The organism is uncultured Gemmiger sp. (genome assembly GCF_934561205.1).
Taxonomy (GTDB): Bacteria; Bacillota; Clostridia; order Oscillospirales; family Ruminococcaceae; genus Gemmiger.
On the sequence record NZ_CAKTFU010000016.1, the window covers coordinates 1 to 54,726 of the forward strand.

Annotated in this window: 64 protein-coding genes (1 of these 64 only partly in view); 55 read left to right on the forward strand and 9 right to left on the reverse strand. The window is 59.7% G+C overall.

The features are described from left to right. Together Q0I19_RS09495 and Q0I19_RS09500 are read left to right on the forward strand one after the other, a co-directional pair. A partial coding sequence (locus Q0I19_RS09495) for a TOBE domain-containing protein (protein WP_296023664.1) occupies positions 1-540 on the forward strand: 540 nt, incomplete at its 5' end. 99 nt (positions 541-639) lie between these two features. Next, a complete protein-coding gene (locus tag Q0I19_RS09500) occupies positions 640-2,514 on the forward strand; it encodes a fructose-specific PTS transporter subunit EIIC (RefSeq protein WP_294761285.1) in 1,875 nt (624 codons plus the stop codon). On the opposite strand, the gene Q0I19_RS09505 is transcribed toward Q0I19_RS09500, so the two are convergent. After that, positions 2,502-3,479 carry a SpoIID/LytB domain-containing protein gene (locus Q0I19_RS09505; RefSeq protein ID WP_294761287.1) on the reverse strand — a complete coding sequence of 326 codons (978 nt, stop codon included), beginning with the start codon at positions 3,477-3,479 and terminating at the stop codon, positions 2,502-2,504. The two genes, Q0I19_RS09500 and Q0I19_RS09505, sit on opposite strands and share 13 nt — an antisense overlap. Before the next feature lie 122 nt (positions 3,480-3,601). On the opposite strand from Q0I19_RS09505, the gene Q0I19_RS09510 reads away from it, so the two are divergent. Further along, positions 3,602-4,408 carry a hypothetical protein gene (locus Q0I19_RS09510; protein WP_294761289.1) on the forward strand — a complete coding sequence of 269 codons (807 nt, stop codon included), beginning with the start codon at positions 3,602-3,604 and terminating at the stop codon, positions 4,406-4,408. A gap of 37 nt (positions 4,409-4,445) precedes the next feature. On the opposite strand, the gene Q0I19_RS09515 is transcribed toward Q0I19_RS09510, so the two are convergent. Then, positions 4,446-4,952, reverse strand: a complete 507-nt coding sequence (locus Q0I19_RS09515) for an HD domain-containing protein (protein ID WP_294761291.1) — start codon at positions 4,950-4,952, stop codon at positions 4,446-4,448. A gap of 273 nt (positions 4,953-5,225) precedes the next feature. After that, the gene (locus Q0I19_RS09520; protein WP_294761292.1) at positions 5,226-5,852 is read right to left on the reverse strand and encodes a hypothetical protein; all 627 of its coding nucleotides are present in this window, start codon (positions 5,850-5,852) and stop codon (positions 5,226-5,228) included. Positions 5,853-6,082: 230 nt separating this feature from the next. Between Q0I19_RS09520 and gap the strand changes: the two genes are divergently transcribed. The 6 genes from gap to Q0I19_RS09550 all read left to right on the forward strand — a co-directional run bounded on the left by gap (position 6,083) and on the right by Q0I19_RS09550 (position 13,123). Continuing rightward, a complete protein-coding gene (gap, locus tag Q0I19_RS09525) occupies positions 6,083-7,111 on the forward strand; it encodes a type I glyceraldehyde-3-phosphate dehydrogenase (protein WP_294761296.1) in 1,029 nt (342 codons plus the stop codon). Positions 7,112-7,341: 230 nt separating this feature from the next. After that, positions 7,342-7,971, forward strand: coding sequence for a type II secretion system protein (locus Q0I19_RS09530; RefSeq protein WP_294761299.1), 630 nt, complete (start codon positions 7,342-7,344; stop codon positions 7,969-7,971). A gap of 182 nt (positions 7,972-8,153) precedes the next feature. Continuing rightward, positions 8,154-9,938, forward strand: coding sequence for an ABC transporter ATP-binding protein (locus Q0I19_RS09535; protein WP_294761301.1), 1,785 nt, complete (start codon positions 8,154-8,156; stop codon positions 9,936-9,938). After that, positions 9,931-11,814 (forward strand): ABC transporter ATP-binding protein, encoded by a 1,884-nt coding sequence (locus Q0I19_RS09540; RefSeq protein WP_294761303.1) that lies wholly within the window; start codon positions 9,931-9,933, stop codon positions 11,812-11,814. Before Q0I19_RS09535 ends, Q0I19_RS09540 begins: the two co-directional genes overlap by 8 nt. Positions 11,815-11,825: 11 nt before the next feature. Next, entirely contained in the window at positions 11,826-12,407 is a 582-nt protein-coding gene (locus Q0I19_RS09545) for a hypothetical protein (RefSeq protein WP_294761304.1), read from the forward strand. Between the two features lie 77 nt (positions 12,408-12,484). Beyond that, entirely contained in the window at positions 12,485-13,123 is a 639-nt protein-coding gene (locus tag Q0I19_RS09550; RefSeq protein WP_294761306.1) for an RpiB/LacA/LacB family sugar-phosphate isomerase, read from the forward strand. A 516-nt stretch (positions 13,124-13,639) separates the two neighbouring features. Here the strand turns inward: Q0I19_RS09550 and Q0I19_RS09555 are convergent. Then, positions 13,640-15,748 carry an ATP-dependent helicase gene (locus Q0I19_RS09555; RefSeq protein ID WP_294761309.1) on the reverse strand — a complete coding sequence of 703 codons (2,109 nt, stop codon included), beginning with the start codon at positions 15,746-15,748 and terminating at the stop codon, positions 13,640-13,642. 143 nt (positions 15,749-15,891) lie between these two features. Here Q0I19_RS09555 and Q0I19_RS09560 point away from each other — a divergent pair, with 143 nt between their 5' ends. The 3 genes from Q0I19_RS09560 to Q0I19_RS09570 are packed head-to-tail and all read left to right on the forward strand — an operon-like array spanning position 15,892 to position 18,685. Further along, positions 15,892-17,391: a glycosyl hydrolase family 28 protein gene (locus Q0I19_RS09560; RefSeq protein ID WP_294761311.1), complete on the forward strand. Its 1,500-nt coding sequence runs from the start codon at positions 15,892-15,894 to the stop codon at positions 17,389-17,391. Positions 17,392-17,405: 14 nt separating this feature from the next. Then, complete coding sequence (locus Q0I19_RS09565) at positions 17,406-17,963, forward strand: TIGR01440 family protein (protein ID WP_294761313.1); 558 nt, start codon at positions 17,406-17,408, stop codon at positions 17,961-17,963. Next, a complete protein-coding gene (locus tag Q0I19_RS09570) occupies positions 17,960-18,685 on the forward strand; it encodes a YggS family pyridoxal phosphate-dependent enzyme (RefSeq protein WP_294761316.1) in 726 nt (241 codons plus the stop codon). The genes Q0I19_RS09565 and Q0I19_RS09570 overlap by 4 nt, the downstream gene beginning before the upstream one ends. Positions 18,686-18,815: 130 nt before the next feature. Here the strand turns inward: Q0I19_RS09570 and ilvD are convergent, their stop codons facing one another. The 4 genes from ilvD to ilvB form a co-directional block, all read right to left on the reverse strand. Next, the gene (gene ilvD, locus Q0I19_RS09575; protein WP_294761319.1) at positions 18,816-20,474 is read right to left on the reverse strand and encodes a dihydroxy-acid dehydratase; all 1,659 of its coding nucleotides are present in this window, start codon (positions 20,472-20,474) and stop codon (positions 18,816-18,818) included. Between the two features lie 16 nt (positions 20,475-20,490). Then, complete coding sequence (gene ilvC / locus Q0I19_RS09580; protein WP_294761322.1) at positions 20,491-21,510, reverse strand: ketol-acid reductoisomerase; 1,020 nt, start codon at positions 21,508-21,510, stop codon at positions 20,491-20,493. A 173-nt stretch (positions 21,511-21,683) separates the two neighbouring features. After that, positions 21,684-22,253 (reverse strand): acetolactate synthase small subunit, encoded by a 570-nt coding sequence (ilvN, locus tag Q0I19_RS09585; protein ID WP_294761325.1) that lies wholly within the window; start codon positions 22,251-22,253, stop codon positions 21,684-21,686. A gap of 11 nt (positions 22,254-22,264) precedes the next feature. Then, positions 22,265-23,929 (reverse strand): biosynthetic-type acetolactate synthase large subunit, encoded by a 1,665-nt coding sequence (ilvB, locus tag Q0I19_RS09590; protein ID WP_294761328.1) that lies wholly within the window; start codon positions 23,927-23,929, stop codon positions 22,265-22,267. Between the two features lie 435 nt (positions 23,930-24,364). Between ilvB and Q0I19_RS09595 the strand changes: the two genes are divergently transcribed. Further along, positions 24,365-25,537 (forward strand): ATP-binding protein, encoded by a 1,173-nt coding sequence (locus tag Q0I19_RS09595; protein ID WP_294761329.1) that lies wholly within the window; start codon positions 24,365-24,367, stop codon positions 25,535-25,537. 78 nt (positions 25,538-25,615) lie between these two features. Here Q0I19_RS09595 and ilvA read toward each other — a convergent pair whose 3' ends face one another. Then, entirely contained in the window at positions 25,616-26,821 is a 1,206-nt protein-coding gene (gene ilvA, locus Q0I19_RS09600) for a threonine ammonia-lyase (protein ID WP_294761331.1), read from the reverse strand. Positions 26,822-27,106: 285 nt separating this feature from the next. Between ilvA and kduI the strand changes: the two genes are divergently transcribed. The 42 genes from kduI to Q0I19_RS09810 all read left to right on the forward strand — a co-directional run. Further along, positions 27,107-27,952, forward strand: a complete 846-nt coding sequence (kduI, locus tag Q0I19_RS09605; RefSeq protein WP_294761334.1) for a 5-dehydro-4-deoxy-D-glucuronate isomerase — start codon at positions 27,107-27,109, stop codon at positions 27,950-27,952. Between the two features lie 60 nt (positions 27,953-28,012). Continuing rightward, the gene (locus Q0I19_RS09610; RefSeq protein ID WP_294759816.1) at positions 28,013-28,822 is read left to right on the forward strand and encodes a gluconate 5-dehydrogenase; all 810 of its coding nucleotides are present in this window, start codon (positions 28,013-28,015) and stop codon (positions 28,820-28,822) included. A 144-nt stretch (positions 28,823-28,966) separates the two neighbouring features. Then, positions 28,967-30,670 carry a M3 family oligoendopeptidase gene (locus Q0I19_RS09615; RefSeq protein ID WP_294761336.1) on the forward strand — a complete coding sequence of 568 codons (1,704 nt, stop codon included), beginning with the start codon at positions 28,967-28,969 and terminating at the stop codon, positions 30,668-30,670. Then, a complete protein-coding gene (locus Q0I19_RS09620; RefSeq protein WP_294761338.1) occupies positions 30,670-31,191 on the forward strand; it encodes a hypothetical protein in 522 nt (173 codons plus the stop codon). The genes Q0I19_RS09615 and Q0I19_RS09620 overlap by 1 nt, the downstream gene beginning before the upstream one ends. Before the next feature lie 697 nt (positions 31,192-31,888). Then, positions 31,889-32,200, forward strand: coding sequence for a 30S ribosomal protein S10 (rpsJ, locus tag Q0I19_RS09625; protein ID WP_007047297.1), 312 nt, complete (start codon positions 31,889-31,891; stop codon positions 32,198-32,200). Positions 32,201-32,377: 177 nt separating this feature from the next. Next, entirely contained in the window at positions 32,378-33,010 is a 633-nt protein-coding gene (gene rplC / locus Q0I19_RS09630) for a 50S ribosomal protein L3 (protein WP_294760406.1), read from the forward strand. 14 nt (positions 33,011-33,024) lie between these two features. Next, on the forward strand, positions 33,025-33,645 hold the full coding sequence (gene rplD / locus Q0I19_RS09635; RefSeq protein WP_294760407.1) for a 50S ribosomal protein L4: 621 nt from the start codon (positions 33,025-33,027) through the stop codon (positions 33,643-33,645). Beyond that, positions 33,645-33,938 (forward strand): 50S ribosomal protein L23, encoded by a 294-nt coding sequence (gene rplW, locus Q0I19_RS09640; RefSeq protein ID WP_204650998.1) that lies wholly within the window; start codon positions 33,645-33,647, stop codon positions 33,936-33,938. Before rplD ends, rplW begins: the two co-directional genes overlap by 1 nt. 112 nt (positions 33,939-34,050) lie before the next feature. Further along, positions 34,051-34,881, forward strand: a complete 831-nt coding sequence (rplB, locus tag Q0I19_RS09645; RefSeq protein ID WP_294760409.1) for a 50S ribosomal protein L2 — start codon at positions 34,051-34,053, stop codon at positions 34,879-34,881. Positions 34,882-34,897: 16 nt separating this feature from the next. Then, on the forward strand, positions 34,898-35,173 hold the full coding sequence (gene rpsS, locus Q0I19_RS09650; protein WP_294760410.1) for a 30S ribosomal protein S19: 276 nt from the start codon (positions 34,898-34,900) through the stop codon (positions 35,171-35,173). Positions 35,174-35,190: 17 nt separating this feature from the next. Continuing rightward, positions 35,191-35,526, forward strand: coding sequence for a 50S ribosomal protein L22 (gene rplV / locus Q0I19_RS09655; RefSeq protein ID WP_294760411.1), 336 nt, complete (start codon positions 35,191-35,193; stop codon positions 35,524-35,526). A gap of 12 nt (positions 35,527-35,538) precedes the next feature. After that, the gene (gene rpsC, locus Q0I19_RS09660) at positions 35,539-36,243 is read left to right on the forward strand and encodes a 30S ribosomal protein S3 (protein WP_294760412.1); all 705 of its coding nucleotides are present in this window, start codon (positions 35,539-35,541) and stop codon (positions 36,241-36,243) included. Then, positions 36,243-36,683: a 50S ribosomal protein L16 gene (rplP, locus tag Q0I19_RS09665; RefSeq protein ID WP_294760413.1), complete on the forward strand. Its 441-nt coding sequence runs from the start codon at positions 36,243-36,245 to the stop codon at positions 36,681-36,683. The genes rpsC and rplP overlap by 1 nt, the downstream gene beginning before the upstream one ends. Then, on the forward strand, positions 36,680-36,877 hold the full coding sequence (gene rpmC, locus Q0I19_RS09670; RefSeq protein ID WP_294760414.1) for a 50S ribosomal protein L29: 198 nt from the start codon (positions 36,680-36,682) through the stop codon (positions 36,875-36,877). Before rplP ends, rpmC begins: the two co-directional genes overlap by 4 nt. 15 nt (positions 36,878-36,892) lie before the next feature. Beyond that, positions 36,893-37,147 carry a 30S ribosomal protein S17 gene (gene rpsQ, locus Q0I19_RS09675; protein ID WP_078783565.1) on the forward strand — a complete coding sequence of 85 codons (255 nt, stop codon included), beginning with the start codon at positions 36,893-36,895 and terminating at the stop codon, positions 37,145-37,147. A gap of 33 nt (positions 37,148-37,180) precedes the next feature. Next, positions 37,181-37,549 (forward strand): 50S ribosomal protein L14, encoded by a 369-nt coding sequence (rplN, locus tag Q0I19_RS09680; protein ID WP_007047286.1) that lies wholly within the window; start codon positions 37,181-37,183, stop codon positions 37,547-37,549. A gap of 16 nt (positions 37,550-37,565) precedes the next feature. Next, entirely contained in the window at positions 37,566-37,880 is a 315-nt protein-coding gene (gene rplX, locus Q0I19_RS09685; protein ID WP_294760415.1) for a 50S ribosomal protein L24, read from the forward strand. Between the two features lie 15 nt (positions 37,881-37,895). Further along, positions 37,896-38,435: a 50S ribosomal protein L5 gene (gene rplE / locus Q0I19_RS09690; protein WP_294760417.1), complete on the forward strand. Its 540-nt coding sequence runs from the start codon at positions 37,896-37,898 to the stop codon at positions 38,433-38,435. A gap of 14 nt (positions 38,436-38,449) precedes the next feature. Next, complete coding sequence (locus Q0I19_RS09695; RefSeq protein WP_294760418.1) at positions 38,450-38,635, forward strand: type Z 30S ribosomal protein S14; 186 nt, start codon at positions 38,450-38,452, stop codon at positions 38,633-38,635. 66 nt (positions 38,636-38,701) lie between these two features. After that, positions 38,702-39,100, forward strand: a complete 399-nt coding sequence (rpsH, locus tag Q0I19_RS09700) for a 30S ribosomal protein S8 (protein WP_294760419.1) — start codon at positions 38,702-38,704, stop codon at positions 39,098-39,100. Between the two features lie 16 nt (positions 39,101-39,116). Beyond that, positions 39,117-39,665, forward strand: a complete 549-nt coding sequence (gene rplF, locus Q0I19_RS09705; RefSeq protein WP_294760422.1) for a 50S ribosomal protein L6 — start codon at positions 39,117-39,119, stop codon at positions 39,663-39,665. Between the two features lie 18 nt (positions 39,666-39,683). Beyond that, positions 39,684-40,043 carry a 50S ribosomal protein L18 gene (gene rplR, locus Q0I19_RS09710; protein ID WP_294760424.1) on the forward strand — a complete coding sequence of 120 codons (360 nt, stop codon included), beginning with the start codon at positions 39,684-39,686 and terminating at the stop codon, positions 40,041-40,043. 16 nt (positions 40,044-40,059) lie between these two features. Beyond that, positions 40,060-40,563, forward strand: coding sequence for a 30S ribosomal protein S5 (gene rpsE, locus Q0I19_RS09715; protein ID WP_294760426.1), 504 nt, complete (start codon positions 40,060-40,062; stop codon positions 40,561-40,563). Positions 40,564-40,576: 13 nt separating this feature from the next. Beyond that, positions 40,577-40,756, forward strand: coding sequence for a 50S ribosomal protein L30 (gene rpmD / locus Q0I19_RS09720; RefSeq protein ID WP_113999393.1), 180 nt, complete (start codon positions 40,577-40,579; stop codon positions 40,754-40,756). A gap of 18 nt (positions 40,757-40,774) precedes the next feature. Continuing rightward, a complete protein-coding gene (rplO, locus tag Q0I19_RS09725) occupies positions 40,775-41,212 on the forward strand; it encodes a 50S ribosomal protein L15 (protein WP_294760428.1) in 438 nt (145 codons plus the stop codon). A 1-nt stretch (position 41,213) separates the two neighbouring features. Next, positions 41,214-42,518: a preprotein translocase subunit SecY gene (gene secY / locus Q0I19_RS09730; protein ID WP_294760429.1), complete on the forward strand. Its 1,305-nt coding sequence runs from the start codon at positions 41,214-41,216 to the stop codon at positions 42,516-42,518. A gap of 15 nt (positions 42,519-42,533) precedes the next feature. Then, complete coding sequence (locus tag Q0I19_RS09735; protein ID WP_294760431.1) at positions 42,534-43,166, forward strand: adenylate kinase; 633 nt, start codon at positions 42,534-42,536, stop codon at positions 43,164-43,166. Positions 43,167-43,171: 5 nt separating this feature from the next. Beyond that, positions 43,172-43,945: a type I methionyl aminopeptidase gene (gene map / locus Q0I19_RS09740; protein WP_294760432.1), complete on the forward strand. Its 774-nt coding sequence runs from the start codon at positions 43,172-43,174 to the stop codon at positions 43,943-43,945. Next, positions 43,933-44,181, forward strand: a complete 249-nt coding sequence (locus Q0I19_RS09745) for a KOW domain-containing RNA-binding protein (RefSeq protein WP_294760434.1) — start codon at positions 43,933-43,935, stop codon at positions 44,179-44,181. The genes map and Q0I19_RS09745 overlap by 13 nt, the downstream gene beginning before the upstream one ends. A 26-nt stretch (positions 44,182-44,207) precedes the next feature. After that, on the forward strand, positions 44,208-44,444 hold the full coding sequence (gene infA, locus Q0I19_RS09750; RefSeq protein ID WP_294760435.1) for a translation initiation factor IF-1: 237 nt from the start codon (positions 44,208-44,210) through the stop codon (positions 44,442-44,444). Positions 44,445-44,474: 30 nt separating this feature from the next. After that, entirely contained in the window at positions 44,475-44,588 is a 114-nt protein-coding gene (gene rpmJ, locus Q0I19_RS09755; protein ID WP_078783578.1) for a 50S ribosomal protein L36, read from the forward strand. A gap of 112 nt (positions 44,589-44,700) precedes the next feature. Further along, a complete protein-coding gene (gene rpsM / locus Q0I19_RS09760) occupies positions 44,701-45,072 on the forward strand; it encodes a 30S ribosomal protein S13 (protein WP_294760436.1) in 372 nt (123 codons plus the stop codon). A 14-nt stretch (positions 45,073-45,086) separates the two neighbouring features. Further along, positions 45,087-45,491 carry a 30S ribosomal protein S11 gene (rpsK, locus tag Q0I19_RS09765; RefSeq protein WP_294760437.1) on the forward strand — a complete coding sequence of 135 codons (405 nt, stop codon included), beginning with the start codon at positions 45,087-45,089 and terminating at the stop codon, positions 45,489-45,491. A 20-nt stretch (positions 45,492-45,511) separates the two neighbouring features. After that, positions 45,512-46,114 (forward strand): 30S ribosomal protein S4, encoded by a 603-nt coding sequence (rpsD, locus tag Q0I19_RS09770; protein ID WP_294760439.1) that lies wholly within the window; start codon positions 45,512-45,514, stop codon positions 46,112-46,114. Positions 46,115-46,190: 76 nt separating this feature from the next. Continuing rightward, complete coding sequence (locus Q0I19_RS09775) at positions 46,191-47,150, forward strand: DNA-directed RNA polymerase subunit alpha (RefSeq protein WP_294760441.1); 960 nt, start codon at positions 46,191-46,193, stop codon at positions 47,148-47,150. Between the two features lie 43 nt (positions 47,151-47,193). Then, a complete protein-coding gene (rplQ, locus tag Q0I19_RS09780) occupies positions 47,194-47,535 on the forward strand; it encodes a 50S ribosomal protein L17 (protein ID WP_294760443.1) in 342 nt (113 codons plus the stop codon). Positions 47,536-47,827: 292 nt separating this feature from the next. Then, positions 47,828-48,934 carry a hypothetical protein gene (locus Q0I19_RS09785; protein WP_294760444.1) on the forward strand — a complete coding sequence of 369 codons (1,107 nt, stop codon included), beginning with the start codon at positions 47,828-47,830 and terminating at the stop codon, positions 48,932-48,934. 23 nt (positions 48,935-48,957) lie between these two features. After that, positions 48,958-49,839: a mechanosensitive ion channel family protein gene (locus tag Q0I19_RS09790; RefSeq protein ID WP_294760445.1), complete on the forward strand. Its 882-nt coding sequence runs from the start codon at positions 48,958-48,960 to the stop codon at positions 49,837-49,839. Positions 49,840-50,057: 218 nt separating this feature from the next. Beyond that, positions 50,058-51,227: a ribose-phosphate pyrophosphokinase gene (locus tag Q0I19_RS09795; protein ID WP_294760447.1), complete on the forward strand. Its 1,170-nt coding sequence runs from the start codon at positions 50,058-50,060 to the stop codon at positions 51,225-51,227. 110 nt (positions 51,228-51,337) lie between these two features. Further along, positions 51,338-52,735: a UDP-N-acetylmuramoyl-L-alanine--D-glutamate ligase gene (gene murD, locus Q0I19_RS09800; RefSeq protein ID WP_294760449.1), complete on the forward strand. Its 1,398-nt coding sequence runs from the start codon at positions 51,338-51,340 to the stop codon at positions 52,733-52,735. Between the two features lie 20 nt (positions 52,736-52,755). Beyond that, the gene (locus Q0I19_RS09805; protein ID WP_294760450.1) at positions 52,756-53,517 is read left to right on the forward strand and encodes a hypothetical protein; all 762 of its coding nucleotides are present in this window, start codon (positions 52,756-52,758) and stop codon (positions 53,515-53,517) included. Beyond that, on the forward strand, positions 53,514-54,726 hold the 5' portion of the coding sequence (locus Q0I19_RS09810; RefSeq protein WP_294760451.1) for a methionine gamma-lyase family protein. 47 nt of this gene lie beyond the right edge of the window; only the first 1,213 of its 1,260 coding nucleotides appear in the window; the start codon lies at positions 53,514-53,516; the stop codon falls past the right edge of the window. The genes Q0I19_RS09805 and Q0I19_RS09810 overlap by 4 nt, the downstream gene beginning before the upstream one ends.

A 54,726-nucleotide genomic window follows, 5' to 3' on the forward strand; every position in this document is an offset into this window, starting at 1 on the left:
ACCCATGACCAGACCGAGGCCATGACCATGGGCGACCGCATCGTCGTCATGAAGGACGGCCTGATCCAGCAGGTCGACACCCCGCAGAACCTGTACGACTACCCCTGCAACATCTTCGTTGCCGGCTTTATCGGCAGCCCCCAGATGAACTTCCTGGACGGCACCCTGAAGAAGAACGGCGACCAGTTTGTTGTTGACCTGGCCGGCACTGACATCCCCCTGCCCACCGAAAAGACCGCCGACGGCAAGCTGGACGCCTACGTTGGCAAGAGCCTGAAGGTCGGTATCCGTCCCGAGGACATCAAGGACGACGAGGAATTCCTGGCCAAGCATCCCAACAGCCATATCAGCACCGAGGTCGAGGTTTCCGAGCTGATGGGCGCCGAGATCTACCTGTACCTGACCTATCAGGGCCAGAACCTGATGGCTCGTGTTGCCCCCACCTCCAAGAGCCGCCGCGGCGACAAGATCACCGTTGCTCTGGACACCAACAAGATCCACCTGTTCGATCCCGAGTCCGAGCTGACCCTGCTCAACTGATTGCTGTAAACTAAGCAATATCGGCGGTTCCGTGTAAAGCGGAACCGCCTTTTTTTGCAGTACAGCGTCTATTCCATTCGACAAAGGAGGCCGACCCCCATGCAGATCACCGACCTTTTGCAGCCGGAGCATATCCGGCTGCACAGCGCCGCAGCGGACCTGCCCGCCGCCGTGCACACCCTGTGCGGCTTGCTGGCGCAGGACGATGCCGTGCAGGACGCTGCCCTGCTGGAACAGGACGTTCTGGCGCGGTTGGCGCAAGGCTGCATATGTATGGGCAACGGTCTGGCTGTGCCGCACGCCAAAACGGCGGCGGTGCGCAAGGCGGTGCTGGCCGCCATCACGTTGGAGCAGCCGATCCACTGCCCCACGCCGGACGGTGAGCCGGTTGACCTGCTGTTTTTGATCGCCGCACCTGAGGGCGAAAACGACCTGCACATTCGTGTGCTGGCCGCGCTGGCGGGGCTGCTGGTGGACAAGGACTTCTGCCGCACACTGGCAGCGGCGCAGACGCCGGAGCAATTCCGCACCTGCATTGCCGAAAAAGAAAACGCAGAGCTGCCGCAGCCGCAGCCCCAAAAGGGGCGGCATATCCGGCTGCTGGCTGTCACCGCCTGCCCCAACGGGCTGGCGCACACCTATATGGCCGCCGAGGCGCTGAAAAAAAGCGCCGACAAATACGGCATTGCCATAAAAATCGAGACCAACGGCGCGGGCGGCGTGGAAAACGAGCTGACCCCCGCTGAGATCGCCGAGGCCGACGGCATCATCATCGCGGTCAACCGCGCGGTGCCAACGGCGCGGTTTGTGGGCAAAAAGGTGGTCAACACCTCGGCGGACGAAGCCATTCGTGAGCCGGAAAAGCTGCTGGAAAAGGTGCTTTCGGGCAAGGCGGAGGTCTACCGCGGGGGCGAGGCTATGCGCAACCGCAACCGTGCGGAGCTGGCCAACGAGTTTTACCGCCATCTGATGTACGGTGTATCGCACTTTATACCCTTTGTCGTGGCGGGCGGCATCAGCATGGCGCTGGCTATGCTGGTTGTGCACCTGCACGGTCCGGAGGAACTGGCTGTTATGCTGAACACCGTCGGGCAAACGGCCATAACGATGATCTACCCTGTGCTGGCGGCGTTTATCGCCCGCAGCATCGGGGATACCGCCGCCTTTATGCCGGGGCTTATGGGCGGGTATCTTGCGCAGCTGGGCACCACCGTTTACAGCGAAAGCGGCTGGATCTCCAGCGGCTTTGGCGGGGCGTTGGTAGCGGGCTTTGCCGCGGGTATGCTTGTCCGATTCCTGACCGCAAGGCTGCCCAGGCTGGGCAAGGATCTGGATCATATCCGCAGCAGTATGCTGATCCCGCTGCTCAGTCTGCTGGGGATCGGCGCGCTGATGGTATATGCCGTCAACCCTGTATTGGGGCAGGTCAACGATTGGCTGGACACAACGCTGAACGGTATGCGCGGCGGCAGCCGGCTGCTGCTGGGCTGCGTGCTGGGCGGGCTGATGGCCACCGATTACGGCGGGCCGATCAACAAGGCCGCTTACGTCACAGGCACATTGGCGCTGGTAAGCGGCCAGCAGGACGTCATGGCGGCGGTCATGGCGGGGGGCATGGTGCCGCCGTTGGGCGTTGCGCTTTCCTGCCTGCTGTTCCCCGAAAAGTTCACCCGAACCGAGCGCCGCACCGTGCCGCAAAACCTTGTGATGGGCGCTTCCTTCGTTACCGAGGGTGCGCTGCCCTTCGCCTTAAAAGACCCGCTGCGGGTCGTGCCTGCCTGCATGGCGGGCAGCGCGCTGGCGGGGTGTCTGGCGGTCATGACCCACTGTGCCTGCCCCGCGCCCCACGGCGGCGTGTTTTTGCTGGCGGTCATGGGCAACCCCCTGGGGTTCATTTTGGCCAACGCGGCGGGCGCACTGCTGACGGCGGTGATTCTGGGTATCACCAAAAAGGACGCCCCTCAGGAAGGATGAATTTCGCAGCCGGGGAAGTAGTACAGCAAAATTTCCTGCCAGGTGCGCCCCTGCTCGGCAAGCGCCTTGGCGCCGTACTGGCTCAGCCCCACGCCGTGGCCGTAGCCGTGCGTTGTAAAACAAAACGATGTGCCGTTATATTCTACGGCAAAACTTGCGCTGCGCAGATGAAATGCGCGGCGCATTTTTGTGCCCGAAACCGCCGTATCGCACACCGTCTGCGCCGTGATATAGCCTGCGTCATCCCGCACGGCGTCACCAAACCATGCGGCGGGGTCGCTGCCCGGCTCCAATTCCAGCGAGGTCAGCACCGCGCTGACCTGCTCAGGGCTGTATTCCACGGTGGTCTCGTAACCGTCGGCGGCAAGGTCGGCGGGGGAGGGCACCCCCTGCAGATAGGGCAGCGCGGTCTCCCAGACGTTCTGGCTGGCCTCGGTGTGCCCGGCGCTGATGCTGTGGTAACAGGCCGCCGCAGGGCTGCCATCGTAGGTCAAAACGCTGCTGCCGACCGTTTGCGCCGCCTGCACTAGCAGGGCGTGGAATCGCTCATAATCGTCGCCCCAGCGCGCTTTTAACACGTCGGCGTCCGTCCAGCCCAGACACTGCGCGCTGTTGACCTGCAAGGGAGCGTCCCCCAGCGCCATCGCGTAGCTGTACCCGGCGACCATCTGGGCACACAGGGCGGCGGCGGGCCATTCCGGCGGCATCTCGCAGGCGGCCAGCCCCACCAGAAATTCCTGCAGCGGCAGTGTGCGCTCCTGCTGCACGGCGGCATCCCAAACGGTCACGGTGCCGTCGGCAGGTGTCGCTGACGGGGTGGCTGTGGGCAGCGGCGGCAGGGTCGGTTCGGGCAAAGGCTCGGGCGCGGGGACGACGGCAGCGGGGCGGGGCAGCAGCAGAACCGAAAAGGGCAGAAAAAACGCCAACAGCAGGGTGAGGGGCACGACGCCGAAACTCTTTTTCACGGCAAACGCTCCTTGTACTTGAAAAAACTCGGCTGCGGCGGTACAATACTTTATATATGTGCAAGCGGCAGCCTGTCCCAGCCTATGCGGCGGGGCGGCTGCGTATGAATCGGGGGTAGGGTATGAGCGTTCAACATCGGCCGCATGGCGCGGTCATTGTGGCAGCGGGGGTGCTGCTGGCGGTCACGGGGTGGCCGGCAGGCCGTGCGGCGGGCTTTGTGTCTGCGCCGCTTATGTGGGGCTTGTGCGCCGCGTGGCTGGCGGCGCTGGGGGTGCCGTATCTTGCGGGGCGGCGCTGTGCCGCGCAGCCCGCTGCCTTGGCAGACCAATGCAAGCCGCTGGGCGCGGCGATGGCTGCCTGCGCTGTGCTGCTGTTGGCAAGTGGATTTATGAATTTACAGCCCGCGCTGGCCGTGGTGCGCTACGGCTATGCGTTTGGTGCGGACAAACCGGCATTTGCGCTCGTGCTGGACGCTGCAACGCCGATTTTCTCGGCGCTGTGGCTGACGGTCTACGCTGTGCGCGCCTGCACGGGCTACGGCATTGCGCGCGGCAAGCCCGGCAGCGCGACGGTGGGGCTGGTGATGCCGCTGTACTTTTTGTGGCGGCTGTTCTGGCAGTTCCAGATCGACCCGGCCGCCCTGCCGCGCGTGCAGTATACGCTGACCGTGCTGGGCAGTGTGGCGGCGCTGCTGTTTGCGGCGGCGCTGCTCAAGGTGTTTTTGACGCCGGGGCAATCCTGCGGGCACACGCTGTTCGGCGCAGGGACGGGCTGCTTTTTGCTGTGCAGCTGCGCGGGGACTGTGCAGACGCTGCTTCGGCTCGGCAGCCTGACCGCCGCCGAGGTTTTTGGCAATCTGGCGCTCTCGGCGCTGGGGGTCTGCGGGCTGGTCTGCGCCGTCGCGGCCTGCGGCGAAGAAACAGAATAAAAATAACGCTGCATCGCAAAAACGGTGCAGCGTATTTTTATTGCTTTTTTAGGTTTTCTAAGCGCTGTTTGCGCACGGCGCGGCGTTCCATCACGGTTTCCCAGCCGGAGGATATCTTGTCCGCCGTGCCCACCAGCACCGCCTCGCGGGTGTGGGGGACGGCGGTCACGGTCAGTGGCCACATGTGGCAGCGGATGCAGTCCTTTTCGGTGTCGTTCAAATCAAACACAGTCTCGGCGTTGTACAGCGCCGCCTGCGGGTGCTTAAAGCCGTGCCAGTGGGTAATGTCCTTGCAGTGGTGCCAGTCATATAAGTAAAAGTCGTGCAGAAACGCGCCGCGCACCAGGCTGACTTCGTCGGCGGCAAGCCCCAGCCGACGGTTGAGCCAAAACGCAATGCGCACCACGCGCATACAGTGCTCGTAGGTGGTAACGGTGCCGTGCTGGATAAAATCCTTCATATGCTGGGCGTGGGGGTTATCCGCGTAGCCGCGCAGAATTTCGTCCACGCAGGCGGACTCGGCAGGGGTCAGGCGAAACAACACAGGGCAGCGCTCCTTTCTTGCGGGGTGGGGTACAGGACTTCCTTTGCCCTTAGTATACTGCACCCCGCCCGCCATTGCAACAACAAAATGGCAAAACTCAAGGCAATACCGCATAATTCTAAGTGCCGATACGGCGAGCGAGGTGCGGCAGCTGCTAAGCCAAAAGCGCAGGCAATACTTTGTGTATTGGCGAGCATTTTGGCAACGCAGATGCCGTGCCGCAGCCGCCGGAGCGGTGCTTAAGCCGTCAGGCGGGAATTGTGCGGTGTTGCCTTAACTGCGCAGCCCCAGCTCCTCGCCGTAGCCTGCGCACTGCCGCCCCAGCAGGGTGTACATCGGGCTGAAACGGTCGTACAGATACTCCTGCGCCTGGCAGGGGGTGCGCAGCGGCAGCGTGCTTTTGGGCAGCCGCACCGCTGCCGCAAACGGCCCTGCGCCGCCGCTTTGCACCACCGCCCCGCCGCTTACCGCCGCCAACCGCAGCAGCAGGGCGCGGGCATTGCGGGGCAGGGTGGCACACTGCCCGCCCTGCACCACCAGCACGGCCGCATCGGGGGCGGTCTGTACCCGAATCACCGCGCGGCCCTGCGCCTGCAGCGCCCCCTGCACAAAGCAAAGCAAGCCGCATTGCAGCAAAAGGCGCGGCACGGCCACCGGCAGCGGCGCGTCCGACGGGACAAAATACAGCCAGCCGCGCCGCCGCACGGCCTGCTGCAGGGCAGTGCACAGGGCATCGGCCTCGGCGGTCAGGTCCAAGGCGCGGGGCGGGGGCGGGGCACAGGCTGCCTCGGCCAAAAGGCGGGCGGCCAGCTTCGGGCCGGGGCGCACGGCGCGGCGGCACAAACGCCGACGGGCGGCGTCCTCCGCCAAAAGGGCGCGGGTGGGGTCATCGGGGTACATGGCAAACCCTCCTGTCAGAACGGTGATTTTGTGGCTAGTCTATGCAAAAGTGCCCCAAAAAAAGGTGCCAAAAGCTGTAAATGCGAAAAACTTTGAAAAAAACTTGAAAATTTCGTGTTAAAAGAATAACAGGTACTTGCAGAGTTCGTCAAAATGGAGTACAATAGTATCATACCGCAAAGCGGGTTGGCCGCTGACCGGGTTACAATAAATCTATGGAGGATTTTATTATGGCTGTTAAAGTTGCAATCAATGGTTTTGGCCGCATTGGCCGTCTGGCTTTCCGTCAGATGTTTGAGGCTGACGGCTACGAAGTTGTCGCCATCAACGACCTGACCAGCCCCGCTATGCTGGCTCACCTGCTGAAGTACGACACCGCTCAGGGCTCTTTCCTGGGCAAGATCGGTGAGAACAAGCACACCGTCGAGGCCGGCGAGGATTACATCGTTGTCGACGGCAAGAAGATCACCATCTACGCCATTAAGGACGCCAAGGATTGCCCCTGGGGCGAGCTGGGCATCGACGTTGTTCTGGAGTGCACCGGTTTCTACACCAGCAAGGCCAAGGCTGAGGCTCACATCCAGGCCGGCGCCCGCAAGGTCGTTATCTCCGCTCCTGCCGGCAACGACCTGAAGACCATCGTCTACTCCGTCAACGAGAAGACCCTGACCGCTGAGGATCAGGTCATCTCCGCTGCTTCCTGCACCACCAACTGCCTGGCCCCCATGGCTGACACCCTGAACAAGGCCTTCCCCATCGTCTCCGGCATCATGACCACCGTTCATGCTTACACCGGCGACCAGATGATCCTGGACGGCCCCCAGCGCAAGGGCGACCTGCGCCGTGCCCGTGCCGGTGCTCAGAACATCGTTCCCAACTCCACCGGTGCTGCTAAGGCCATCGGCCTGGTCATCCCCGAGCTGAACGGCAAGCTGATCGGCTCTGCTCAGCGCGTTCCCGTTCCTACCGGCTCCACCACCATCCTGGTTGCCGTTGTCAAGGGCAAGGACGTCACCAAGGAAGCCATCAACGCTGCCATGAAGGCTGCTGCCTCCGAGAGCTTCGGCTACAACGAGGATCCGATCGTTTCTTCTGACGTTATCGGTATGCGCTACGGCTCTCTGTTCGACGCTACCCAGACCATGGTCGCTAAGATCGACGACGACACCTATCAGGTTCAGGTCGTTTCTTGGTACGACAACGAGAACAGCTACACCTCTCAGATGGTCCGCACCATTAAGTACTTCGCTGAGCTGTAATCTGTTTTCGGCTTAACGCTAAGCTAACGGGCGCCGCCGCACTCCGCAAGGAGCGCGGCGGCGCTTTTTTGGTTGGTTTGCAGGGGTGCGCCGACCCCCCAAAAAGGGGAAAGCCGTCAGGCAGAATTTTTGCCGAAAAGACGGCAAAAACGGTGTGCCGCAGCCGTGGACAAATTGCGGCGGCTGTGTTATAATGTACTGCATAAAACCCCCTTGAAGGAGGAAGTCTTGTGGTAAAAAAGCAAAAACAAAAGGGCTTTACCCTTGTTGAATTGATCGTGGTGCTGGTTATCCTTAGCATACTGGCTGCCCTGCTGGTGCCGTCGCTGACGGGGTATATTGAAAAGACGCATAAGACCAAGGTGCTTGCCGAAACCAGAATGGTGCATACGGCTGTGCAGACAACGGTATCGGAATATTACGGCACGGACAAGTGGGCAAAATACGGCGAATATCTGGGACAAGATTCTGAGGCATTGAAAGACAAGTATTACCTTGCGGACAAAAATGCAAGCACCGCTACCGAGGACGGCAAGGAAAAGAAGGCACGTTACGACCAAATCGTGAAACTTGCCGAGGTATCGGAAAGCAAATGCAGTTTTATGGGATATTTTACACAGGACGGAAAGGTTCAGCTGATTATCTATAAGGACGGAAAGGGCTATGTCGGCATTTACTTTGGCGAAACGAACGAATATATAGCCTATAAAGAACAGGAACTTAAGAATCTGGCAATGTATGATGGTGTAATGAACACTGTACAGTACATAAAAAAGACAGAACCCGACGGCAGCCTGAATATATTCCTTCAGAAGGAATGGACTCTTGCTAACATGGGTTACACCGCCTCCGGCTCCTGACCCGACGTAGCAGCGGCAAAACCGACCCGCAGCACACAGTTTAACCGCGCACCCCCGCCCGACCTCGGTCGGGCGATTTTTTTGTCAGTTGACGAAACGGTATGTATATACTATACTAAGGGTATATTCTGCCAAAGCTTGTCGTTTTGGCGCACTACCAAAGAAAAGAGGGAATCCCCGCCGTGATATTTGGCAAGTATATCAACCGATATTACCTGAAAAATGCCCCCGCCCTGCTGTTGGGTCTGGCGGCATTGCTTATGGTGGACTACATCCAGCTTATGATTCCCGGCCTGTATCGGCTGGTTATCAACGGCGTAAACCTGGGGCAGGTGGTCGTAAACGGCCAAACCGTGCCCTTTGACAAGGCCGTGCTGATGCAGCACATCTGCCTGCCGATGATTTGGATCGTCCTGCTCATGGTGGTGGGGCGCTTTTTGTGGCGTGTCTGCTTTTTCGGCTCGGCGGTCACGGTTACCGCCGACCTGCGCGAGCGCATGTTTGACCACAGCCGCCGCCTGTCGCAGCAGTATTACCAGGTCAACAAGGTCGGCAACCTGATGAGCCTGTACACCAACGACCTGGACACGATTCAGGAATGTTTCGGTGACGGTATCCTGATGTTTTTCGACGCATTGGTGCTGGGTCTGCTGGCGCTGTTTAAGATGTGGTGCATGGACTATCGGCTGACCCTGCTGGCGCTGATTCCGGCGACCATCATGTTTGTCATCGGCACGGTTATGGGCAAAACCATGACCAAACGGTGGGAGGAACGCCAGCAGGCATTCTCGGACATGTCGGACTTTGCGCAGGAAAACTTCTCCGGCATTGCGGTCATCAAGGCGTTCGTCAAAGAGTACAAGGAGCTTGTGGCGTTCCGCAAGCTGAACCGCCAAAACGAGGAGATCAACGTCGTCTACACCAAGATCGCCACCCTGCTGGAAGTGCTGGTCATGCTGTTTGTCGAGTCGGTGATCTGCGTCATTTTGGGCTACGGCGGCTGGCTGGTCTACCGCGGGCAGTTCAACGCGGGCCAGCTGGTGGAGTACATCGGCTATTTTGAGGCCATCGTCTGGCCCATCATGGCCATCTCGATGCTGATCGAAAAGACCTCCCGCGGGCGGGCGTCGCTCAAGCGTATTACCGAGCTGCTGGATGCACCCATCGACGTGGTTGACAAAAACGACGTACATGCGCTGCAAAACCCCAAGGGCGGCATTGAGTTCCGCCACTTGACCTTCCGCTACCCGGACGGTGAGTACGACGTGCTGCGCGATATTTCCTTTACCGTGCACCCCGGCGAGAGTGTGGGCATTGTGGGCAAGACCGGCGCGGGCAAGACCGCACTGGTGGACCTTTTGCTGCGCACCTACAATGTGGCGGACGGCACCCTGTTTGTGGACGGGCTGGACGTCAACACGCTGTCCATTCGCTCGGTGCGCGCGGCCTGCGCCTATGTGCCGCAGGACAACTTCCTGTTCTCGGACACGATCGCCCACAACATCGGCTTCGGCGTGGACGATGCCACGCCCGAACGTATCGAGCGCGCGGCAGAACTGGCCGACGTGCGCGACAACATTGTGGATTTCAAGGACGGCTACGAGACCGTTCTGGGCGAGCGCGGCGTGACCGTCTCCGGCGGGCAGAAGCAGCGCATTTCCATCGCCCGCGCCCTGTTGAAGGACGCCCCGATTTTGATTTTGGACGACTCTGTCTCGGCGGTGGATACCCGCACCGAGCAGATCATTCTGGATAACCTGAAACAAAGCCGCGCGGGCAAGACCACGCTGCTGATCGCCCACCGCATTTCCACGGTGGAGCGCATGGATAAGATCGTCTTTTTGGAGGACGGCAAGGTCGAGGCCGTGGGCGCGCACGACGAGCTGTACGCGACCTGTGCCGAGTACCGCCGCATGGTAGACCTGCAGCGGCTGGAGGACGAAGTGGGAGGTGACGACAATGGCTGATATCAACCCGCTTTTGCTGGTCGGCGCCGTGATCGGCACCGTGACGGCGCTGCTGCTTGCCGCCTATGCCTGTGTGCAGGACAAAAAGGCCGCCATGGGCTTTGAACGCCACATGCCGGACGGCGAAATTCTGCGCCGCCTGTTCGCCTACGCCAAGCCGTACCGCGCAAAATTTGTGGTGGTTCTGTTTTTGATGCTGTTCTCCATCGCGTACGACATCATCGCCCCGCTGATCGTCGGTGCACTGGAGGAACTGGTCGCCGGCGAATTTGTGCTGTCCCGCCTGTTTGCGGGGGTGGCCGTTTATGCGGGGGTGCTGGTGTTCTCGATGGGCAGCACCTATTTGCAGGCCGTTATTTTGCAGCGCGTCGGGCAGCGCATTGTTTCCGACCTGCGCGAGGACTTGTTCACCCACATTGAATCGCTCTCCCACGAGCAGCTCAACGAGATTCCCGTGGGCAAGCTGGTGACCCGCGTCACCAACGACACCAACGCCATCTCGATGATGTTCACCAACCTGTTGGTCAACCTGTGCAAAAATGCCTTTGTCATTTTGGGTATTCTGGCAGCCATGCTCTGTCTGAACTATGCCCTGACGCTGATGGTGCTCTGCTTTGTGCCGTTTATCGTGATTTTCACGGTGATTTTCCGCAAGTTTTCCCGCCGCGCCTACCGCAAGGTCAAGGACGCGACCACCGACATCAACACCTACCTGTCCGAGAATCTGTCCGGCATCAAGGTGACGCAGATTTTCGGCCGTGAGGACGAAAAAATGGCGGAGTTCCGCGAAAAAAGCCGCCGCCTTGCCAAAGCCTCGCAGGAGCAGATTTTTGTGTTCGGCGTGTTCCGCCCGCTGGTGTACATGCTGTACATCTGCTGTATCCTGTGCCTGTTTTATCTGGGCGGCACGGGCTGTTTGGACGGCGTGAGCTTTTTTGGGCAGACCATCACCGGCGGCACCATCGTGACCTTTTATATGTACATCTCCAAGTTTTTTACCCCCATCCAGAACCTGGCAGAGCAGTTCAACTGGCTGCAATCGGCGCTGGCCTCGTCGGAAAAGGTCTTTTCCATCATGGACATTCAGCCCAAGATGGTGGACGCACCCGATGCCATCGAGCTGGACGAGGTGCGCGGTGAGATCGAGTTCCGAGACGTCTGGTTCAGCTATGTGCCCGGCGAATGGGTGCTGCAGGGCGTGTCCTTCCATGTGGACCCGCGCCAGACCGTGGCGTTTGTCGGCTCGACCGGGTCGGGCAAAAGCACGATCTTGTCGCTGATTTGCCGCAATTACGAGTTCCAGAAGGGCGAGATCTTGATTGACGGCATCGACATCCGTAAAATCAAAATTTCCTCGCTGCGGCGTCATTTCGGGCAGATGCTGCAGGACGTGTTCCTGTTTTCGGGCACGATCCGCAGCAACATTGTCCTGCGGGAGGAGGGCATCCCCGACGAGGAAATTCTGCGCGTCTGCCGCTATGTCAACGCGGACAAGTTCATTGAAAAGTTGGACGGCGGTCTTGACGAGGAAGTGCGCGAGCGCGGCAACAACTTCTCTGCCGGGCAGCGGCAGCTATTGAGCTTTGCGCGGGTCATCATCCACAAGCCCAGCGTTATGATTCTGGACGAAGCAACGGCAAATATCGATACCGAGACCGAGTTGCTGATCCAGGACTCGCTGGAAAAAATGCGCACCGTCGGCACGATGCTGATCGTGGCGCACCGCCTGTCGACCGTGCAGCACGCCGACAACATCATCGTGCTGAGCCACGGCAAAATTCTGGAGCAGGGCAACCACCAGCAGCTTTTGGCAAAGCACGGCCGCTATTACCAGCTGTACACCCTGCAATACCACAAGGAACAGCTAACAAAATAAGGAGGCACGTTATGAGTGCAATTTTAGCCGTATGCGGCGATTCCTTCTGCGCGATGGTCAGCGACGGCCGCTTTGTGGAAGAGCCTATCGTTGACAACAAGCCCCATATCCTCAAGGACGATCTGCCCAAGGTGCGCAAGGTCAACCGCAACGTGGCGGTGGGCTTTGCGGGCGACACGCTGGCAGCGGTGCAGGTCATCAACGCGCTGGACGCCTACGACACGCAGTACCTGACGCTGGAAAAAATTGTCAAGATCCTGCGCGAAAAAGCGCTGACCGTGACCGCACAGCCCGTAGGTGTGCGGCTGCTGGTGGGCGGGCGCAACCGCAAGGGGCAGTTCTGCCTGACGATGCTGGGCAGCGCCGAGAACTACGAGCCGCAGACCCAGTTGGCCCGCCCCGGCGCGTATCTGATTGAGGGCGCTTGCTCCCACACCGACATTGCCCCCCTGCTGGAGCAGCACGTCAAGCCGCAGGCCGCCGCATGGCGCAGCCTGGACGACATCGCCCATACGCTGGATGCCTGCATTGCTACGGTGGCCGAGAGCGACCACAGCGTCAATACCGAGTATTTCCGCGCGCTGGTTATGTAAGGAGCTGCCTAAAGACTGGCAATTTGCGCCAAAAGGTGCTATACTGGATTTGACCAAAATAAGGAGTGTGCTTACCTATGAAAATCGCACTGATCAATGAAAACAGCCAGGCCGCCAAAAACGCCCTGATCGAATCCACCCTGCGCAAGGTCGTGGAGCCGATGGGCCACGAGGTCGTCAACTACGGCATGTATGCCGCCGACGATGCCGCCCAGCTGACCTACGTCCAGAACGGCATTTTGGCCGCTGTGCTGCTGAACAGCGGCGCTGCCGACTACGTTATCACCGGCTGCGGCACCGGCGAGGGCGCCATGCTGGCACTGAACAGCTTCCCCGGTGTCATCTGCGGCCATGTGGAGGACCCCGTGGACGCCTACACCTTTGCCCACGTCAACGACGGCAACGCTGTGTCCCTGCCTTTTGCCAAGGGCTTTGGCTGGGGTGGTGAGCTGAACCTGGAGTACATCTTTGAAAAGCTGTTCGGTTTCGGCCACGGTCAGGGCTACCCCAAGGAGCGCGTGGTGCCGGAGCAGCGCAACAAGAAGATCCTGGACGGTGTGCGCGCCGTAGCGTTCCGCGATTTGAGCGATATCCTCAAGGACCTCGACCGTGATCTGGTCAAGGGTGCCTTCGCAGGCGAACATTTTGCCGAGCATTTCTTTGCCGACTGCAAGGACGAAAAGCTGGCTGCCACCGTCAAGGAACTGATGGCGTAAGCTGCTGATTTGAATAAGGAAACAGCGCCGTACCCGCAAGGGTACGGCGCTGTTGCTTTTGCGGGAAAATGAAAATACATCGCGCGGTAGGGGCGGGGCATGCCCCGCCCGCGACCGTATATTATAATGAATATACCGGGTTAGTCCGTAGGGGCGGCATATATGCCGCCCATTGCAGCCACCCCGTCAATGCAACCTAACGGGTAAACCCCACGGGACGCATATATGCGTCCCCTACAAACCTGCCGGAAACTGGCATTTTCCCCTATGACCGCCTGTCTTCCGGTTGTTTGTAGGGAGGGGTCTTGACCCCTCCTTGCCGCCTTGCCGATAGTACGATATATCCGTAAGAACGCGCCATTCGGCGCGATTTTATGCGCTGCGCGCAGCCAGCGGTGCGGATGGGTCAAGACCCATCCCTACATTACTACCCAGAAAAGGGCTTTTTCTACAAGTTGGGCTTTCCCTACGGCGCAATAAAATAAAAATATGCCCGCGCCGCGGGCATACCCTATCTCAACTCTCCACTCGGCGCACCATGCCTTTTTCCGTTACCAACGCGGCGTCCAATTTGCGCTTGCGCCCATCGGCAAATTGCAGGGTCAGGTACTTGCCGTCGTACTCTAAAACCACGCCGCGGCTGAACACCAAATGCTCCACCACCGTGCCGGGCGCGGTCACGTCGGCTAAGGGCACCGCGGGGCGGGTGCTGCGCGCGGCAGTTTGGGCGGCGCGGGCTTGTGCCTGCTGCTCTGCTTCGCGGCGGGCGCGGTTTTCGGGCAGGTTGTAAATGACCTCCTGCACAAAGCTGCACCCCTCGCCCGCGCAGAAAAACAGCGTCAGCTCGTCGCGCGCACGGGTCATGCCGACATAAAACAGGCGGCGGTCCTCCTCATACTGGCGAATTTCGTCGGGGGTCTGGCAGGCAATTTCGGGGCGGGCGGGCAGCACGCCGTCGATGGCGTCCAGCAAAAATACGCGGTCGTATTCCAACCCCTTGGCGGAATGTATCGTGGACAAAATCAACGGCGCACCGTTGTTTGTGTGCTGCTTCAGCATCGCTTGCAGGCTTTGCAGCCGCCCCGGCAGCAGGCTGGGTACGGGCAGGTTTTCGCCCAGCTGCGCCAGAATTTCCAGCTTGCCGGTGTCCATCGACTTCTGCTCCAAAAACTTGCGGTAGCCAAGCTCGTCGGTCAAAAAGCGCACGGCGTCACCGGCGTTCATCCGCGGCAGACGTGCCAGCCCGTGGGCAATTTCCTCCGCCTGCAGGCGCAGCCGATGGCGTATGCCGTCCGCCGCGCACAATGCCTGCCAGACGGTACAGCCCGCACGGCGGCTTTCCTCGCAGGCATACTGCGCCTGTACGCGGGAAATCGGCACGCCGAACTTGTAATACACCCGCATAAAAACCTCGGTGTCGCGGGCATCATAGGCTAAGGTGATCATGTCGGTGATGTCCCGCACGATCTTGCTGCCGAAAAACGTCCCCTCGCCGCCGCGGTAGCCGTAGGGGATGCCCGCGCGCTCGCACAGGTCGATCAGCGGCAGGGCGCTTTCGTGGTTGCGGAACAGCACCGCCGTTTCGCTGTGGCAGGTTTTGGCCATCTCAAACAGATAGCGGGTCTGATCCTCGCGCCGAGATACGCGCACGATCTGCACAGGCGCACCGCCGCCGCGCGTGGGGCGTATCGTTTTGGGGCGGCGGTAGCGGCTGCGCGCCACAAAATGGTTGGCGGCGTCCAAAATGGCATCGGCGGAACGGTAGTTGTGCTCCAGCAGCAGCACCTGCGCGTGGGGGTACTGCTTGTCAAATTCCAGCAAGGCCTGCGGGTAGGCGGCGCGAAAGCCGTAAATGCTCTGATCCTCGTCCCCGACCATGAACAGGCTTTCGCAGTTTCCCGCCAGCAGATGCAAAAGCTCGTGCTGCAGCTTGGAGGTATCCTGCGCCTCGTCCACGCAAAAATGGCGGTACTGCGCCTGAAAATCCGCCAAAATGCCGGGCGCTGCCCGCAAGATCTGCAAGGCAAACACCATCTGGTCGTCGTAATCCATGCGGTGCTGCGCGCGCAGGGCGGCCTGGTAGCGGCGGTACAGTTCGGGCAGGTTGTCAATGTCGCTTTCCAGTGCGTCCAGTTCCTCGTCGGTCAGCGACATATTTTTGATAAAGGTGATGGCGGTGCGCAGCTCCTTGACCGAACTTTCGGCGGGGTATTCGTGGTTGACCTGCTGCCACAGCGAGGTCAAAAGCTGGGTGATCTCCCCCTCGTTGGTGATCAGCTCCGGCTGGGTGCGGCGGTAGCGGCGGCTGTAATGCTGCAAAATCACCGCCGAAATTCCGTTCAGCGTGCGAAACTGCGTGCGCCCCGCCAAATCGGGACCGAAGCGGGCGGCAAAGCGGGTGCGCATCTCGTTGGCGGCGGACACGGTGTAGGTCATGGTCAGGGTCTGCTCGGGCGCGGCACCTGTGCACAAAAACAGATACCCCAGCCGCGTGATCAGCACGGTGGTCTTGCCGCTGCCCGGCACTGCCAACAGCAGCACAGCGCCCCGGTCGGCTGTGACCGCCGCGCGCTGCTGGTCGTTCAGCGGCTGCATGTATTGGTTTTGGAACGCTGCCTTGTCCACGGTATCCCGCCTTTCTTTCCCTTTAGTTTACCATAACGGCGGGGGCGGCGCAATTATTTTTCGGCATTTGCGGCGGGGGACTTTTCCCCACGGCGGGAATGTGCTAAAATAGAAGGAACCAAAAAAGGAGGTACCACAAGCATATGCCCGAATCTTATCTTTACGCGCGCTGTGCGTCGGACATGGCGGTCCTGTATTGGGACAAGCCGTCGCTGGCTGCCGCCGACGCTGTATATACTGTTTTTATCAATGACAAAAAACTCGCAGATACGAAAAAAACGCACTGCACTATCCAAAACCTTGTGCCCGACACCGACTACACCGTGCAGGTGCAGATGGGCGGGCATTGGATCGGCGGGGGCGTGGTGCATACCGACAGGGAAAAGCACCGCATCGACGTGACCACCGCCCCTTACTGGGCCAAGGGCGACGGCAACGTCATGAACACCGCCGCGTTGCAGCGCGCCATTGACGCCTGCGGGCCGGAGGATATCCTGTATATCCCGGCGGGCGATTTTATGACGGGGGCGCTGCGCCTGCACAGCGATATGGAAATTTACCTCGCCAAGGGTGCCAACCTCATCGGCAACGCCAACCCCCGCAACTACGAGCCGCGCATCCCCAGCCGCTTTGAGGGGCTGGAAATGCAGTGCTATTCCAGCCTGCTCAACGCGGGCACGCTGGACCATACCCAAGGCCCCAACTGCCGCAACATCACCATTCGGGGCGAGGGCAGCATTGTCAGCGGCGGGCAGGAGCTGGCCATGAACATCATCGAGCACGAGCGCGAGCGTCTGCGGGCCACCATGCCGGACTACGCCGCGCAGTCTGCCGCGTGCGAAAACGACAACACGCTGGGCGGCCGTGTGCGCCCGCGCCTGATCAATTTAAGCAACTGCGAAAACGTCTGGATCCACGGTATTACGCTGAAAAACGGCGCATCGTGGAACCTGCACATGATCTATTGCAAGAACATTGTGACCGACCACTGCACCTTTATTTCCGAGGGTGTCTGGAACGGCGATGGCTGGGACCCCGATTCCAGCGAGGATTGCACGCTGTTCGCGGGGCAGTTCTTCACCGGCGATGACGCGGTGGCCATCAAAAGCGGCAAAAACCCCGAGGGCAACCAGATCGGCCGCCCCTGCCGCGGCATTAAGGTGTTTGACTGCCGCAGCGCCTTCGGCCACGGCATCTGCATCGGCAGTGAGATGAGCGGCGGCGTGGAGGACGTGCAGATCTGGGACTGCGATTTGGAGAACGCCCTCTCGGGCATTGAGATCAAGGCCACATCCAAGCGCGGCGGCTATGTGCGCGGCGTGACCGTGCGCGACTGCATCAGCCCGCGTGTTATGGTGCACTCGGTGCCCTACAACAACGACGGCGAGCCTGGACCCGACGCCCCCGTGCTGAAGCACCTGACCTTTGAGCGCCTGACCCTGACAGGGCGCGCACTCGACCATGACCACAGCTGGCAGGACGTTGCACCCATCGAGCTGGCGGGCTTTGCCCAGCCCGGCCACGAGGTGCAGGACGTGCTGTTCCGCGATGTTACCATCACAGCGCAGGAGCCGACTCTGCCGCTGAAACTGTGCAGCGATGTGTCCTTTACGAACCTTTGCTGCAAGCCTGCTGCCAAGTAAGGAGATGCAGAACTATGGAACTTACGCAAATTACCGCCCAGGCGCGCACCGCCACCGAGGAACTGCTGGCTGCCGCGCATTTGGAAACAGGGGATATCTTTGTGGTCGGCTGCTCCAGCAGTGAGATCGTGGGCGGGCACATCGGCCGCGATTCCAGCATGGACGCCGCCGCTGCCGTGCTGGCGGGCGTGCTGCCGCCGCTGCAGGAACGGGACGTTTACCTGGCGGCGCAGTGCTGCGAGCACCTGAACCGCGCCATCGTCATCGAGCGCGAGGCTGCCCGGCGGTACAACCTGCCCATTGTGGCAGCCGTGCCGCAGCCCCATGCGGGCGGCAGCTGGGCAACCAACTGCTGGCGCACCTTCCGCGAGCCGGTGCTGGTGGAGAGCGTTCAGGCAGCGGCAGGGATGGATATCGGCGGCACGCTTATCGGTATGCACCTGCGGCGGGTCGCCGTGCCTGTGCGGCTGAGCCTGGACCACATCGGGCAGGCGATCCTGCTCTGCGCCCGCACCCGCCCGCCGTTTATCGGCGGTGCGCGGGCCGTTTACAGTGAGGAGGAAGTGCGATGATTTCCGAAACCCAAAAACGGCAGATGACCGATGCCGTGGCCGAAATCCGCGCCAGGATGGCAGATGCCGCAAGGGCTGCCGGGCGCGACCCCAAGGACGTGCTACTGTGCGCCGCCTGCAAGACCCGCACGGTGGAAGAAGTGCGGTACAGCGCGGATTTGCCCATTGACCTGTTTGGCGAAAACCATGTGCAGGAGCTGGTGGAAAAAACCGAAGCTGCCGCCTACAACGGCAAGCCGGGGCATTTTATCGGGCATTTGCAGACCAACAAGGTCAACAAGGTGGTGGGACGCGCCGCGCTGATACAAAGTGTGGACAGCACCCGTCTGCTGGATAAAATCGACGCGGCAGCGGCAAGATTGAATTTGGTGCAGGATATTCTGGTGGAGATCAACATCGGGGAGGAAGCCAGCAAAAGCGGCGTGGACGCGGACGGGCTGTTCCCGCTGCTGGAAGCTGCCGCCGCCAAGGAGCATATCCGGCTGCGCGGGCTGATGGCGATCCCGCCCGCCGATGCCGACGAAACCGCCGCCCGCCGTTTCTTTGCCCAGATGCGCGAGCTGCTGGCCAAGGCCAACGCGCAGCACTACGACCGCGCACAGATGGACACGCTGTCCATGGGCATGAGCGGGGACTACACCGCCGCCATTGCCGAGGGTGCGACCCTTGTGCGCATTGGCACCGCCATTTACGGCGCACGGGATTACAGCAAAAAGGCGTGAAGCGGCGGTAACGACCTGACGGGAAAACCGCATACATGGCGGCTTCCCCCGCCCATATACACAACCAAAAGGCAGGTGCCGCATTTTGCGGCACCTGCCTTTTTTAAGGAAAAATCAAAAGCAAAAAACGTTATTTCAGCACCGCACCCAGGTTGGCGCTGGTCACAAGGCGGGCATAGCGGGCCAGCCAGCCGGACTTGATGTTGGGCTCGGGGCGGACATAGGCGGCCTTGCGGGCGGCCAGTTCCTCATCGCTGACGGCCAGATGGATGCGCGCATTCGGGATGTCGATCTCGATCGTGTCGCCCTCATGCACAAGGCCGATCGGCCCGTCGGAGGCTGCCTCGGGGCTGACGTGGCCGATGGCCGCGCCGCGCGATGCGCCGGAGAAACGTCCGTCGGTGATCAGGGCTACCGTGGTGTCCAGCTTCATGCCCGCCAGTGCGCTGGTGGGGTTCAGCATCTCGCGCATACCGGGGCCGCCCTTGGGGCCTTCGTAGCGGATGACCACCACGTCGCCGGGGTGAATTTCACCCGCATAGATGGCGGCAATGGCGGTGTCCTCGCTGTCAAAAACACGGGCAGGGCCGCTGTGGCACTGCATTTCGGGTGCAACGGCGCTGCGCTTGACCACGCAGCCGTCGGGGGCAATGTTGCCCCACAGAATCTGCAGGCCGCCCGTGGTGCTGTACGGGCTCTCGATGGGGCGGATGGCGTTGGGGTTGCGGTTTTTCGCCCCGGCGATGTTCTCGCCCAGCGTCTTGCCGGTCACGGTAGGCACGTCCAGATCCAGCAGCCCGGCCTTGGCAAGCTCGGCCTGCACGGCGGGGATGCCGCCCGCCTCGAACAGGTCGGGCATATGGGTGGGGCCTGCGGGGGCCAGGTGGCAAAGGTTCGGCGTCTTGGCGCTGATTTCATTAAACAGGGCCAGGTCAATGGGGCAGCCTGCCTCCTGCGCAATGGCCAGCAGGTGCAGCACCGTGTTGGTGGAGCAGCCCAGCGCCATGTCGCAGGTCAGGGCGTTGCGGATGGAGCGCTCGTTGATGATCTGGCGCGCGGTCACGCCGCGGTTGACCAGATCCATAATGGCCATACCGGCGTGCTTGCCCAGTTGCAGACGCTTGGCATACACGGCGGGAATGGTGCCGTTGCCGGGCAGCGCAATGCCGATGGCCTCACACAGGCAGTTCATGCTGTTGGCGGTGTACATGCCGCTGCAGGAGCCGCAGCCGGGGCAGCAGTTGCAGGTGCAGTCCTCGAGCTGGTCGTCGGTGATAAGCCCCGCCTTGTAGGCACCCACGGCCTCAAACATTTTGGAAAGGCTGACTTCCTCGCCGTCGTAGCGGCCTGCCAGCATGGGGCCGCCGCTGCAAACCACGGCGGGGATATCCATGCGCACGGCGGCCATGACCATGCCGGGCACGATCTTGTCACAGTTGGGCACCAGGACCAGGCCGTCCAGCTGGTGGGCCATGTACATGGTCTCGACACTGTCGCAGATCAGCTCGCGGCTGGCCAGGGAGTATTTCATGCCCACATGACCCATAGCGATGCCGTCGCATACGCCGATGGCGGGAATCAGGATGGGGGTGCCGCCCGCCATGCGCACACCGGCCTTGACGGCCTCGGCCAGCTTGTCCAGCCCCATGTGGCCGGGCACGATCTCGCTGTACGCCGAAACCACGCCGATCAGCGGGCGGTCCAGCTCCTCGGGGGTGTAGCCAAGGGCGTAAAACAGGCTGCGGTTCGGTGCCCGTTCGGGGCCTTTTTTGACGTTATCGCTGTTCATTGTATTCAACTCCGTATTACTTTTTCAGCCAGCTCATCATCTTGCGCAGCTCGGCGCCCACCTTCTCGATGGGATGCTCGGCGGCGATGCGGCGCTGTGCCAGGAAGTGGGTCTTGCGGCCGCCCTTGGGGCTCATCTCGGTCAGGAACTCGCTGGCAAAGGTGCCGTCCTGAATTTCCTTCAGCACCTGCTTCATCTCCTTGCGGGTGTCCTCGGTGATCAGGCGCTTGCCGGTGCGGTAGTCGCCGTACTCGGCAGTGTTGGAGATGGAGTAGCGCATCTTGGAGAAGCCGCCCTCGTTGATCAGGTCAACGATCAGTTTCATCTCGTGGCAGGTCTCAAAGTAGGCCATTTCGGGGGCGTAGCCGGCCTCAACCAGGGTGTCAAAGCCTGCCTGGATCAGCTCGCAGACGCCGCCGCAGAGCACAGCCTGCTCACCGAACAGGTCGGTCTCGGTCTCCTCCTTGAAGGTGGTCTCCAGGATGCCTGCGCGGCCCGCGCCGATGCCGGAGGCGTAAGCCAGCGCAATGTCCTTGGCCTTGCCGGTGTAGTCCTGCTCAACGCAGATCAGGGAGGGGCAGCCCTCGCCCTCGGTGTACAGGCGGCGGACGATGTGGCCGGGGCCCTTGGGGGCGATCATGATGACGTCGACGTTTTTCGGCGGGGTGATGGTCTTGAAGTGGATGTTGAAGCCGTGGGCGAAGGCCAGCGCCTTGCCCTCGGTCATGTAGGGGGCGACCTGCGTGTTGTAGATGTCGGCGCACAACTCGTCGGGCACCAGCATCATCACGACGTCGCCGGCCTTGGCGGCCTCCTCAACTTCCATGACCTTGAAGTTCTCATGGGTGGCGGCGAACTCGCTGGCCTTCTCCCAGTGGGCAGAACCCTTGCGCAGACCGACCACGACGTTGACGCCGCTTTCGGCCAGGTTTTCGGAGTGGGCGTGACCCTGCGAGCCGAAGCCGATGACGGCAACGGTCTTGCCGTCGAGCATACCCAGGTTGCAGTCGGAATCGTAGTATTTGTTGATAGACATAAGAAAAGCTCCTTTACTGTGTATGATGTTGTATCTGTAAAACGGATGGGGAAACGAAAAGAAAAATGAATAGATAAGAGATAATAGATAATAAATAAGGTGGACCGCGCCGCCTTGGCGGCGCTTATAATTTGTGCGCGGAGCGCACATCCATAATTTTTATCTTTTATTTTTTATCTTTTATCTTGCCGTGGCAGCTGCACCTCCCGCACTTCCTGCTTTGGCTTTTGCATGTGCGGGTGCTTGCCGCCGCGCTCCATGGCGGTCACGCCGGTGCGGCAAAGCTCCAAAATGTCGTAGCCGTCAAACATGGTCAGAAAAGCGTCGATCTTCTCCGGCTTGCCGGTCAGCTCAAACACCATGCTGTCGGGGGACAGGTCGATGATTTTTGCCTTGTAAATGCTGGAAATCTCCCGCAGCTCGGCACGGTTGCGGCCGGTGCAGGCAACTTTCAGCAACAGCAGCTCGCGCTGCAGGCATTTGGCAGGCTCCAGCTCAAAGACCTGGCGGGTCACCTCCAGGCGGTCGGTCTGCAAAATCAGCTGGCTCAGGGCTTGTTCGTCGCCGTTCAGCGTCACGGTAATGCGGCTGACGGAGGGGTCGTTGGTGGCCGAAACCGTCAGGCTGTCAATGTTGAAGCCGCGTCGGCAGAACAGGCTGGCCACACGCGCCAGAACGCCGTTTTCGTTGGCCACCAGCAGGCTGATGACCCGGCGGGTGGGTTCGTTGGGGGTCTTGGTCATATCGGGTCACCTCATTTCATGATGATGTCGTTCACGTCGCCGCCGCCGGGGATCATCGGCAGCACCTTTTCGTCCTTGCCGATGCGGCAGTCGATCCAGCTCGGGCCGTGCTGCTGCATGGCGTCAGCAAAGGCGGCCTCAAACTCGGCGGGGGTGGCGGCGCGGTAGCCCTTGGCACCAAAGCCCTCGGCCAGTTTTACGAAATCCGTCTGTCGGTGCGGGTCGGTGTCCGAGTAGCGCTTGCCGTAAAAGGTCGTCTGCCACTGGCGAACCATGCCCAGCACCTGATTGTTGAAAATGACCGTGATGATGGGCAGCCCGTAACTTACGGCGGTGCAGCCCTCGTTCAGGTTCATGTGGAACGACCCGTCGCCCGTCAGCATGACAACGCGGGCATCGGGCCCCAGCGCCATCTGTGCGCCGATGGCCGCGCCGTAGCCGAAGCCCATGGTGCCCAGGCCGCCGCTGGTCAAAAAGCCGCGGCTCTTGGTGTGCTGCAGGTACTGCGCCGCCCACATCTGGTGCTGCCCGACGTCGGTAACGTAGACCGCATCGGGGCCTGCCTGGCGGCAGATCTCGCGGATGATCTGGTGGGGTTTCAGCTCGGTGTCGCTGTCGGTGGGCTTGTAGTCGTTTTTCTGCCACGCGGCGATCTGTGTGCGCCACGCCGTGTGTTCGGTGGGGCGGATGTGCGGCAGCACCGCCTGCAAAATGTAGCTGGCGTCGCCGGTCAGGCTTAAATCGACGGCCACGTTCTTGCCCAGTTCGCTGGGGTCGATGTCGATTTGAATGATCTTTGCCCGGCGGGCAAAGGTTTCGGGCTTCAGCGCCACACGGTCGCTGAACCGTGTGCCCACGGCAATGACCAGGTCGGCCTCGTCGATGGCCTTGTTGGCGGCGTAGCAGCCGTGCATACCCAGCATACCGAGGTTGCGCGGCTCGCCGTAGCTTAACACACCGGCGGCCATCAGGGTGTAGGTGGCGGGGATGTCGGCCTTTTCCAGCAAATCGCGCAGGGGCTGGCAGCCCGCCGCACTGCGCACGCCGCCGCCGAAGTAGACCAGCGGGCGCTCGGCGGCATTGATCAGCTCGGCCGCGCGGAGGACGTCGTCCTCATTGTAGCAGGTGACGGTGCGGATCAGCTCCGGTGCCTTGGGGGTGAACTCGCAGGTCGCGGCGGTGATATCCTTGGGAATATCCACCAGCACGGGACCCTTGCGCCCCGACTGTGCAATGCGGAACGCCGCGCGCATCGTGTCGGCCAGATCCTCAATGCGGCGCACGGTGTAGTTGTGCTTGGTGATGGGCATCGTGATGCCCTCGATATAAGCCTCCTGAAAGGAATCCTTGCCCAAAAGGCCGGTGGCCACGTTGCCGGTAAAGGCAACCATCGGTACGCTGTCCATGTAGGCGGTGGCGATGCCCGTGACCAGGTTGGTGGCGCCGGGACCGCTGGTGGCCAGCACCACGCCGGTGCGCCCTGTGGCGCGGGCGTAGCCGTCCGCCGCGTGGGAGGCACCCTGCTCGTGCGCGGTCAATACATGGCGTATACGGTCGGAATTTTTGTACAGTTCGTCATATAAGTTCAGGATGGCACCGCCGGGATAGCCGAACAGGGTATCCACGCCCTGCTCCACCAGAACCTCAACAAAGATCTGTGAACCGGTAAGTTTCATGGTCGTCGCTCCTACTTTCTTATAAAAAACAGGCTTTGCCTCCTGTTCCCAAGAGACAAAGCCTGTGAAAAATCACCTGCTCTGCGGTACCACTCTTATTGGGGCGATGCCCCCACTCAGCGGACTTCCAACAAAGTCCTGCACGGTAACGGGTGCGGCCGTACCCTCCTACGCGGCGCGGGGCCTTTCAGGGGGTCTGCTACGGGAATGACTTCACGCGGCACCGCCTTGCTGCCTTGCACCGTCCGGCAGTTCTCTGGAAGGGGTGGGGGCGTTACTGGTTTCCCATCTGCGCATTTGGTTGATGGAATAAACTATACCTTATTTTTCGAGTTTTGTCAAGGATGTTTTCTAAATTTGTCAATACATCTTGAAACTTTCGGCAAGGCAGTTTATACTAAAAGCGGATTTTCTTGGGAAAGGATGTTTTTGCTTATGCTTCGTAAAGATTGGTCGGCCCGCCTGGACGGGCTTGTGGTATTTCGGGGGCTGTTGGATACCGAGCTGCTGCGCGCGCTCTCGGCGGCGCTGAAGGCGGATGTCGGGGATACCGCCGCCGTGGCTGCCTTTGAGGCGGCCATGTTTGTGCGCGGTACCGATTGGACTAAGGTCTTGCTGGAACTGGTGCTGGAGCACGAGAACCTCTGCCTGAAAGTGGCGGCAGGGGGCGATGCCGGCCCCGTGCTGGAGGGTGCGCTGGACAGCGAGCTGGCGTTTTTGCAGGCGCTGGGCACCGCGACGCCGCAGGAGCTGTTCGGCACGATGCCGGAGTTTATGCCTTACTGGCAGACGAGTCCCGATGCGGATTTCGCCGCCGCCTACCGCACCCGGCGGGAACAGGCGGGCAAGAAGGGGTACGGCATCTTTGCCCGGTATCACGTCTTTACCTTGGAGGACGGACACCTTGTGCCGGTGCAATGCCCCGATCCGCAGCGCCTGAGCGAGCTGCCGGGCTACGAGCGCGAGCGGGAGAAGATCATCGCCAACACCAAAGCCCTGCTGGACGGCAAGCCCGCCAACAACGTGCTTTTGTACGGTGATGCGGGCACCGGTAAGTCCAGCGCGGTCAAGGCGATCGCCAATGAATTTGCGCCCGAGGGGCTGCGGCTGATCGAGGTCAAAAAGACCCAGCTGTATCAGATCCCGGCGCTGATGGATGAATTGGCGAAAAACCCGCTGAAGTTCATCCTGTTCATCGACGATCTGAGCTTTGCCGCCAACGATCATAATTTTGCCGCCCTCAAGGCGATTTTGGAGGGCAGCGTCGGCGGGCGCAGTCACAATGTGGCGGTGTACGCCACCAGCAACCGCCGCCATCTCGTCAAGGAGAGCATGTCCGACAGGGCAGGGGACGACCTGCACGCCGCCGACACCCGCCAGGAGATGATGAGTCTGGCCGCGCGTTTCGGCCTGACGGTGACCTTCCAGCAGCCGGATAAGGACCGTTACGACCATATCCTGCTGGAATTGGCCAAGCAGTACGGGGTGCAGATGCCCAGCGACCAGCTGTTTATCAAGGGCGCAGCGTTTGCCCTGCGTGCAGGGGGACGCAGTCCGCGTGTGGCCAAGCAGTTTGTCGAGCTGCTGGCGGCGGGCGTGAATGCTTGACAGTAGAGTTAAGAGTTGAGAGTGTAGAGTTCAGATACGGTGCGGTGCCTATGGCACCGCATTTTTTATAGGCGCGCTTTACGCTCTCTCGGTCACCAGCTTGAACCCCGCCTCGGTCAGCTTTTCCTTGATTTGCTCGATCTGTGCGGCGTCGCGGGTCTCCAGCCCCAGCTTCAGGAAGCAGCTGGTGATCGCCATGTTGGCGTCGCTGCGGTCGTGGTGTACGCTGACAACATTTGCGCCGCAGCCCGAAACAATGTCGCTGACCATGCTCAGCTGGCCGGGCTTGTCCTCCAGGGCAATCATCAGGTTTGCCTTGCGGCCGCTCATCACCAGCCCGCGCGTGATGACGCGGGAGAGAATGTTTACGTCAATGTTGCCGCCGGAAATCAGGCAGACGGTCTTTTTGCCCGCCAGCGGCAGCTTGCCGAACAGGGCCGCCGCCACCGGCGTGGCACCTGCGCCCTCGGCAACCAGCTTCTGGTTTTCCATCAGCGAAAGGATCGCGGCGGCGATCTCGTCCTCGCTCACGGTCACGATGTCGTCAACATACTGCTCTACCATCTTAAAGGTAGTTTCGCCGGGCGTCTTGACCGCAATGCCGTCGGCAAAGGTGTCCACGCGATCCAGCGTCTCGTAGGTGTGGTCGTGGAAAGCGCGCTCCATGCTGGGCGCACCGGCGGCCTGTACGCCGTACACCTTTACGTCGGGGCGCAGGCTCTTGATGGCAAACGCCACGCCGGAAATCAGCCCGCCGCCGCCGATGGGTACCACCACGGCGTCCACATCGGGCAGCTGGTCCAGAATCTCCAGCCCGATGGTGCCTTGCCCCGCAATGACCAGCTCGTCATCGTAGGGGTGGATAAAGGTCATACCGGTTTCCTTTTGCAGCTCCACCGCGCGGTCGTGGGCGTCGTCGTAGGTGCCCTTGACCAGCTCGACCCTGGCACCCAGGCGCTTGGTGCTCTCTACCTTCATAATAGGGGCGGAATCCGGCATGCACACCACGCTGGGTATGCCCATGCGGGTGGCGGCCAGCGCCACGCCCTGTGCGTGGTTGCCCGCTGAACAGGCAATTACGCCCTTGGCACGCTCCTCCTCGGTCAGCTGGCTTATTTTATAGTAGGCGCCGCGCAGCTTAAAGCTGCCGGTCACCTGTAAATTTTCGGTTTTCAGGTACAAATCGGTGCCCGGGCACAGCCGCGGCGCGGCGATCAGATCGGTCTTGCGGGCAATGGGCTTTAGCATAAATCTTGCGTGGTAAACTTTATCCAGTGTCAACATGGGCAGGCATCCTCTCTTTGGCGTGCGTACAGCCCGGCGACACATAGCGTGAAACCGGGCTGGTGGCTGCATCCTTGCAGCGGTGGGATGTTTTTGATTATAGTTGAAATTATGTATTTTGTAAAGTGAATATTATTCACCAATACAGAAACAGCAACATGCACAAATTACGATGCAAATCTTTGTGCACTAATACCACTAGGTGGAAATGGAAAGATGCGGTATAATATACCTAAATGGTGAGCAAAATATGTCCGCTTTTCGGCGGAGAAAGGAACAGTAACTATGGATATACGCTACTCCTGCAATCAGCGGGATTTCAAGCGCTACACCACCGAGGAAACCCGCAGCGAAATGCTGATCACCGGCCTGTACAAGGCGGACGAGGTCGTTGCGGTCTACAGCCATGTCGACCGCATGGTCACCCTGGGCTGCATGCCCGTGCATGAGGAGGTCCCCATCGACAAAGGCATCGATGTATGGGCAAACTTTGGCACCCATTATTTCCTGGAACGCCGCGAGATCGGCATCTTCAACATTGGCGACGGCGCCGGCACCGTGACCGCCGATGGCCATGAGTACCACCTGAATTATAAGGACTGCCTGTACATCACCAAGGGCAACGAGAAGGTCACCTTCAAAAGCGACGATGCCGCCCACCCCGCCAAGTTCTACATGGTGTCCGCCCCGGCGCATTGCAGCTACGAAAACAAGCTCATCACCATCGAACAGGCTGCCAAGCGCCCCCTGGGCAGTGTTGAGACTTGCAATAAGCGTACCATCAACCAATTTATCCACCCCAGTGTGCTGAAAACCTGCCAGCTTTCCATGGGCATGACCGCCCTGGAACCCGGCAGCAACTGGAACACCATGCCCAGCCACACCCACGAGCGCCGCATGGAGATCTACACCTACTTTGAAGTTCCCGAGGGTCAGGTGGTTTTCCACATGTGCGGTGAACCCACCGAGACCCGCCATATCGTCATGCATAACTACGACGCCGTCATCAGCCCCTCCTGGAGCATCCACAGTGGCGTCGGCACGTCCAATTACACCTTTATCTGGGCTATGGGCGGCGAGAATATGGAGTTCGACGACATGGACAACATCGCCACCACAGATTTGCGCTAAAAACAGAAATCGAACATATATTGCGCTTTTAAAGTGCAAAAATTATTTGGAGGTATCATTATGTCTGTCTGCACACCCAAATCCTTTGACCTGACCGGCAAGGTCGCGCTGATCACCGGCGCATCCTACGGCATCGGCTTTGCCATTGCCACCGCCATGGCGAACTGCGGCGCCACCATCGTTTTCAACGACATCAAGCAGGAGCTGGTGGACAAGGGTCTGGCTGCCTACAAGGAAGCCGGCATCAACGCCCACGGCTATGTCTGCGACGTCACCAACGAGGATGCCGTCAATGAGATGGTCAAGAAGATCACCGCCGAAGTCGGCCACATCAACGTGCTGGTCAACAACGCCGGCATCATCAAGCGCATCCCGATGATCGAGATGACCGCTGCCCAGTTCCGCCAGGTCATTGATGTGGACCTGAACGCCCCCTTCATCGTCGCCAAGGCGGTCATTCCCGATATGATCGAGCAGGGCGGCGGCAAGATCATCAACATCTGCTCCATGATGAGCGAGCTGGGCCGCGAGACTGTCTCCGCCTACGCCGCTGCCAAGGGCGGTCTGAAGATGCTGACCAAGAACATTGCCTCCGAGTACGGCAAGTACAACATCCAGTGCAACGGCATCGGACCCGGCTACATCGCCACCCCGCAGACCGCACCCCTGCGCGAGATCCAGCCCGATGGTTCCCGTCATCCGTTCGACCAGTTCATCGTCGCCAAGACCCCTGCCGAGCGCTGGGGCGAGGCCGAGGACCTGGGCGGCCCCGCCGTGTTCCTCGCTTCTGAGGCTTCCGACTTTGTCAACGGCCTGATCCTCTACGTTGACGGCGGCATCCTCGCTTACATCGGCAAGCAGCCCGGCTGATTTTAACCGAATACTCAAAGGCACCCGCAAAAAGGCGGGTGCCTTTTTTGCACGGCGCACGGCAGGGGATGCCCTCTTGATTTCCTGCCCCGGTGTGTTATAATTTTAGAAAAGCAGACACCTATTTAATAAGGAGTAAACGCTATGAAATTTTCCGAAATGCCTTATGAGCGCCCCGACCTTGCCGCCGTCAAGCAGCAGTTTGCCGATCTGCTGGCGCAGCTGCAGGCTGCCCCCGATTACGCCGCCGCCCGCGAGGTTTTTCTGCGCGAGCAGACCCTGAGCAAGCACATCGACACCTTGGCCAACCTTGCCAGCGTGCGCAACACCATCGACACCCGCGACAAGTTCTATGACGAGGAGATGAACTTCTGGAACGAGGCACTGCCCCAGCTGCAGGAGTGCGAAAACGCATGGAGCAAGGCGATGCTCGCCAGCCCCTTCCGCAAGGACTTTGCCGCCGAGTACGGCGATCTGATGTTCGTCAATGCCGAGATCGCTGACAAGGCGTTCTCGCCCGAAATCCTGCCCGAAATGGCAGAGGAAAACAAGCTGACCACCGAGTACGGCAAGCTGATCGCCAGCGCCCAGATCCCCTTTGAGGGCGGCGTCTACACGCTGAGCCAGCTGTCCCCCTTCAAGAACGACCCCGACGATGCGCGCCGTCTGGCGGCATGGCAGGCCGAGGGCAAGTGGTATAAGGAGCATCAGGCAGAGTTTGACGGCATCTACGACAAGCTCGTCCACCTGCGCGACACTATGGGCAAAAAGCTCGGCTACGAGGGCTACACCACCCTGGGCTACTACCGTATGGGGCGCAACTGCTACACCAAGGCGGACGTTGAGAAATTCCGCGCCGCCGTGGTCAAGTACCTTGTGCCGCTGGCAGACAGCATCTACCGCGAGCAGGCCAAGCGTCTGGGCAAGCAGTACCCGATGAACTTTGCCGACAACGCGCTGATGTTCCGCAGCGGCAACCCCACCCCCTGCGGCGACGCCGATGCCATTGTGGCGCAGGGCAAGAAATTCTACGATGAACTTTCGCCCGAAACGTCGGAGTTCTTCAACAAGATGCTGGACGACCAGCTGATGGACCTGCTGTCCACCCCCGGCAAGGCGGGCGGCGGCTACTGCACCGGCCTGGGCGATTACGCTGTACCGTTCATTTTTGCCAACTTCAACGGCACCCAGCATGACGTCGAGGTCGTCACCCACGAGGCAGGACACGCCTTTGCCGCCTATATGAACCGCGACCGCATCCCGTATGCCACCGTCTGGCCCAGCATGGAGGGCTGCGAGGTCCACTCGATGTCGATGGAATTCTTCGCATGGCCTTGGGCGGAGGGCTTCTTCGGCAAGGATGCCCGCAAGTTCCGCTACAGCCATCTGGCGGGCGCGCTGACTTTTATCCCTTACGGCACGATGGTGGATCACTTCCAGCACGTTGTCTACGAAAAGCCCGATATGACCCCCAAAGAGCGCCACGGCGTCTGGAAGGAGCTGCTGGGCGTCTATATGCCGTGGATGCAGCTGGGCGACGAGATCCCCTTCTACGGCGAGGGTGAGGGCTGGCAGCGTCAGATGCACATCTACCAAAGCCCGTTCTACTACATCGACTACTGCCTGGCGCAGACCGTCAGCCTGCAATTCTGGGCGATGCTGCAAAAGGATCGCGCCGAGGCGTGGAGCCACTACATGGCCTACACCCTGCAGGGCGGCAGCCGCGTCTTTACCGAGCTGCTGAAAAATGCCGGGCTGACCTCCCCGTTTGAGGAAAGCTGCCTGCGCGGCGTCTGCGAGACCGCCAAGCAGTGGCTGGACAACTACGATCTGACGGGGATCGAATAATGGCGGACCGCAAGAACAAGCGCGCCTATCTGGATGATTTTCAGCGCGACCTCAACGGCAACTACCAGTACTGCGGTGCGCACTGCCACTATGTGGGCAAGACGCCGCGCAAGACGGTGCTGCTGCGGCTGTGGCTGCTCTGCGGCGGTGCTGCCGCGCTTACGGCGGGGGCGGGCTTTGTGCCGGGTGCTACCGCCCATATGCCGGCGTATGTGTCGTTGTCTTATGTGGCGGCGCTGCTGGCGGCGGTCTATGCGCTGTACACGCTGCTGCGTATGACGGCGGGCGGCGAACCGCTGCGCGCCTACCTGCATGAGCAGACGGCCGAAAAGCTGCCGGGGCGCTGTACGCTGGCGGCGGTGCTGTGCGCCGTCGCGGCGGCAGGGCAGGGGATCGCTACGTTTGCTGCCACACAGAGCCGGGCGTCAAATGTGACCTACCGGGTTTTTCTGGTTCTGGCGGCGGCGGGGCTTCTCGTGGCGGTCAAGGTCGCCAAGGCGATGAAGTACGAAAAACGTTAAACACCCGGTGGCGTGTAATGCCGGAATGACAGCTGCCTACCTTATTATATATTATATAAGGCAGGCGGCTCCGGCAGGGTGGAGCAATAAAAAACGACCGCGCAGTAGGGGCGGGGCATGCCCCGCCCACGGTTTTGTGGCAATGGCAATATTGCGGGTACTCTGGTTTGCCCGCAAATCCCCCCCTTGCACACTAAAACCAGTCGTTTTGCACGGAATTCTGCCCTGTTTTCCACAAAAACAGGGCAGTTGGTGCATAACCGGCAGGTTTCGGCAGAACGTAGAAAATCCTCAAAAAAAATTTGCAAAAATGCCAAAAAACACTTGCAATTTGTACGATGCCGTGCTATAATCTTTCTTGGCTGCGAAAGGCTTGTGCAGATAGTTACAAGCGTCCTGCGCAAGCCGCGATATGCGTTGATGCGGGAGGTTGCCTGCGCCGCTTGGCGAAGGGTTTTTCCGCGGAGTATGTCCGATCTTAGAACCGGGCGAAAGAATTACGGAAACAAAGGGATATGTACGCTGCTGCATTCTGCGGCGCGGACCAATGTTCGCTTTTACTTTGTGATGTTTCTTTCCGGGAGAACTGTGCAAACACGGTTCACCGGATTTTGTCATGGGTAAAGGTTGAACACCCGGAAACGTGTGTTATTTATCGGCTCGCCTAAGGCACAAAATTTTATAGGAGGCGAATGTAATGGCAGTCAAAGAAAAAATCAGAATCCGTCTTAAGAGCTACGATGCATCCCTGATCGATGCAGCGGCACAGAAGATCGTGGAGACCGCAAAGCGCACCGGCGCCCGCGTGTCCGGCCCGATCCCTCTGCCCACCGACAAGGAGATCGTCACGATCCTGCGCGCTGTCCACAAGTACAAGGACAGCCGTGAGCAGTTCGAGACCCGCACCCACAAGCGTCTGATCGACATTCTGAAGCCGTCCAACAAGACGGTCGAGGCTCTCATGAGCCTGCAGCTCCCCGCCGGCGTTGACATCGAGATCAAGCTGTAATCGGAAACTTACCACCACCAAACAAGGCCGGTACGCGCGGCCGTGATCCGCGTACGGCCGGCGGTTTGATGACAAGCCACCCCGAAAACAGAACCGATCTCGCTGCAAAGCCAACAGCGGAGAGGTCATGTTGGTGAAACCCCACCAACCAATAACCTTTACAGGAGGAAAAACACAATGCAAAAAGGTATCATCGGCAAGAAGCTGGGCATGACCCAGTTGTTCGACGCCAACGGCAAGGTCGTTCCGGTCACCATCATCGAGGCCGGCCCCTGCACCGTCGTCCAGAAGAAGACCGTTGAGTCTGACGGCTACCAGGCTGTTCAGATGGGCTACGGCGAAGTGAGCGCCAAGAAGGTCAACAAGGCCGCCAAGGGTCACTTCGACAAGGCCGACGTCGCTCCCAAGCGCACCCTGCGTGAGTTCCGTTTTGAGGACATCGCCAGCGTCAACGTCGGCGACATCCTCAAGGCTGATGTCTTCGCCGAGGGCGACAAGGTCGACGTTGTCGGCACCAGCAAGGGCAAGGGCTACCAGGGCGTTATCAAGCGCTTCGGCCAGCATCGCCTGCGCGAGACCCACGGCACCGGCCCCGTTGCACGTCATGCCGGTTCCAACGGTTCCACTTCCACCCCGTCCCGCGTGTTCAAGGGCAAGAAGCTGCCCGGCCACATGGGCGCTGTGCGCGTGACTGTACAGAACCTCAGCGTCGTCAAGGTTGACGCTGAAAACAATCTGATCGCCATCAAGGGTGCTATCCCCGGTCCCAAGGGCTCGGTCGTCACCATCCACGACAGCGTGAAAGCGTAAAGGAGGAAAACACAATGGCAAAGTTTGATGTCGTCGATATGAACGGCAAGAAAGTTTCCACCGTTGAGCTTTCCGACGCCGTGTTCGGTATCACCCCGAACGAAAAGGCTGTCCACGAGGCAGTCGTAAACTTCCTGGCCAACCAGCGCCAGGGCACCCAGAACACCAAGATCCGTAAGGAAGTCCGCGGCGGCGGCAAGAAGCCTTGGCGCCAGAAGGGCACCGGCCACGCTCGTCAGGGCTCCATCCGTGCTCCCCAGTGGACTCACGGCGGTATCGCTCTGGGCCCCAAGCCCCGCAGCTACTACTACACCATCAACAAGAAGGTCAAGCGTCTGGCCCTGCTCAGCGCCCTGTCTGACAAGGCTGCCAACGGCAACATGATCCTGGTTGACAAGATCGCCGCTGACGAGTACAAGACCAAGACCGTGGTTGCTTTCCTGGCCGCTGTCGGCGCAGGCAAGAAGAACCTGATCGTCAACGATGCTCTGGATGCCAAGTTCGTCAAGAGCGCCGCCAACATCCCCGGTGTCAAGACCGCCGCTCTGAGCGTCAACACCTACGATGTTGTCAACGCCGACAAGCTGATCCTCAGCGTCGACGCCGCTAAGAAACTTGAGGAGGTATACGCGTGATGAAATTCGCACAGGATATCGTTCTCGCCCCCGTCATCACCGAGAACTCTATGGCCGGCATTGCCGACAAGAAGTACACCTTCAAGGTTGCTACCGACGCCACCAAGATCGACATCGCCAAGGCTGTTGAAGAGCTGTTCGGCGTCAAGGTCGCCAAGGTCAACACCATCTCCGTGCGCGGCCGTTACCGCCGTCAGGGCATGCACGCCGGCTACACTGCCAAGAGCAAGAAGGCCATCGTCACCCTGACCCCGGATTCCAAGGAGATTGAATTCTTCAACTCCATGGTCTAAGAGCCTACCGGCCGGGACTTGACCCGGCTGTTGGCAGAACCCCGCCGAGGGGTTCGCTTATGGGGATATGACCCCGATAAAAATTCATAAGATAACAACAAGGAGATCTACAATGGCTATCAAGAAGTACAAGCCGACTACCCCCGGCCGCCGCGATATGACCGTCACTGATTACAGTGTTCTGTCCAAAGTGGCGCCCGAGCGCAGCCTGCTGGAATCCAAGAAAAAGCATGCCGGCCGCAACAACACCGGCAAGATCACCGTTCGCCATCAGGGCGGCGGCAACCGCGTCAAGTACCGTGTCATCGACTTCAAGCGCAACAAGTTTGATGTTCCTGCCACCGTCAAGACGCTGGAATATGACCCGAACCGTTCCGCCTTCATCGCTCTGATCGAGTATGAAGACGGCGTCAAGAGCTACATCCTGGCTCCCGACGGCCTGAAGGTCGGCGATACCGTTATGGCCGGCCCCAACGCCGACATCAAGCCCGGCAACGCTCTGCCCTTCGAGAACATCCCCGTCGGTACCATGATCCACAACATCGAGCTGTACCCCGGCAAGGGCGGCCAGCTGGTTCGCTCCGCCGGTGTTATGGCTCAGCTGATGGCTAAGGAGAATGGTTACGCTCTGGTTCGTCTGCCCTCCGGTGAGATGCGCAACGTTCGTCTGAACTGCATCGCCACCATCGGCGTTGTTTCCAACCTCGACCACGAGAACGTCAACCTGGGCAAGGCCGGCCGTAAGCGCCACATGGGCGTCCGTCCCGGCAGCCGCGGTTCTGTCATGAACCCCTGTGATCACCCTCACGGCGGTGGCGAAGGCCGCGCCCCGGTTGGTCACTCCAGCCCTCGTACTCCGTGGGGCAAGCCCGCTCTGGGCCTGAAGACCCGCAAACACAAGGCACGCAGCGACAAGTTCATTGTCAAGCGCGCCAATGGCTAAGGGAGGTTTTTGAACAATGTCTAGAAGCACCAAGAAGGGCCCTTACGTTCTGCCTTCCCTGATGAAAAAGGTCGAGGCTATGAACGAGGCCGGCAAGAAGACCGTCGTTAAGACCTGGAGCCGTTCCTCCACCATCTTCCCCGAGTTCGTTGGTCACACCTTCGCCGTTCATGACGGCCGCAAGCATGTGCCCGTATACGTCACCGAGGATATGGTCGGCCACAAGCTGGGCGAGTTTGCACCTACCCGCAAGTTCACCGGCCACGCTGGCGGCAAGACCGTCGGTAAATAAGAGAGGAGGAACATCGAATGGAAGCACGGGCTATTCTCCGTTACGCCCGCATTAGTCCCCGCAAGGTTTCGATCGTGATGGACCTCATCCGTAACAAACCCCTGGACGAAGCGCTGGCTATCCTGCAGTACACCCCGAAGGCCGCCTGCGAGCCCCTTCTCAAGCTGGTGAACTCTGCTGCCGCTAACGCGGAAAACAACTTCAACATGGATCGCAGCAACCTGTATGTTGCTGAATGCTACGTCTGCCCCGGCCCCACGCTGAAGCGCATCATGCCTCGCGCTCAGGGCCGCGCATACCGCATCCTCAAGCGCACCAGCCACATGACTGTTGTGCTGAAAGAGAAAGCATAAGGAGGTAAACAAATGGGCCAGAAAGTCAATCCCCACGGCATGCGCGTGGGCGTAATCAAAGATTGGGACAGCCGCTGGTTTACCTCTAAGCAGGCATTCGGCGACACCCTGGTAGAGGATCACAAGATCCGCACCACCCTGAAGAAGCAGCTGTATGCTGCCGGCGTTCCTAAGATCGAGATCGAGCGTACTGTGGACAGCCAGACCGGCGCCCCCCGCGTTAAGGTCAACGTCTTCTGCGCTAAGCCCGGTATCGTTATCGGTAAGGGCGGCGCTGAGAGCGCTAAGATCGAGAAGCAGCTCGCCGCAATGACCGGCAAGGCTGTGAACCTGAACATCATCGAGGTCAAGGGCACCTCCACCAATGCTCAGCTGGCTGCTGAGGATGTTGCTTCCCAGCTGGAGCGCCGTATCGCGTTCCGCCGCGCCATGAAGCAGTGCATCCGCAACGCCATGCAGCCCCGTGACCGCAGCGTTACCCCCGCAAAGGGTATCAAGGTCACCTGCTCCGGCCGTCTGGCCGGCGCTGATATCGCCCGTACCGAGAGCTACCACGAGGGCACCATCCCCCTGCAGACTCTGCGTGCCGATATCGACTACGGCTTTGCCGAGGCCAACACCACCTATGGTAAGGTCGGCGTTAAGGTTTGGATCTACAAAGGCGAGATCCTGAAGGGTGCCAAAGCCCCCGCCAAGAAGGAAGGAGGCAAACAGTAATGTTACTGCCTAAGCGTGTTAAGTACCGCCGCGTTCAGCGCGGCCGCATGACCGGCAAGGCCATGCGCGGCAACAAGGTCAACCAGGGCGATTACGGTCTGGTTGCACTGGAGCCGGCCTGGATCACCTCCAACCAGATCGAGGCGGCCCGTATTGCCATGACCCGTTATATCAAGCGTGGCGGCAAGGTCTGGATCAAGATCTTCCCCGACAAGCCCGTTACCGAAAAGCCCGCCGGCACTCGTATGGGTTCCGGTAAAGGCAGCCCCGAGTACTGGGTAGCCGTTGTCAAGCCGGGCCGCGTGCTCTTCGAGCTGGCTGATGTCAGCGAGGATGTTGCCCGCGAGGCTCTGCGTCTGGCCAGCCACAAGCTGCCGGTTCGCTGCAAATTCGTCAAGCGCGAAGAGCTTGACACTGTAAAGGAGGGTGACGCTGAATGAAAGCCACTGAACTGCGCGAAATGACCGCTGTCGAGCTGAACAAGCAGCTCAAGGACCTGAAGGCCGAACTCTTCAACCTGCGCTTTCAGCACGCCATCAACCAGTTGGACAACCCCATTCGTATCGAAGCCGTTAAGAAGGACATCGCCCGCGTGATGACCGTCCTGGCTGAGAAGAATGCCAAAAACGCTTAAGAGGGAGGGTAAGACATGGAACGTAATCTGAGAAAGACCCGCGTGGGCGTCGTCGTCTCCGACAAGATGGACAAGACCATCGTTGTTGCAGTTAAGGACAGCGTCCAGCACCCTCTGTACAAGAAGATCCTGAAGCGCACCAAGAAGTTCAAGGCCCATGACGAAAACAACGAAGCCGGCATCGGCGACCGCGTTGAGATCATGGAGACCCGCAAGATTTCTAAGGACGTCAACTGGCGTCTGGTCAAGATCATCGAGAAAGCAAAATAATCAGCCTGGTACTTTGAAAGGAGGACCTGAAAGATGGTTCAGATGCAAACTTATCTCAAAGTGGCCGACAATACCGGTGCTAAGGAGTTAATGTGCTTCCGTGTACTGGGCGGTACCCGCAAGAGATACGCAAACATCGGCGACATCGTTGTGTGCAGCGTCAAGAAGGCTGCCCCCGGTGGCACCGTTAAGAAGGGCGATGTGGTCAAGGCCGTTATCGTCCGCAGCAAGCACGGCCTGCGCCGTGACGACGGCTCCTACATCCGCTTTGATGAGAACGCCGCCGTTATCGTCATGGCCGACAAGAGCCCCAAGGGCACCCGTATCTTTGGACCTGTCGCTCGTGAATTGCGTGACGCAGGCTTCACCAAGATCCTGAGCTTGGCTCCGGAATCGCTGTAAGGAGGTTTTAATAAGAATGAATACTCTTCATGTTAAAACCGGCGACAACGTTATGATCATCTCCGGTAAGGACAAGGGCAAGACCGGCAAGGTCCTGCAGACCTCCCCCAAAGAGGGCAAGGTCATTGTCGAGGGCCTGAACATGGTCACGAAGCACGTCAAGCCTCGTCGTCAGGGCGAGCAGGGCGGCATCGTTAAGGCCGAGGGCGCTATCTATGCCTGCAAGGTGCAGCCTGTCTGCCCCAAGTGCGGCAAGGCTACCCGCGTGGGCCATTCTGTCAAGGACGGCAAGACCGTCCGCGTCTGCCGCAAGTGCGGCGCTGAACTGTAAGGGAGGAGTTACACAATGGCACGTTTGAAAGAACAGTATGTCAACGAGATCGCTCCGGCCCTGAACAAGAAGTTCGGCTACAAGAGCGTTATGCAGATCCCCAAGCTGGATAAGGTCATCATCAATGTTGCCGCCGGCGAGGCTAAGGAAAACGCCAAGGTCATCGACGCCATCGTCGCTGACCTGGGCTTGATCACCGGCCAGAAGGCCGTCGTTTGCAAGGCTAAGCACAGCGTTGCAAACTTCAAGCTGCGCCAGGGCATGCCCATCGGCGCTAAGGTCACCCTGCGCGGTGAGCGTATGTACGAGTTTGTCGACCGCCTGTTCAACGTGGCTCTGCCCCGTGTTCGCGACTTCCGCGGCATCAACGGCAACAGCTTCGACGGCCGCGGCAACTACGCCTTCGGCCTGAAGGAGCAGATCATCTTCCCCGAAATCGACTTCGATAAGGTCGATGCGATCCGCGGCATGGATATCTGCTTCGTCACCACCGCCAAGACCGACGAGGAGGCCAAAGAGCTGCTGAAGGCTCTGGGCGCTCCGTTCGCTAACTAAGGGAGGGAACCACAATGGCTAAAACTTCTATGAAGCTCAAGCAGCAGGCACCCGCCAAGTTCTCGACCCGCGCCTACAACCGCTGCAAGATCTGCGGCCGTCCCCACGCTTACCTGCGCAAGTACGGTGTCTGCCGTATCTGCTTCCGTGAGCTGGCTTACAAGGGCGAGATCCCCGGCGTCAAGAAGGCTTCCTGGTAAGCCCTTGATTGCTTCTGTCTGAACGAATAACAAAACCTTTTAACACAACCTAAGGAGGTTAGTGGCATGCAAATTACTGATCCTATCGCGGACCTGCTGACTCGCATCCGCAACGCTAGCACTGCCAAACACCCTTCCGTGGATATCCCCGCTTCCAACCTGAAGAAGGCCATCTGCCAGATCCTGGTTGACGAGGGTTACGTCAAGGGTATGAAAGTGACCGAGGACAACAAGCAGGGGACCATCACCCTGACCCTGAAGTACATGGAAAACGGTACTCCGGTCATCGCCGGCCTGAAGCGCGTTTCTAAGCCCGGCCTGCGTATTTACACCAACTGCGAAGATATGCCCAAGGTCATGAAGGGCCTGGGCACCGCAATCATCTCCACCTCTAAAGGCGTTATGACCGACAAGGCCGCCCGCGCAGCTCATGTCGGCGGCGAAGTCCTCGCCTTTGTGTGGTAAGAAAGGGGTATAGACAATGTCGAGAATTGGAAGAAAACCCATCGTCATTCCCGCCGGTGTGGAAGTTAAGGTCGATGCGGCCGAGCACGCCATCACCGTCAAGGGCCCCAAGGGTAGCCTGCATTCCAAATATCATCCTTTGATGACTGTTGCTGTCGAAGGCAATGAGATTTTGGTTACCCGCCCCAATGACGAAAAAGAGGCTCGCAGCCTGCACGGCCTGACCCGCACCCTCATCCACAACATGGTTGTCGGTGTTACCGAGGGCTTCCGCAAGGACCTGGAGATCCAGGGCGTTGGCTACCGTGCTGCCAAGCAGGGCAACAAGCTGACCCTGACCCTTGGCTTCTCTCATCCTGTTGAGTTTGAGGACACCGATACCATCAAGATCGAGCTGAAGGATGCTCTGCATTTCAGCATCGTCGGTATCGACAAGCAGGAAGTCGGCCAGTTCGCTGCCGAAGTCCGCGGCGTCCGTCCCCCCGAGCCTTACAAGGGCAAGGGCATCCGCTATGTTGGCGAGTATGTCATCCGCAAGGAAGGCAAAGCCGGCAAGGGTAAATAATAGGAGAGGAGAAACATTATGGTCAATAAGGCTGATAAGAACGTTGCTCGTCTGCGCCGTCACCGCCGTGTTCGCGGCAAGATCAGCGGCACCGCCGAGCGTCCCCGTCTGGATGTTTTCCGCTCTGCCAAGCACATTTACGCTCAGGTCATCGATGATGATAAGGGCGTTACCCTGGCCAGCGCTTCCAGCATGGACAAAGATTTCAACGCTTACGGCGGCAACATCGAGGCCGCTAAGAAAGTCGGCGAGGCAGTCGCTAAGAAGTGCCTCGAAAAGGGCATTACCGAAGTGGTCTACGACCGCGGCGGTTTCGTCTACCAGGGTCGTGTGCAGGCACTCGCTGAGGGTGCCCGTGAAGCCGGCCTGAAGCTGTAAGGAGGGAGAAGATACAATGGCCATGCAGAGAAGAGAACAAGATGACGGCATGATCACCAAGGTCGTCTCCATCAACCGCGTTTCCAAGACCGTTAAGGGCGGCCGCGTTATGAAGTTCGCTGCCCTGATCGTTGTTGGCGACGGCAAGGGCAGCGTCGGCTACGGCGTCGGCAAGTCCGGCGAAGTTCCCGAGGCTATCCGCAAGGGCGAAGAAGCCGCCAAGAAGAACATGCACAAGGTCTGCCTGAAGGGCAGCACCATTCCCCACGAGATCGTGGGCGAGTTCGGCGCCGGCCGCGTTCTGATGCGTCCCGCCGCTGTCGGTACCGGCGTTCTGGCCGGCGGTCCTGTCCGTGCCGTGCTCGAGTGCGCCGGCATCAAGGACATCCGCGCCAAGAGCCTGCGTTCCAGCAACCCCATCAACGTTACTGCTGCCACCTTCACCGGTCTGTGCAACCTGACCGATGCTGAGAGCGTCGCAGCAAAGCGCGGCAAGACTGTTGCCGAGATCTTGGGTTAAGGAGGGTGCCACAATGGAAAAAGTTACCATTCGTCTTGCCAAGAGCCTGATCGGCCGCGGCAAGGAGCAGATCGCTGTTGCACACTCTCTCGGTCTGAACCGTCCCGGTGAGGTTACCGAGCAGCCCGATAACGCAGCCACCCAGGGCAAGATCGCCAAGATCGCCCACCTGGTTGTCGTGACCAAGGCGTAACGCAAGGAGGTGCAAGCAATGAAACTTCATGAACTGAAAGCTTCCGCCGGTGCCCGTAAGGCCGTGACCCGCAAGGGCCGCGGTGCCGGTTCCGGCAACGGCAAGACCGCTGGCTACGGCCACAAGGGTCAGAAAGCTCGTTCCGGCGTCAAGAAGGCCGGCTTCGAAGGCGGTCAGATGCCTTTGCAGCGCCGTCTGCCGAAGCGCGGCTTCAACAACGTTTTCGCAACCAAGTATGTTACCATCAAGGTATCTGACCTCGAGAAGTTCGAGGCCGGTTCCACCGTTGATACTGCCGCCCTGCTGAAGGCCGGCATCATCTCCAAGACGCTGGACGGCGTCAAGGTGCTGGGCAACGGCGAGCTGACCAAGGCTCTCAACGTGCAGGTAGCCGCCTATACGGCCTCCGCCAAGGAAAAAATCGAGAAAGCGGGCGGGAAGGCTGAGGTGATGTAAGGTGTTTGAAACCTTCCGTAATGCATGGAAGATCGAAGATCTTCGCAAACGGCTTCTTTTCACCCTTCTGATCCTCGTTCTGTTCCGTCTGGGCTGTGCGATCCCGGTGCCCTACATCAGCGCCGGCGCACTGACCACGATGTTTGCCGGCGGCACCGGTGATATGCTGGAGTACCTGAATATGATGAGCGGCGGCGCTCTGAGCGAATGCACCATTTTCGCTCTGGGTGTGCAGCCCGCCATCAATGCCTCCATCATCATGCAGCTGCTGGCGGTCGCCATCCCGTACCTGGAGAACCTCTCCAAGGAAGGGGAGGAAGGCCAGCGCAAGATGCGCCGCATCACCAACTATGTTGGCGCGGGCATCGGCCTGATGCTTTCCATCGGCTACTACTTCATCATCCGCAACATGGGCGCCCTCCGCTATACCGAGGGCTTCGCAGGCATCTTCAGTGCCGTCGTCATTATTCTGGCGTTCACCGCAGGCTCTCAGCTCTGCACCTGGCTGGGCAACCAGATCGACGATAAGGGTATCGGCAACGGTATCTCGCTGATGATCTTCGCCGGCATCGTGGCCCGTTGGTCCAGCCTGTCCAGTGCTGTGAACAACATTCTGGCCCGTGCCCAGAACGGCGAACCCATGTTCTACATTCTGCTGCCCCTGCTGGTCGTCCTGGCCGTGGCTGCCGTGATCTTCGTGGTCATCCTGACCAATGCAGAGCGCCGCATCCCCGTGCAGTACGCCAAGCGCGTTATGGGCCGCAAGATGTACGGCGGTCAGGCAAGCTACATCCCCATCAAGGTGAACATGACCGGCGTTATGCCCATCATCTTTGCTTCGACGCTGTGCAGCCTGCCCGGTCTGATCTTCCGCTTCTTCAATGTAAGCGCCGCAGATCACCCCGCCCTGTATGCGTTCTTCCGCGCATTCAACTACAACAGTGTTCTGTACCTTATCGTATATGTATTGCTGATCGTTGCGTTCAACTATTTCTACGTTGCGATCCAGTACAATCCCGTGGATATCGCCAACCAGTTGCGTAAAAACAACGGCACGATCCCCGGTATCCGCCCCGGCAAGCCCACCAGCGACTTTATCACCAAGACCCTGAGCAAGATCACCCTGATCGGCGCCATCTTCCTGGCTATCGTCGCGGGCCTGCCCATCATCCTGGGCAACATCACCGGCACCTCCATCCAGTTGGGTGGTACCAGCCTGCTGATCGTTGTGGGTGTGGCTTTGGAAACCGGTCGTTCTTTGGAAGGCTATATGACCGCCCGTTATCACAAAGGGTTCTTGGAATAAGAAAGGGAATGAGCGATGAAACTGATCCTTTTGGGCGCCCCCGGCGCAGGTAAGGGTACCCAGGCAGAGATCCTCTGCGACAAGCTGGGCATCCCCACCATCTCCACCGGCAATATTCTGCGTGCCGCCGTCAAGGAAGGCACCCCGATGGGCAAAAAGGCTAAGAGCTTTATGGACGCAGGTGCTCTGGTGCCCGACGACGTCATCGTCGGCATCGTCAAAGAGCGCCTGGCCGAACCCGACTGCGCGAACGGCTTCATTCTGGACGGTATGCCGCGCACTATCGCACAGGGCGAGGCCCTGGAGCAGATGGGCGTGGAGATCGACAAGGTCGTCAACTTGATCGTTGCCGACGAGGCCATTACCAAGCGCATGTCCGGCCGCCGCGTCTGCGCCCAGTGCGGTGCAAGCTACCACATCGTCAATAAACCCAGCGCCAAAGAAGGCGTATGCGACCGCTGCGGCGGTGAGCTGGCCATCCGCAAGGATGACGAGCCCGCCACCGTCCTGGACCGCCTGAAAGCCTATCATCAGCAGACCGAGCCGCTGGTAGCGTTCTACCGTGAGCGCGGCAAGCTGGTGGAAGTGCCCGATCAGGGCTCCATCGAAGCGACTACCGCATATCTTCTCAAGCTTTTGGAGGCTTGAAATCCATGATCCAAATTAAAAATGCTGCCGAGCTTGAAAAAATGAGGAAGGCCTGCGCCATCAGCGCGGCGGCCCTCAAGGCAGGCGGCGAAGCGATCGAACCCGGTATCACTACCGCTGAGATCGACAAAATCATCTACGACTTTATCGTGCGCCACGGTGCAAGACCCAACTTCCTGCACCTGTACGGCTTTCCGGCCACGGCGTGCATCAGTGTGAATGACACCGTTATTCACGGTATCCCCAACAGACAGCAGCAGATCCGCCCCGGCGACATCGTTTCGATCGATACCGGCTGCAAGATCGACGGCTTCAACGGCGACAATGCCTGCACCTACGGATGCGGCAAGCTCGACCTGGAAGCCCAGCGGCTGCTGGATGTTACCAAAGAGAGCCTGCACCGCGGCATTGAAATGGCGCGGGGCGGCAACCGGGTGGGGGATATCAGCCATGCGGTCCAGTCCTACGTTGAGGAAAACGGCTTCTCGGTCGTGCGCACCTTTGTCGGCCATGGCGTCGGCAAGGAGCTGCACGAGGACCCGGAAGTTCCGAACTTCGGCAACGCAGGGCGCGGCCCGCGCCTGGTGCCCGGCATGTGCATTGCGGTGGAACCGATGGTCTGCCAGTACAAGTACGCGGTAAAGACGCTGAAGGACGGCTGGACGGTGAAAACGTGTGACGGCGGTTTGGCTGCTCATTTTGAGCATACTATGGCTATCACCACGGCCGGTGCCGAAGTTCTGACGCGCGGCTGGGAGGATCCGGAATGGACTTTGTAAAAGGTCAGCTGGTTCGCTCCAAAGCCGGACGCGACAAAACACGCACCCTTGCTGTTCTGGCGGTGGAAGGGCAGATGCTGCTTCTGGCGGACGGGAATCTGCGCAAAGTGGAAAACCCCAAACGCAAGAAAATGCAGCACGTTGCCCCCACGACCACCGTTCTCGAAAACGAGCTTCTGAAAAGCGATCAACAACTCAGGGATGCGATCTGCGCCTATGACGCAGCGCGGAACTGACGGAACCCTTCAAGGAGGCATTCAGCTTGTCTAAAGAAGATGTCATCGAAGTAGAAGGTATCGTACGCGAGGCTATGCCCAACACCGTGTTCAAGGTCGAGCTTCTCAACAAAGAGGGCAAACCCAACGGACACCTTGTTATGGCCCATATCTCCGGCAAGCTGCGGACGAATTTCATCCGCATCCTGCCCGGCGATAAGGTCACCATGGAAATGAGCCCCTACGACCTGACCAAAGCCCGGATCACCTGGCGTTCCAAGTAAGCGCCTTGTGTTATAAAGGAGGTTAACATCATGAAGGTAAAACCTTCCGTGAAACCCATTTGCGAGAAGTGCAAGGTCATTAAGCGCAAAGGCCGCGTAATGATCATCTGCGCCAATCCGAAGCATAAGCAGCGTCAGGGCTAAAGGTCCGCGGTTTTGACCGCGGAAACCGTACCCAAAACGCTTGGGGGCCAAGTGCGTAGATTCCCGGCGCAGGCCCCGACCAGGACATGGGATGTTATTATGGAGGTGCTTTATGGCACGTATTGCTGGTGTTGATCTGCCTCGCGAGAAGCGGATCCAAGTTGGTCTGACTTATGTTTACGGTATCGGTCAGTCCACTGCCGACGAGATTCTCGCCGGTACCGGAATTAACCCTGATACCCGCGTCAAGGATCTGACTGCTGATGAAGAAGCCAAGATCCGTGACTACATCGACAAAAACAACATCATGGTAGAAGGTGACCTGCGCCGTAACGTTGCGCTGGACATCAAGCGTCTGACTGAGATTCAGTGCTTCCGTGGTGTGCGCCATCGCAAGGGTCTTCCCTGCCGCGGCCAGCGCACTAAGACCAATGCCCGTACCTGCAAAGGTCCCAAGCGCACTGTCGCTAACAAAAAGAAGTAAGGAGGAACTGAGAAATGGCTGCTAACAAAGCTACTGCGGCAAAAACCCGCACTAAGAAAAAAGAGCGCAAGAATATCAGCGCTGGTGCTGCTCACATCCAGAGCACCTTTAACAACACCATCGTGACCATCACCGATACTCAGGGCAACACCGTTTCTTGGTGCAGCACTGGTTCGTTGAACTTCCGTGGTTCCCGCAAGAGCACTCCTTATGCTGCGCAGAGCGCCGCTGAGGTTGCTGCCAAGGCTGCTATCGAGCATGGCATGAAGACCGTTGAGGTCTACGTTAAGGGCCCCGGTTCCGGCCGTGAAAGCGCCATCCGCGCCCTGCAGGCAACCGGTTTGGAAGTCACCATGATCCGTGATGTGACCCCCATTCCTCACAATGGCTGCCGCCCGCCCAAACGCCGCCGCGTTTGATTGAAAGGAGAACATGAGATATGGCTAAGAATACCCAACCTATCGCTAAGCGCTGCCGTGCTCTCGGCATTTCTCCTGCTGTTATGGGTTATGGCAAAAAGACCACCAACCGTAACCCCGGCGGCCAGATGAGAAAGAAGAAGAGCGAGTACGCCACCCAGCTGAACGAAAAGCAGAAGGTCAAGTTCATCTACGGTATCCTGGAGACCCAGTTCCATACCTACTATGAGAAGGCCTCCCGCATGCCCGGCCAGACCGGTGTCAACCTGCTGGTTCTGGTGGAGCGCCGTCTGGACAACGTCGTGTTCCGTCTGGGCTTTGCCAAGACCCGCCGCGACGCTCGTCAGCTGGTTTCCCACAATCACTTTACTGTCAATGGCAAACGCGTCAACATCCCCTCTTACCAGGTTAAGGCGGGCGATGTGATCGAGGTTATCGAGTCCAGCCGTTCCAGCGTTAAGTTCAGCGGTCTGCTGGGCGAGGACGCTCCCGTTGTGCTGCTGCCTTCCTGGCTGGAGCGCGACAAGAACGCTCTGAAGGGCACCGTTACCAAGCTGCCCGCTCGTGAGGACATCGATGTGCCTATCGCTGAGCACCTCATCGTCGAGTTGTACTCCAAGTAATCCTCTGAAGTATTACCGTTTTTTCCAACCGAACCGATGCAATTTTCTTTGCGTCGGCTGAATAAGGAGGGTTTTTATGATGGAGATCGAACGCCCCAAGATCGAAACGGTCAGCCTGTCTCCGGACGGCCGTTACGGTAAGTTCGTCGTCGAGCCGCTGGAGCGCGGCTTCGGCACGACCTTGGGCAACAGCTTGCGTCGCGTGCTTTTGTCCTCTCTGCCCGGTGTGGCCGTGACCAGCGTCAAGATCGACGGCGTGGTTCATGAGTTTTCCACCATCGAGGGCGTCCGTGAGGATGTTACCGAAATCGTCCTGAACCTGAAGGGTATCGCCGCCAAGATCTACGGCGAGGCCCCCAAGACTGTTCGCGTAGAGGCCGTCGGCCCCTGCGAAGTTACCGCCGGCACCATCAAATCCGGTGATGACTTGGAGATCCTGAACCCCGAGTGGCACATTGCCACCCTGGGCGAGGGCGCAAAGCTGGTAATGGAGCTGACCTTTGATAAGGGCCGCGGCTACGTTCCCGCTGAACGCAACAAGCAGGCACTGATCGAGAAAAACGATATCAGCACCCTGCCTGTGGACAGCATCTACACCCCCGTTCTGAAAGCCAACTACATTGTTGACCGTACCCGCGTGGGCCAGATCACCGACTATGACAAGCTCATTATGGAAGTCTGGACCGACGGCACCATCAACTCGCAGGAGGCTCTCAGCCTGGCGGCACGCGTGCTGACCGAGCACCTGAATCTGTTCGTAAATCTCTGCGATGAGACCGGCGAGACCGAGATCATGGTGGATAACGAGGATCAGGGCCGCGAAAAGGCGCTGGAAATGACGATTGAAGAACTGGATCTGAGCGTCCGTTCCTTCAACTGCCTGAAGCGCGCCGGTATCAACACCGTCGGCGACCTCATCAACAAGAGTGAGGACGAGATGATGAAGGTCCGTAACCTCGGCCGCAAGAGCCTGGAAGAGGTTATGGCCAAGCTCGACAGCCTTGGTTTCTCTTTGACCAAGGACGACGAAAACTAACCCCCCGCTATACGCGGATTCTATTGATAAGGAGTGAATCGAAATGCCCGGTACCCGTAAACTCGGTCGCACCACCGACAGCCGCAACGCTATGCTGCGCGCTATGGTGACCTACCTGTTCGAGAACGGCAAAATCGAGACCACCGTTACCCGCGCCAAGGAAGTTCGTTCCATGGCTGAGAAGATGGTCACCCTGGGTAAGCAGGACGATCTGCACGCAAAGCGTCAGGTCTTCTCCTACATCACCAAGGAAGATGTTGCCAAGAAGGTTATTGATGAGATCGGTCCCAAGTATGCCGACCGCACCGGTGGCTACACCCGCATCTACAAGACCGGCCCTCGCCGCGGTGACGCTGCCGAGATGGCCATTATCGAGTTGGTCTGATTAACAGATTGAATAGATAAAAGAACTCCGTCTGCTGTATAGCGGGCGGAGTTTTTTGTTGTGCGCGAATCGCTGCGCAGCCGCGTTGCAGGGGCGGGGCAAGCCCCGCCCGCGGCTTTGCGGTAAAGGCATTATCACGGGTCAGTCCGTAGGGGCGGTCATGGACCGCCCGCCGCCATCCCGGCAATGCAACCTAACGGGGAAATTGCAAAATAGCGCAAATGCACAAAATATATTGACAAACGTTGAAAAATGTGTCTATACTTTATATAAGAGGGGAGGGGAGCCGCCCATGCGGGACTACGAATTTTCGACCGACACACTGCAGGAATACGCCGATCCCGGGTGCGAATACGCCGACCCGGGGTGTGAAATGCAGCCTGCACAGCCGCTGTACCGCCCTGCCGCGCCGGAGAAAACGCGCAAGCGCAGGCTGTACCTAAAAAAGCTGCGTCTGCTGCGCAGCAGCCTGCTGAGTCTGGCGGTGCTGATGCTGCTGTCTGCGGCGGCGATCCCGCAGATAGAACTGACACTGCCCCGGCTGCCCATCGGCACCGACCTTGTGCAGCCGACCCCAGCCCCCACCCAGGCGCCAACCCCCACCGCTGCGCCCGCCCAGCAGCCGACGGCAGCACCTACACAGCAGCCAACGGCAGCGCCTACACAGCAGCCGACCCCGGTGCCGACCCCGGCAGAGCCGATGCCGCCGCCCGAGGATGCCGATCTATACATCGAGCCGCCGCAGGTGCAGGGCGCATTTGTGGTGACGGGGCAGTCGGAGTACGGCTACGCCAACCAACTGTGCGTGCTTTTCCCCGTGGAGATTTGCCAGCAGCAGGACGGCACCACCGAAAATCCGTGGCGCAGCGGCGGCTATGTCTACACGGCGGACTTGGGCGCAGCCGAGCTTCTGCGCGCACCCATTGCTTCCTGGAGCGAGTACACCCAGCGCGAAACCCGCCGGGCTGCCGCCGCCGAGCCGGACAACCCCGCCTATGACGAGTGCCGTTTCCTCTACAACCATATGGCGCTGGCGTACCTCTACCCAACCGCTGAGGGCGCGGGCAGCGACATCCCCTCCATCTGCTGCGCGGACATCGGCGCCGTAAAGAGCACGGCGGACGGTCAGCCGCCTATGTCGGAGGACGTCATTCGCCACGCCTACTATGCGGTCTGCTTCAACCTCAGCGACAAAAAGCTGCAGGAGCTGAAGGACGAGGAGCTGACCCTCGCCATTGAGTACCCCGACTATGGCAAATACAGCACCGTGACCTATACCTATGTCCTGTCCGAGCTGCCGCAGACCGACTGGCAGACGATGAATCTTTTGATGACGGGCAATGCACCGGACGCAGACCGCGCCGCCTATGAGCAGGCCATTGCCGAATACCTACCCTGACAAACAGAAAAGAGGTCGTACTTATGAGCAAGGAAATGCAAAGCCCCGCTGCCCCCGAACGGCAGCCGAAAAAATCCGGCAGCGCCGGGTATATGGTCATTTTGGCGGCGTGCGTTGTGCTGTTTGCCGTGTTTGGGTATTTTCTGCGCGGCAACAAGCTGTCGCCGCTGGTAACCGGGCTGGCGGCGGTCTGGTTTTTGTACGCCGCCGTGCAGCTGCTGCTGGAAAAACTGCACAGCCACGCCAGAACCGCGTCGGCGATGCTGTCCAGCGTGGTCAAGTACGGTGCGGTGATCGCCAGCATTTTGTTTTTGCTGAACGCCGCCGGGGTGGACACCTCGACGCTGCTGGCAGCTGCCGGCATTGCCTCGCTGATCATCGGCTTTGCCGCGCAAAGTCTGATCGAGGATGTCATCACCGGCATCTTTATCCTGTTTGAGGGGCAGTACAAGATCGGTGATTTCCTTGTGCTGGGGGATTTCCGCGGGCAGGTCATTGACATCGGCGTGCGCACCACGACCATCGAGGATGCGGGCGGCAACCGCAAGATCGTCAATAACTCCGACATCCGCAACGTGCAGAACCGTTCCCGCAAGGACAGCTACGCCGTCAGCAAGGTGTCGGTAAGCTATGACACCAAGATGTCCCGTCTGCGCGAGGTGTTCGACGCCCACCGGCAGGAAATTTTTGAGCGCAACAGCGAGGTCTTTGAGGACTTGCCCAACTTTAACGGCATACAGGAATTTCAGGACAGCGGCATTTTGCTGCACTTCTCGGTCAAGGTGGCGGAGAAGGACATTTTCCGTGCCCAGCGTGTGCTGAACGGCGAGCTGAAGGAGCTGTTCGACGCCAACGGCATTGAAATTCCCTTCCCGCAGGTCGTGGTCCACAAGCAGCAGGCGTAAGCGCGGCGGGCAGAGCGGCGCACCCTTTGTAGGAAGTTACAGTTATTTTCGGCTTACCGCCGCCATAGAATGTGAAAATTGCAGAATCTGCAAAATGCGACAAAAAATATACGATTTTGGGCTGATTTTGCGGCGCTGCTGTGTTACAATAGGGATAATAGCGGCGATATGCGCGCCGCCCGAAAATTGTAACAGATGCAAGTAAGGAGTAACTTCGTATGGCTGAACAGAATCTTGGCCCGCGCGATTTCTTTGCCAAAGAAAACGCAATTGCAGACCTTGGCTTGATTGCTTGCCCCGGCGCAGAGGAACTGTGCAAGATGGTTGACGGACATCTGGTCCGCTGGGCACGCGAAATCGGCATGGACGTGGATACTTTTATCATCCCCTCGGACTGCCCGCGTTTCCAATCCGGCGATGCAAAGGGCTTGGTCAAAGCCTCTACCCGCGGCGATGATATCTACATCTTTGTCGATCCGGGCAATTACAGCGTTACCTACCAGCTGTTCGGCTATGAGAACCACCTCTCCCCGGACGACCACTTCCAGAACCTGATGCGCCTGATCCAGGCCGTTTCCGGCCGCGCCCACCGCATCAGCGTCATTATGCCCAGCCTGTATGGCGGCCGCCAGCATCGCCGCGTCAGCCGCGAAAGTCTGGACTGCGCCTTCTCCCTGCAGCAGCTCAAGGCCGTCGGCGTCAAGAACATCATCACCTTCGATGCCCATGACCCCCGCGTCATGAACGCCGTGCCCACCATGAGTTTCGACAACGTTATGCCCACCTATCAGGTGCTGAAATGCCTGCTGCACCATGTGCCCAACGTCAACTTCGATAAGGATCATTTCATGATCGTTTCCCCCGATGAGGGCGCCATGAACCGCAATATGTATTATTCCAGCGTGCTGGGCTGCAACCTGGGCATGTTCTACAAGCGCCGCGATTACAGCCGCGTTGTCAACGGCCGCAACCCCATTGTCGCGCACGAGTATCTGGGCGAGAGCGTCAAGGACAAGGACGTCTTTATCGCGGATGACATCATCGCCTCCGGCGAGTCCATGCTGGACATCGGCTACGAGCTGAAGATGCGCGGCGCCCGCAACATCTTTACCTGCTGCACCTTCCCGCTGTTCACCGCCGGTCTGGAGAAGTTCGACAAGGCGTACAACGACGGCATCATCAAGGCAGTTCTGGGCACCAACCTGACCTACCGCAAGCCCGAACTGCTGCAGCGCGAGTGGTACTACGATGTTGACGTGTCCAAGTACACCGCCTACTTCATCGCTGCCATCAACCACGACAAGAGCGTTTCCAGCATCATCGACCCCATGACCAAGATCCGCACCCTGCTGGATTCCCACGGCATCCCCATGGGCGGCGAGCAGTAATTTCCCTGCGCAGAAACTTTCCTCGGCTCGCTTCGGCGGGCCGATTTTTGTTGCAGAATCCGCACAGGGCGAGTATAATGGGATTAGCTATATAGAAGGGGGTATTTGTCATGCTGCCTATTGAAAAGTTACAGCAGAAAATTCAGGGTAAAAAGGTTGCCTTTATCGGCGCGGGCGTCAGTCACAAGCGCTGCCTGGAACAGTTTGTCGAGATGGGCGCGCAGGTCACGCTGTGCGACCAGAAAAAATCCATAGAGGAATTCGGAGACTACGCCGAGACACTGCGCCGCCTGAACGTCAACCTGAGCCTGGGCGAGCACTATACCGACGGCTTTGCCGGGCAGGATATCATCATGCGCACGCCGGGCTACGAGTATTTTAAGCCCGAACTGCAGGCGGCGCTGCAGGCAGGCACCACCGTGACCAGCGAGGTAGAGCTGTTTTTTGAGCTTTGCCCCTGCGAGATCGTCGCGGTGACCGGCTCTGACGGCAAGACCACCACGACCACGCTGATCTCCAAAATGTTTGAGGCTGCCGGGCGCAGGGTGTTCTTGGGCGGCAACATCGGTGCGGCGCTGCTGCCCCAGCTGGCGGACGTTACGCCGGACGCTGTGGCGGTGGTCGAATTGTCCAGCTTCCAGCTGATCAGTATGCGCACCAGCCCCAAGGTGGCGGTGGTGACCAACGTCACGCCCAACCACCTGGATCATCACAAGGATATGCAGGAATATGTCGATGCCAAGCGCAATATTTTGCTGTGGCAGGTGCCGCCCTGCCGCGCCGTGCTGGGCTTTGAGAACGACATCACCCGCGCAATGCAGAGCGACTGCAAGGGCGAGCAGGTTTGGTTCACCCGCCTGCACGAAACCGACAACGGCGCGTTTCTGCGCGTGGAGGACGACACCCTTTGCTATGCCGAAAACGGCGTCGTAACGCCCGTTATGCCCCGTGCCGACATCAAGCTGCGCGGGCTGCACAACGTCGAAAACCTGCTGGCAGCCATCGCCGCTGTCTGGGGGCGCGTGCCGGTGGAGGCTATGCGTCAGGTCGGCTCGACCTTTACGGGCGTGGAGCATCGCATCGAGCCGGTGCGCGTGCTGGACGGCGTGACCTACTACAACGACTCCATTGCGTCCAGCCCCACCCGCACCATCGCGGGGCTGCGCAGCTTTGACCGCAAGATCATTCTGATTGCGGGCGGCTACGACAAAAAAATCCCCTACGAGCCGCTGGCCCCTGAGATCATCGCCCACGTCAAGGTGCTGGTGCTGATGGGCGCGACCGGCCCCCGCATCGAGAAGGCTGTGCGCGAGCATCCCGATTTTGACGCGGCATCGCTGGAAATTCTGCATGCCGACAATATGCGCCACGCCGTAGAGCTGGCCCGCGCTGCCGCCAAGCCGGGGGATATCGTCAGCCTGTCCCCGGCGTCGGCCTCCTTTGACCTGTACCCCAACTTTGAGGTGCGCGGCCGTGACTACAAGGCCATCGTCAACAGCCTGACCTGAAACCGCGCGGCGAGAAAGCTATGATAACATCTGCCACCACCCCCGCGCAGCAGGCGGAGTTTGCCCGCCGCATTGCCGGCAAGCCCTATTTTGCCGCCGTTATGGGTACGGCGCTGACGCTGTTCGGGCAAAAACCCGGCAGCGGCTGGTCGTTTTATCTGCTGCCCGGCGGGGCGCTGGCGCTGCGCGGCGGCACGGCCACGCTGTGCGGGGCACAGCCTGACGCCGACACCGCCGAGGAATTGCAGAGCTTTCTGCAATTTGTGCGGGCAGACCGCATTGTGTCGGAAACGGTGCTGCCCTTCGGCACCGAAGCCCCGCCGCTGACGCTGTGGAAGCTGCCCAGGGGCTGTACACTGCCCTTGCCGCCGAACCCGCCCGCTGCACTGACGCTGACCGAACAGCCCGCCATGCTGCCGGTCAGCCGATTGTCCTTTGCGGACGAAGCAGAGGCCGACGCTTTTTACTCGGCCGCCTGCACGGCCATGGCCCACGGCATCGGCTGCTGCCACGCGCTGCTGCAGGACGGCGCGCCCGTCTGCACGGTGGGCTGCTTCAGCCAAAGCGAGACCGAAAGCTACATGTCGGCGGGCATCACGGCGCCCGCCTGGCGGGGTAGGGGACTGGCCGGCTGGCTGATCGTGCGCATGGCCAACGGGCTGGCACAGCAGCGCGACGCGGCGTTTGCCTGTGAGGAAACGCTGAACGGCTTTTACCGTCGGCTTAGTTTTACACAAAACGGCATAATTCAACAATATATTACAGATTGGAATACCTTATGATCGAACAATTCTACGACCTGAAACCCGAAGTTCTGGCGCTGGACAAGCAGGCGCTGACCCTTTGCCGCGAGCAGTTTGCCCATATCGAGGAGATCCGGGATTTCAACCAGCTTAAAATGCTGCGCGCCTTCACCGATTGCGGCGTCGAGGCCCGCCATTTCTGGGGCAGCAGCGGCTACGGCGTCTGGGACGACAGCCGCAATAAGCTGGAGGAGGTCTTTGCCCGCTGCATGGGAGCCGAGGCGGCGCTGGTGCGCCCGCAGTTTATGAGCGGCACCCACACGCTGACGGTGGCACTGTTCGGCCTGCTGCGCACGGGCGACACCCTGCTGGCCGCCACAGGCCGCCCCTACGACACGCTGGAGGGCGTGATCGGCATCGGCGAGGCGGGCAAGGGCTGCGGCACCCTGCGGGAGTATGGTGTACACTACGACGAGTGCCCGCTGCTGCCGGACTTTACCCCCGACTACGCCGACATTGCCGAAAAGGCAAAAACCGCCACGGTGGTGCATATCCAGCGCAGCCGCGGCTACACCCAGCGCAATGCGTTTGATTTGGCTACGATTGAAAAAATTGTGCAGACGGTGCGCGGCGTCAACGACAAGGCGGTCATCTTCGTGGACAACTGCTACGGCGAATTCACCCAGATCCGCGAGCCGTTGGCTGTGGGCGCTGACCTGATGGCCGGCAGCTTTATCAAGAACCCCGGCGGCGGCATCACCCCCACGGGCGGCTACATTGCGGGCCGCCGTGACCTGGTGGAAAAATGCAGCCACCGCTTTACCGCACCCGGTATCGGCGGCGATTTGGGCTGCACACAGGACAGCCTGCGCGACACCTTCCTGGGGTTCTACTACGCCCCCGGCGTGGTGTGCGAGGCCCTGAAAACCGCTGTCTACGCCCAGTGCCTGTTGGAGCTGGTGGGCGTACACCCCGTGCCGCGCTACACGGCCGACCACAACGACATTGTGACCTGCTTTGATTCGGGCAGTGCCGAGGCGCTGACGGGCTTCTGTGCGGGCATCCAGCACAACAGCCCGGTTGACAGCTTTGCCAGCCCCGAACCTGCCGTGGAGCCGGGCTACACCGATCAGGTGGTCATGGCGTCCGGCAGCTTTACCGAGGGCAGCACCATTGAGATCAGCTGCGACGGCCCGCTGCGCGCGCCCTACACCTGCTACCTGCAGGGCGGCGTCAACTTTACCGCCG

Bases quoted from the DNA above. Each gene is read 5' to 3' on its own strand.
- Q0I19_RS09500 (WP_294761285.1), top strand. From the start codon at position 640: ATGCAGATCACCGACCTTTTGCAGCCGGAGCATATCCGGCTGCACAGC.
- Q0I19_RS09510 (WP_294761289.1), top strand. From the start codon at position 3,602: ATGAGCGTTCAACATCGGCCGCATGGCGCGGTCATTGTGGCAGCGGGG.
- Q0I19_RS09520 (WP_294761292.1), bottom strand. From the start codon at position 5,852: ATGTACCCCGATGACCCCACCCGCGCCCTTTTGGCGGAGGACGCCGCC.
- gap (WP_294761296.1), top strand. From the start codon at position 6,083: ATGGCTGTTAAAGTTGCAATCAATGGTTTTGGCCGCATTGGCCGTCTG.
- Q0I19_RS09540 (WP_294761303.1), top strand. From the start codon at position 9,931: ATGGCTGATATCAACCCGCTTTTGCTGGTCGGCGCCGTGATCGGCACC.
- Q0I19_RS09545 (WP_294761304.1), top strand. From the start codon at position 11,826: ATGAGTGCAATTTTAGCCGTATGCGGCGATTCCTTCTGCGCGATGGTC.
- Q0I19_RS09550 (WP_294761306.1), top strand. From the start codon at position 12,485: ATGAAAATCGCACTGATCAATGAAAACAGCCAGGCCGCCAAAAACGCC.
- Q0I19_RS09560 (WP_294761311.1), top strand. From the start codon at position 15,892: ATGCCCGAATCTTATCTTTACGCGCGCTGTGCGTCGGACATGGCGGTC.
- Q0I19_RS09565 (WP_294761313.1), top strand. From the start codon at position 17,406: ATGGAACTTACGCAAATTACCGCCCAGGCGCGCACCGCCACCGAGGAA.
- Q0I19_RS09570 (WP_294761316.1), top strand. From the start codon at position 17,960: ATGATTTCCGAAACCCAAAAACGGCAGATGACCGATGCCGTGGCCGAA.
- ilvD (WP_294761319.1), bottom strand. From the start codon at position 20,474: ATGAACAGCGATAACGTCAAAAAAGGCCCCGAACGGGCACCGAACCGC.
- ilvC (WP_294761322.1), bottom strand. From the start codon at position 21,510: ATGTCTATCAACAAATACTACGATTCCGACTGCAACCTGGGTATGCTC.
- ilvN (WP_294761325.1), bottom strand. From the start codon at position 22,253: ATGACCAAGACCCCCAACGAACCCACCCGCCGGGTCATCAGCCTGCTG.
- ilvB (WP_294761328.1), bottom strand. From the start codon at position 23,929: ATGAAACTTACCGGTTCACAGATCTTTGTTGAGGTTCTGGTGGAGCAG.
- Q0I19_RS09595 (WP_294761329.1), top strand. From the start codon at position 24,365: ATGCTTCGTAAAGATTGGTCGGCCCGCCTGGACGGGCTTGTGGTATTT.
- ilvA (WP_294761331.1), bottom strand. From the start codon at position 26,821: ATGTTGACACTGGATAAAGTTTACCACGCAAGATTTATGCTAAAGCCC.
- kduI (WP_294761334.1), top strand. From the start codon at position 27,107: ATGGATATACGCTACTCCTGCAATCAGCGGGATTTCAAGCGCTACACC.
- Q0I19_RS09610 (WP_294759816.1), top strand. From the start codon at position 28,013: ATGTCTGTCTGCACACCCAAATCCTTTGACCTGACCGGCAAGGTCGCG.
- Q0I19_RS09615 (WP_294761336.1), top strand. From the start codon at position 28,967: ATGAAATTTTCCGAAATGCCTTATGAGCGCCCCGACCTTGCCGCCGTC.
- Q0I19_RS09620 (WP_294761338.1), top strand. From the start codon at position 30,670: ATGGCGGACCGCAAGAACAAGCGCGCCTATCTGGATGATTTTCAGCGC.
- rpsJ (WP_007047297.1), top strand. From the start codon at position 31,889: ATGGCAGTCAAAGAAAAAATCAGAATCCGTCTTAAGAGCTACGATGCA.
- rplC (WP_294760406.1), top strand. From the start codon at position 32,378: ATGCAAAAAGGTATCATCGGCAAGAAGCTGGGCATGACCCAGTTGTTC.
- rplD (WP_294760407.1), top strand. From the start codon at position 33,025: ATGGCAAAGTTTGATGTCGTCGATATGAACGGCAAGAAAGTTTCCACC.
- rplW (WP_204650998.1), top strand. From the start codon at position 33,645: ATGAAATTCGCACAGGATATCGTTCTCGCCCCCGTCATCACCGAGAAC.
- rplB (WP_294760409.1), top strand. From the start codon at position 34,051: ATGGCTATCAAGAAGTACAAGCCGACTACCCCCGGCCGCCGCGATATG.
- rpsS (WP_294760410.1), top strand. From the start codon at position 34,898: ATGTCTAGAAGCACCAAGAAGGGCCCTTACGTTCTGCCTTCCCTGATG.
- rplV (WP_294760411.1), top strand. From the start codon at position 35,191: ATGGAAGCACGGGCTATTCTCCGTTACGCCCGCATTAGTCCCCGCAAG.
- rpsC (WP_294760412.1), top strand. From the start codon at position 35,539: ATGGGCCAGAAAGTCAATCCCCACGGCATGCGCGTGGGCGTAATCAAA.
- rplP (WP_294760413.1), top strand. From the start codon at position 36,243: ATGTTACTGCCTAAGCGTGTTAAGTACCGCCGCGTTCAGCGCGGCCGC.
- rpmC (WP_294760414.1), top strand. From the start codon at position 36,680: ATGAAAGCCACTGAACTGCGCGAAATGACCGCTGTCGAGCTGAACAAG.
- rpsQ (WP_078783565.1), top strand. From the start codon at position 36,893: ATGGAACGTAATCTGAGAAAGACCCGCGTGGGCGTCGTCGTCTCCGAC.
- rplN (WP_007047286.1), top strand. From the start codon at position 37,181: ATGGTTCAGATGCAAACTTATCTCAAAGTGGCCGACAATACCGGTGCT.
- rplX (WP_294760415.1), top strand. From the start codon at position 37,566: ATGAATACTCTTCATGTTAAAACCGGCGACAACGTTATGATCATCTCC.
- rplE (WP_294760417.1), top strand. From the start codon at position 37,896: ATGGCACGTTTGAAAGAACAGTATGTCAACGAGATCGCTCCGGCCCTG.
- Q0I19_RS09695 (WP_294760418.1), top strand. From the start codon at position 38,450: ATGGCTAAAACTTCTATGAAGCTCAAGCAGCAGGCACCCGCCAAGTTC.
- rpsH (WP_294760419.1), top strand. From the start codon at position 38,702: ATGCAAATTACTGATCCTATCGCGGACCTGCTGACTCGCATCCGCAAC.
- rplF (WP_294760422.1), top strand. From the start codon at position 39,117: ATGTCGAGAATTGGAAGAAAACCCATCGTCATTCCCGCCGGTGTGGAA.
- rplR (WP_294760424.1), top strand. From the start codon at position 39,684: ATGGTCAATAAGGCTGATAAGAACGTTGCTCGTCTGCGCCGTCACCGC.
- rpsE (WP_294760426.1), top strand. From the start codon at position 40,060: ATGGCCATGCAGAGAAGAGAACAAGATGACGGCATGATCACCAAGGTC.
- rpmD (WP_113999393.1), top strand. From the start codon at position 40,577: ATGGAAAAAGTTACCATTCGTCTTGCCAAGAGCCTGATCGGCCGCGGC.
- rplO (WP_294760428.1), top strand. From the start codon at position 40,775: ATGAAACTTCATGAACTGAAAGCTTCCGCCGGTGCCCGTAAGGCCGTG.
- Q0I19_RS09735 (WP_294760431.1), top strand. From the start codon at position 42,534: ATGAAACTGATCCTTTTGGGCGCCCCCGGCGCAGGTAAGGGTACCCAG.
- map (WP_294760432.1), top strand. From the start codon at position 43,172: ATGATCCAAATTAAAAATGCTGCCGAGCTTGAAAAAATGAGGAAGGCC.
- Q0I19_RS09745 (WP_294760434.1), top strand. From the start codon at position 43,933: ATGGACTTTGTAAAAGGTCAGCTGGTTCGCTCCAAAGCCGGACGCGAC.
- rpmJ (WP_078783578.1), top strand. From the start codon at position 44,475: ATGAAGGTAAAACCTTCCGTGAAACCCATTTGCGAGAAGTGCAAGGTC.
- rpsM (WP_294760436.1), top strand. From the start codon at position 44,701: ATGGCACGTATTGCTGGTGTTGATCTGCCTCGCGAGAAGCGGATCCAA.
- rpsK (WP_294760437.1), top strand. From the start codon at position 45,087: ATGGCTGCTAACAAAGCTACTGCGGCAAAAACCCGCACTAAGAAAAAA.
- rpsD (WP_294760439.1), top strand. From the start codon at position 45,512: ATGGCTAAGAATACCCAACCTATCGCTAAGCGCTGCCGTGCTCTCGGC.
- Q0I19_RS09775 (WP_294760441.1), top strand. From the start codon at position 46,191: ATGATGGAGATCGAACGCCCCAAGATCGAAACGGTCAGCCTGTCTCCG.
- rplQ (WP_294760443.1), top strand. From the start codon at position 47,194: ATGCCCGGTACCCGTAAACTCGGTCGCACCACCGACAGCCGCAACGCT.
- Q0I19_RS09785 (WP_294760444.1), top strand. From the start codon at position 47,828: ATGCGGGACTACGAATTTTCGACCGACACACTGCAGGAATACGCCGAT.
- Q0I19_RS09790 (WP_294760445.1), top strand. From the start codon at position 48,958: ATGAGCAAGGAAATGCAAAGCCCCGCTGCCCCCGAACGGCAGCCGAAA.
- Q0I19_RS09795 (WP_294760447.1), top strand. From the start codon at position 50,058: ATGGCTGAACAGAATCTTGGCCCGCGCGATTTCTTTGCCAAAGAAAAC.
- murD (WP_294760449.1), top strand. From the start codon at position 51,338: ATGCTGCCTATTGAAAAGTTACAGCAGAAAATTCAGGGTAAAAAGGTT.
- Q0I19_RS09805 (WP_294760450.1), top strand. From the start codon at position 52,756: ATGATAACATCTGCCACCACCCCCGCGCAGCAGGCGGAGTTTGCCCGC.